Origin of the sequence: Acidicapsa ligni (assembly GCF_025685655.1) — a bacterium.
GTDB classification, from domain to species: domain Bacteria; phylum Acidobacteriota; class Terriglobia; order Terriglobales; family Acidobacteriaceae; genus Acidicapsa; species Acidicapsa ligni.
In genome coordinates, this window is the sequence record NZ_JAGSYG010000004.1 from 230,686 (window position 1) to 288,356 (window position 57,671).

The following is a 57,671-nucleotide window of genomic DNA, read 5'->3' on the forward strand; positions in this document are numbered from 1 at the left end:
CCGGACGGAGTCAGTGATGCGTTTCCAGTTTGAGGCGATCGATTGCCGAAGCTCGTCATTTCGAAGCTTATCGACATCATATTTAGCTCCCTGATCGAGAATGGACATCGCACTCTTGAGAATGAAATCGCGATCAAACGCGAAGCGATTGTCATTCACATCGGAGAGGAATTCATTCATCTCAATGTCCGCGAGATTCCATTCAGAGATCAAGAGTGTGAACATCAAATCGGACTTGTTTAGCTTTGTCCCACCTGAGTTGGCGCGAATGAAAATTTCCACTACGTCATCAAACTCATAGGTGTTGTCTTCATCTGTCGAGTCAAGCTCCTGATACAGGAGGTTCTCAGTGACCTCCAATTCCTTTTTCGCGCGAGCTATATTACGCGTAATGAGGCGGCGTTCCTCCTTCGACAATTGAACTTTGGCTTTGCTGATAATGTCCTCGGCGATCTCGTCGGCAAGCTTCTTGGAGTAAACAAGGTTGCCAAATCGGACCCAAGGCCACTCGATCTCGTCTTTTTCCTTGAATGAGAATCTGAAGCTAATTTCTTCGGGCAGTTTTGCGTCGCCGCTGAGAAGATCAAAATACATCTCCCTTCCACCGATGGATCCTTTGAGGCCGATGAAGAGACTCTGCAAACGCTGCTGTCCGTCGAGAACGAGCTTTTTCAGTTTCTTGTTGGTCGGCCGGTAAAGACTCTTGAGATCGAAATCGTCGTGGTACTGGTCAATAAAGCGACGGTGACGGAGTTCGTCACGCGTCTTCCATATCATCATGGAGGAGACGGGATACTGGCGCATGATTGAGTCAAAAAGCTTTTCGATCTGGTCCTCATCCCACACAAAGAGCCGCTGGATATTTGGCAACCACAAGCCGCCGCCCTCGGCGTCCTCGTTATTTATCTCCGCCATGAGGCTCTTGATGGTCCTACTCGGCATTGAATCTCCTTTAGCGGCCCGCTACGAGGCCTATATGCTCTCGACTGTTTTATCACCCGCTGGACAAATCAACTACCTCGAATTGCTTAGGATATGTTCGGGCGCATGTAATACTGGCTGCGCTGATTCCGCATAACATTGGCTTGGTGGAACGTCCGGGCGTAGGAGCTCCTGATGAGAGAGATGATTACGAAATCGACGTGGCTTGCGGCACAGCAATGTCCGACAAAGGCATGGTTCGATCTGCGCGCGGAGCCGGAAACCCCTGGAGAAGCTGCGCTGTTTCGCATGAGCCAGGGCAGAGAAATTGGCGACATGGCCAAAGAACTCTTCCCCACTGGCATCCTCGTTCCAGGAAACGGGGCGGCTGCGGTCGAGGCAACGCAAGGGCTCATCAATATCTCGCAAACCGATACGCTTTTCGAGGCTGCATTCTCGTCACAAAAGTTAACTGCACGGGCCGACATTTTAAAGCGCACGCAGGGCGGCTGGCACGTATTGGAAGTGAAATCGAGTTTTGCGGATACGAGCAGTATCAGACAACTTGTCGATGATCTTGCCTATACAGTTTTCGTGGCTCGGCGCACTGGGCTCAACGTCACAAAAGCCTCCCTTGTTCTCCTGTCTCGGGCTTACCGCTTCGGCAACGGATCGGACCTGCTTTTCGAGATTTTGGATAAGACTGTTGAGGTAGATGCGCGGGTGGCCGAATTCATTAAGGTGGCAGACAGCCTGCCGACCGCGCTCTTCGCTGATACGCGACCCGCTGCTTCGTTGCTGCCAGCATGTCGAGAATGTAACTTCTTTGAAACAGACTGTTTGGGCCTCGGAGTCCTCCACTCTGTACTTGAAATTCCTGGGCTGCATCATACAAAGCTCAAAAGGTTGTCGGCCGCGAGCATTATTGATATGGCACAGACACCAACAGATTTGGGTCTAAATGAACGCCAGGAACGGGCGCGGCTCTCCTCAATCGCGGGCACTACGTTTGTTAGTCCGGCGCTCAGCGCAGCCCTGAGAGTCTTTCAGTTTCCGTGCTATTACCTCGACTTTGAGACCGTTGCGACGGTGCTGCCGATGTATGACAATCATTCCTGCCATCGTCAGGTACTCACGCAATTCAGCGTCCACCGTAAAGAAGCAATTGGATCTGACCCGACGCACATTGACTATTTAGCTGATGCGACGCAGGATTGTGAGAAACTCGTAGCCGACGCATTGATCGACGCCCTGGGAAATCTTGGTTCCATAGTCGTCTACAGTTCCTTTGAGAAAACCCGTATCTCGGGTCTGAGAGACGCATATCCAGATCTTGCCACGGCACTTCAGGCGATTTTGGACCGGCTCGCCGACCTACTGCCAGTGCTCCAGGAGCACGTGTATCATCCGGCGTTTCGCGGAAGCTTTTCAATCAAAAAAGTGCTGCCGGCCTTGGTTCCCACATTGTCTTACGCGGGTTTGGAAGTTCGTGATGGTGACACTGCGATCGCCCGCTTCGCGCGCATGGCAAATGGCACTATATCGGGGGAAGATGTTGCATTGACGCGAAAGCAACTGCTCGACTATTGCAAGCTGGATACGCTAGCCATGGTCCGGCTGCACGAAACTCTCCATGCGCTGGGTTCTGCGAATAATACCCCTTAAAGCGGGCAGATTTCCCGCTGCCATTCAGTGACTGTTTGGCTTGCTTTGGATGCCGCCAGTCCCCGCTTCTGGAGGAATCGCGAACTATGTTCGTGTGCATGGTCTGGGGCTCCCAGGAGATTCATACAGTCTAGCCTGCAGACGGTTCCGTATGGGTTCGCTGCTAACTTATCTTCTCGTTACACTCGATGGCTAAGCTAACTTCTCTGCGACAGCAGCCACGCTTCTTGCGAGCTCATAGCGCCAGACACCGTAGCTCCCGTCCGCGTTGACGGCGTTCACCCAGCGTTGCGCAGCACTTGCTTTCACCTCCGCGAGCGGATCATACCCTTTGGTCTCAAGGATCAAAGTCTCCTCCGGTCGGTCCATCAGCTTTATTAAGAAATCTGGAATGTAGTCGTGCATCTGGCCATTGTGAAAGTATGGAATTGCGAAACCCAATCCCGCGTTCTTCACGAAGCTGCGCACTCGCGGATGACGGTCGATCATATACGCCGCCTGCTGCTCCCACTGCTGGGTATCGGCGATCACATAATTGACATGGCTTCGATTAACCAGCCTCACATCCTTGCTAGTCCATGTGTCGACATCTGATGTGGAGCCCTCAACGCGGTTCTCTTCGTAGCGGGGAATTTCAGCTGCTTCCCCTTGTTGTAAATCCGGCTGCAAATGCTGACGCAAGATTTCTATCAGCCAACCGAAGTACGGAGAAAGAAATGCGTCTTTCCTGTCTCCGGGATAGACGATTTCCACTCGCTCGCGCAGGTATCGGTCCACTATCGGTAGCACCTGGGGAAACAGGACCTGGGGGAGGATAGTCGCGCTCGGCTGAGAGCAATATTCACGCGTGATACGCTGCGCGAGCTCGAAAACAAGCTGCTGCATCCGGTGTCCCTTACGGAACGCTTCAAGATCGGCAGTCCCCGCACTCCCTGGCGCATTCACTGCCGGTCGGCCAGTGTTTGTGATGCTCAAGGCCTTTAGCTCAACCTCTCCGGGAATCGAAAGCGGATTGATGGTGAGTGATGGGACGTTTTGCCAATCGAAGGTGATGCGATTACGAACAGCTTGTGTGTAACCTACTACTCGCGGGAAAGTGATTCTCAGGTCAGAACGTTCCGGCAAAGCGTACACGTGGTGCCGCTTGGCCGGAGCCGCTGGGGCTCCTCCCGGCGTAGCCTTGAACGGTACGACCTCAAAGGGCACTCCAAGAATGGTGGCGATCTCTTCTGCAAAGTGGTCGTTCGGTCCGAGAGCATAGCTCACACGGCGAAGGCCGCGCCCAACGACCTGCTCGCACAGAAGTTGAGACTGAAATGGACGCAGTCCAATGATGTGCGTCACCGTGTTGCAATCCCAGCCCTCGGTCAGCATGCCCACACTAACGATGCATCGGATGTCCCGACCTGGCGGATGGAGCGGCCTCTTGAGCTTCTCCGCCAGTTCCTGGAATCCGGTCGGGTAGATGGGTTGATTTTGGCTGTCCCTCGTCCAGTCTTGATGCCCCACCGTGTCAAGCGTGTAGCGCATCCACCGCTGTTCGTCTCCCTTAGCGCCGTCGCCATCTGTTTCCTGAATGACCTTGGAGTCAACGCGAATTGTTACGGCTCGTTCTGCTGTATTGCGAAGTTCTGGCAAGCGGACAGAAGGTAGATCAGCAGGTGCCTTGTCCTCAGCAATCCACTCGTAGATGACTTTCGCCAGCTTCGTGTTCTTCACGACCAAGATGAATACCGGCTCGCGCTTGTTGCCTTCCGCTCGCCAGCGCTGCAGCTCTTGCTCCCAAAGGGAGCCAAGCATCGCAATTGGTGTGTGCGCAAACTTAAGAACGGCTTCTGGACGAGGATTCGCACGGCCACCGCCGCGCTCGGCTGCAGTCAGGGGGTTGGGACGGCGTGGATCGAGAATCCACTCCCAAATGTTTCGGTAGCCCGGGATTTCGGCCCCAGTCGTATCTCTCGCTGCAAGCTGCGGAACTTTCACCAGTCCAGACTCGATGGCGTCGATTAGCCCAAAGTCGCTAACCACCCAAGGGAATGGCCGATTCGTTTCCTGCCCAACACGTCCCAGAAAGTAGGGTGTAGCGGAGAGATCGACACAAAAGTTGATGCCACGTCCCTTATGAATCTTGTCTAGTCCGTCAATCCAAACTGTCGCCTCTTTGCGGCTTCCCAACAACTCCTCGTCCGGGTCTTCTTCGTCGTCCTCTTCGTCTTCCACTTCCTGCGCTACGCGGTACGCGTGATGCGCTTCATCGTTGAGGATCAGAATGTTCTGTTTGCCGCCAACCTCGCGTCCAAGCACGCGTTGAAGAAGTGCCGTATCACTCTCAACGTAACGCTGATCGACGACGTAAACCGCCTGGAGCGCACCCGTCTGCGAATCGCGCTCCTCTTTCTGAAACTCAAGCAAGCCAGCGTGCAGTTGGCGCTCATATTCGGCCTGCGTCATGTATCGCTTGCCGCGAGCCGTGGTGGTCTTCGGACCAATCTGGATCTTCACAGCAATGTTGCGCGCGACACCGCGTTTCTCAACCCGCGAGCCGTCCTTCTGCATGCTTTGCGGCTCGAAGACATGCCAGTTCGTAACCAGCACGCGACCACGGGTGAGTTGCGGCATCAAGTGAGTCGGCACAAGATCGCGAGTTCGATATACGCTGGCGTCACCGCGCTCCGGCAGCAATTCCGTGAGACGGTCTCGGATAGTCACGTTGGGACACACCGCAAGCACCACATCGCTAAAACGCTTGTCGCTGCGATTGGCAACTTTGTTCAAGATGCTCCAGACTGTGAGCATTCCCATCACAGTCGTCTTACCGGAACCGGTAGCCATCTTGCAGGCATAGCGCATGAAACCCATGTAGCCGAATTCAGCCTTGCGGTCGTCACTGGGCTCGTCGCGCGGGATGTTGATGCCTTGGAGGAAATCCTGCCGTGCTTCGTTCAGGAAGATGATCGTCTTGGCTGCCTCGACCTGCGCAAAGAACAAGCGGCGCTCCCGGCCTTCTCTTTCCCAATAGGCAAGGAGTTCAGCTGTTGTACGGGTCACACCCGGATAGCCAGCTTGCTGCCAACCGCCGATACGCTCGCGGATTAAATTCACAAGGCGCAGTTCGAACGCTGTCGGATACAGCGCGCTTACTTGCAATACCTCATCTGTTGACCACTGGACGTTTCCGTCGCGTGGAGGAAACACAATTCCCGGTCGCCGCCCCTCGCGCTTCTCCGGCGTCTCGCCTTCGCGGATGTACCAAAAGTACTCCGGCTTATTGAAGGGGCCGTTCAGGATCGGTTCGGCGACTTCATTCGACGCGTCGCCCGGTGTCGCTTGCAAAGGGCTCATGCCGTCGCCTCACTCAAGCTCTTGACGACCATCAGTTCATTGCCGCGTGCGTCGATCACCTTCACTGCAATTTTCTTTTCATCGCCCGCCCCAAAGGGAGCACTCACCGTCCCGGCCAAGTGATCCCAGAGGCTTTCGTCATAATCTGCTTTTAGTGACTTCTTCAACGCGTCCCACGCACCTGTACGCGGAAAGAACGCTTGGGTCACGTGGAAGCACAGACCGTTATAGTCCGTATCCAGGAACCACGCGGGAACGTCACTACCGGGGGCATGGTCGTTCTCCATCGAGATGGGATCGAAGACGTCAAGACCCAGCAACTCTACTTCGTAGCGATCACTGTCCAGGTTCCGGATTTCGATCTCTGGGAGACCGCAGACACTGAAGATTTGGCTGGAGCGCATGTTCTTTAACAAGTCGCCCATTTTCAGGTCCATCGTCGCCTGAACATAGGTTGCTGGAATACCCATGTTGTCTCCGCAGCTCTTGATGAACTGGCGTGCCTCGGCCTCGATCGCAAATCCGATCACGTACAGATGGGTGTAGTTCTTGCCATTCGCTTCCTTGGCAGCGTGGAATACCAGTCCTTCGCTAACGGCACCGTTCTCCGGCCCGAATACGATAGCCACAGGCTTTCGAGTGATGCCTTCGAGCAATGCACCATTTCGTTCTGCGGCCTCTCCAACAACATCGCCTAGTGTCGGATTCTGACCGTCCGCTGTCGCGTCGACCATAGCATCAGCCGAGAGTGACAACGTCCGCGCTGGCACGCGAATGGAATGGAGCTGAAGGATTCGATTGCCATCCAATCTCAGCATTGGACTCCGCTTAAGTACATCTAGCATTCGGTCGGCATAGTTCTCCGCATCTGCAGATGCAGTAAGTTCAGCCTGTCGTTCAGTGTCGGGGCGATCTTGTCCTTCAACCTCGAACGGAGTGGGGATCGTTGCTTCAAACGCAAACGGGCCAGCAATCCTCGTAATTGAGTAATCAATTTCAGGACGATCTCTAAAGATCAACTCCGTGGGCTTCTCGTCACCAGCGATGCTACTCAGAGTATGTTGCTCTGCTAAACCGAACCCGTCTTGTTTCTTGTTCTTGCTCTCCAGTTGGCTCTTATAGACAAATCCCGCTGCGGGACTCGTAGTACCATCCTGAATTTTGTAAAACGGAAATGTAGCTGTGAGTAACCTCTGCCTAGCCAGAGCTAAAGGCACCCGGCTAGTGTCGATAGTTATCCAACGGCGTCCCCATGCCTCAGCTGCATGCGCCGTCGTCCCCGAACCACAAGTTGGATCAATGACTAGATCGCCAGGTTCGGTTGCCATCAATAGACAACGTTGCAAAACCTTCTCGCTTGTTTGGACAACGTAGATTTGCTCATCGGTGAAGCTCCCCGTACCGGTGTCCGTCCACACGTTACCCAATGCGGTTCCCGGCATCGCGCTTAAATCCATGATTGCGTTCAGCGATTTCCCAGTTGTGTAGATCAAGCCTTTTGCAACCAATGCAGGCATTCCTTTTTCAGGACTGACAGACCAGTGCCTATTCTTTCCCGGTTTATACGGAATTCCATCGAAGACGAAAGGCCCGCTTCGCGTTTCGCTAAAGTCCTGCGATGTCAATGGATAGCCGCGTCGGCAAATAATCCACGGCTCTTTTACTTTATCTGGTTCAGATAGCTCGTCCGCGGTAAGACGCCGAACCTCTGATGTGCGGGAGTTTCTAGCATGGACGTACTGCTTAGCTCCCTCATCACCGGGACGCTTTCGTCTATACAAGGCATTGGTCTTTAGACGTGCACTATCCTTGCAAAACCAGAGAAGATAATCAGCGGTATTAGATACCCCCTCCCCCTCTTCCGAAGAGGTTTTCTGGAACACAATCGTGTTTACCGTATTTTCCCTACCGAAAACCTCGGTCATCACCTCTCGGACATGGTGTAGGTTTTCATCGCTGATCTGCACGAATACGCTACCGCTCGGGGTTAGTAGGTCTCGTGCAACGAGTAGGCGGTCGCGCAGGTACGTGAGATAACTGTGTAATCCGAGTTCCCAGGTGTCACGATAAGCCTGCACCATCTCAGGCTCGCGGGTCAGATCGGAGTCGTCATTGTGTTTGACATCTCTCTTACGGACAAAGGGCTGAAAATTAGAGCCAAACCTAACTCCGTAAGGAGGGTCCATATAGATCATTTGGACTTTTCCGCCCATACCCTCGTACTCCAATAGAGAGTTCATCACTACTAGCGAATCGCCAAGGATCATGCGATTCTCCCAGGTTTCAGCGTGCTCGTATGGTCGCAGTTTTTGCCCTAACGGCAGGCGTTTGTCTCCAAACAGACCAATCTGCTCATCGACACCTTCACGCACATGGCCCTTCAAGGTTTCCAAGATTGCCTTCGTCGAAAGTCGTTCGTGCACAAACAGCGGAAGTGTCGGCACATCCATTGATAACCGCTCTGCCTTGCCCGACCAATCGAGGAATGGCTTACTGAGTCTATTGAGCTGCGCGACAGCATCCTCAAGTCCGCGAACGGTCAGCAGCGAGTCCCCTCCAGCACCGATAAACTGCCCCGGCTGAGAGAACAGATGAGGCGAAGGCAACTTTGACGCTTCTGTGATCTTTGCGAGCAGCCATTCACCAAGTTCACGGGCTGAGTTCTGCCCGTCCCAGCTCAGCGCAGGATCAAGCGAGTCGTCGTAGTGATACTTCTTCGGCGCCTTTTTCTTGCGGAACTGCGCCTGCATGCCAACTTCTGGCCGCATGGGCGTTTCGACGGTGTGCTGATACGGATCGGCGATTCGGCTAGTGGCGGGACTCTTCTTGCGTGGTGGCATCTTGGCTCTCGGATACTGCTCAGGCTATTGATTCTCTATTGTCCCGGTTGTGGATGCCTAGTACCAACCTGAGGCCATCCGCGCAGAAGGTAACAGCTGCGCTCAGTCGATGGTCTCCGCCGTATAGATGGCCGTAGGCGTATTCGCCTGAGCACGAATGACCGGCCAATAGAACGGCGTTCCACGCCAACCTTTCGCCTCCGAGCCCTCCTGGCGAAGCAAAAACAGGATCGGATGATTGATCGCATATTGTTTCGCCAGCTTGCCTTCGGTTCGTTCCGAGTCTGGCGTCTCAATATAGGTGGCGTGAGAACCGGCGCTCGCGAGGCGCGCTGAATCGCGCCCATCAGCCGCCCAAATCAAGACATGGCCCCGTTCGGCGGGAACCGGGTGTTGGTGGCAGAGATGAGCGAGAGCTGCGACAGCTCCCTCCCAATCAAAATCCGGAGCATCGTCTTCTGGGAACTCCATTGTCGGCGCAATCGCTCGAATCAGATCAATCGCCTCGCTGACTGGAATGAGTTTGGGGGCGGCTGCATTGAATCCACACAGTGCAGTCACTCGCTCGTCTAGTGCCTTGACCGCTTGGCCAATGCCATTTGCGCCGGTCCGGTATCCCGTCTGGAAGCCAATAGGCAGGATGCGCTTATAGGGCCGTAGTGTCTGTGTCGTGGCCACCAGAATCTTGTTCGGGCTGCAAGGCACGACAGTACCATCCGCAGCCTTGCGAATGAACTGAACAGCGTGGTCGCCACCTGATTCAATAGCTGCCCTTAACGAAGAGTCAAACTCCTCCATTTGGCTCATAGCATATCGAATGACGTTCGACGTGTAGAAACGCGTGACCGCTAAGTCCATGCGACGGTAGCCATACATACGCGAATGCTGCAAGACGGTGTCTTGCTGGTATTTGTTTGGACGGCGGCCATAGTAGAACCCAATCAGACCGGCAAGCGTGACTCCACGGTCGAGCACCTGACCACCGATAAAGATGTTCAGAGGGCTTCTTAGCTTCAGCTGTCCTGAGCTATCGAGCAACGCGGCCACATCGTCATCAGAGTTCACCTTCGCTACGGTGATGTGCTCGTCTTCAAGAGCCTCCGAGACTGCAGCAATCACGGTATCCACTTCAGGTATTGGCTCCAATGCGAGTGCTAACGACCTTGCGAAGTCCCCATGTGCCTCCGTAACAAGGCTGATGAATTCGTCGTGGTTGGACTCAGCCGCCTCCTGCAGCTTCTTGATGATCGCTTTCGTCAGTTTCTCTTGCCACGAATGGGCTTCCTTTCCGGCCTCGGAATGTAGAAGAAAAGAAAACCGAAGCTTTTTGCTCTTTTCGCCAGCGTTTGTTCGGTTGATTCGCTGTATGCATCCGCCGACGATGAAATTGATGATCGCGGCACGGAAACCCTTGATGGCGGGGGACGCGAGAACCTGATCGATTTTTAGAGACCGGGCGTCGGGCTTTTTCAGTCGTTCAAACTCTCTGTGATCGACCGTGTGATGGATGAGGCTTTCGAGGGTGTCAGCTTGGCTCTTGGCCGACTCGCCAAAGTAGGTTTCACCGCCGACATACTCGGCCGGTACCGGAACCAACTTCGTGAAAGCCGGACGTGTCGGTTTGAACGTGAGGACGTTGGCAACCTCAATCTCATTCGGCTGCAGGTAGAGCGAATAGGGTGTCGCCGTCACTTGCAGGAATGAAGAGCTTTGAATGACGGAACGAAGATCATTGATCTTGCTGGCAATCTTGTTCGCCTCAATGAGTCCTGCCTTCTTCGTGTAACCGATAGATGCGTTATCGGCCTCATCATCAATGATGAGCGTGCGCTTTTCGGCCATCAGCTTGTTCTTCTTGAAAAGATCAATGAGCCGACGCAAGTTGTCGTCTTGTTTCTTGGCGACGAAGATGAGCTTGGAATCAAGCTCGAAGACGCCGAAGGAATCTGGCGCGTGCATGATGTCGTAGATGTCCAATTCACCATCATCCACGAACATTTTGAATTCGCTATTCAAACGTTTCGCAGTCTGTTCGATAAGAGCCTTGGAGTTCTTGCTGAGAACGATTGCGATGTCGAAGCCGTTATCGAAGGCGAGCGCCAAAATGCTAATGAACGTTCGAGTCTTTCCGCTCTGAACCTTACCCAGCAGCATTCCCGGGTGATCTGAGCTGGTTGCTTTTTGCATGAGCTCTGCTACCGTCTCTTCGGCGCAATGAAACGTCTCGGAGCTGAAGCCAGGGTTGGCAATCTTATAGCTCGGGAAGAAAGAACCTGTCAGTTTGATACCGCTCGTCATGCTTATACGTACTCCGCATCAGGAAAGAGATTGTCAGCGTCAACAATTACGTAAGGTTCGGAAGAGTCGAGTATATCTTCGGCTTGCGGTAATCGCGTTTCCCTTGATGACTTTCTGACAGTAAAGGTCCTAATCCTGCCCTTTCAGGGAGGAATCAACTCCCACTTGCCAATGAGCCAACATTTGATTACCAACCTCTTCAAAGTCATGGTGGGTCTTGATGTACTGCCTCATGGCAGATGCGACCTCAGACATCGCATCCGAAATGCATTCAAGAATCGTTTTGACCCTGGCGGGCGATGCGCCCATGCGAGTCTCGCCCAGTCGTTGCAGGTCTTTGGCGCTGGCCCAACGTGTCGAGCCATTCAACGTAAGCGCCATGCTGTCCTTCGGGAGATAAACGGACGTGGTCACCAAGTCATAGACGGGAGCAAGTCGTGCCGCGCCCTGAACCTCGTCATAGACGATGCCGAAGTTTTTCAGATGCGCATCTCCATTCCGCAAGGCACAGTTTAGCGCGATGAGCGTGAAGAGACGCTCCGTATCCTCGACGAGATGCAGTGAGTTCGCAAACTGCGTGAAGCGCTTCATGATGGACGTTTCGTAGCTGCCGCGATACTTCTCATCGGTACGCCTGGCATTAAGTACGCAGAAATCTTCAAAGCCTCGATACGTGCCATCAGAACGCAGATCAAACCGATCGATCACGAGCGCGAGGGCATCTTCAGATAGACGGTAGGTGGGAACTTCAAGCCCGCACGCTTTGGCAACTTCGAGACAAAAGTATTCGTTGGCCGCAAGCTGCGGATATTCATTTTGTTCCCAAAACTTCACGATGTGCGTCGCCCCCAAATAGCTCGCGGAGACACGATGGCCTGAGCCAGCCAATGCGGAGGATGCTGCTTCATCCCTCACAAGAATCTTGGGCTGCACACCACTGATGCCGGAAAAGGTAGCGAACTTCTCGATGAGATAGCGGAAGAGATCGCCACCCCGCCGGTGCTCAAGAATTTCATCGACCGATTGGAATGGAACATCCTCCTGAAGCTGCTCACGTTGTCCGGTGTATCGAATGCGCCCGACTTGCGAACGCCCCACAACTCCTAAGAGGTCAAATTCGTCGAAGCTTCCCGTGGCCTTGGCGAAGGCTAAACGCAGGCGTTCTCGAAGTACGCCTTCGGGCAGATTCATTTCGAAGATTGGAGGTAATCCGAAACGGATGTCCCATGAGGGGAGGCGAACCGGCATCGTCACAGAGACCGCACGCGTAGAAGGGGCCTCTGGAGTATAGGCAAAGCTGCTTCCCCTGTCTCCTGAACGATCAAGCATCCCCGCTTCTTGCGAATCGGTCCAAACTTTAATCATGGCTTCTCTCACTCATCAGCTCTTCTAGAGTCGGCCTACGGGAGGTAGCCTCCTGAACCCTCAGTTCCAAGCCCAACGCGGAAAGAATGTTGTTGATTTTGGTGTATCCCAACTCTCCCATGCGGCCATTTTCTAGAGCATCTAAGGTGGAACGACCGACATGTGACTTCTTGGCAAGCGCGGTTTGGCTCAAACCGAGACCTTTACGCTTTTGAGCAATCTGCTCGGCGAGGATAGATAGGGACAACATTATTGCCTAATATACCAGGCAATTAAACTCACATCAAGTGTTTTGGCTAGTATACAAGGTCTTGGTAGAGCCAGACATCTGAGCACACGCTCGTGTGCAGAGACGGCACCGGATCAAAACGGGCCGAAGCGGCCCTGATCCGGTGCCAAAGCAAACCCGGATGCTTCCATCCGGGCGGAACAACTTACATAGCATCGGCTAACGAATGAGTTTCGACTCTGCGCGGCTCCTTCTTCGCCAAATCCTTCTTCTGACGTGGTTTCATCACGTTGATTGCAGAGGCATCGAGTTGAGTCTTCAAATGGGCAGCATAGTATTTCTCAATCATCTCCACACTAGTCCGGCAGTTCTTTGCGATCTGGTAGATGTCAGCCCCTTCAAGAAGCCGCAAACAGATGTACGTGTGACGAAGGCTATAAGCAGTACGCGGTCTTCCATCGCGGTCAACCCGAAGCTTCTCTTCCTCAAGAATCGCGTTGAACAGATCGCGCGACCACTTTGGAAACAGCAACTCCATGGTTCCCGGCTGCTGCCACCCTCCGCTCTCCAATGAATCCTTGCGGCTGCCCGCACGTCCAGGACCGCCTTCAGGACGCAGACGAGCCTTCAAGCGCTCGAACGGTCGCACAGCTCCGACCGTACTCTTGCAGAAGCCAATGCCTCTCTTACCTCGAACTTCGATCTCTAGGATTGTTTGCCCGCTACCTTCGTCATCGACGATCTTCACATCGCGGAACTGGAGACGCATCGCTTCATCCGGGCGTAGCCCTGTATTTGCGGAGAACAGAACATAGTCGTGAAGCTGTTCCGCTTCCCAGCGAAAGCGCGGCTGCTTCGGGTGCTGTGCCCGCTTGCGAGTCGCTTCGTATAGCTGCTTGTACTCCTCCGGCGAGAACCATCCCCTATGAGAAACCTTGGCCGACGCCCGATAGGGCGCGGACATATCCGGGAGATGTTCAATCCATCCGTGACGCAACGCCGTCTTGAAGATCTGGCGCAACGTAACGATCTCCTGGTGCATGGTGTTATGCGCGGGCGGCTTGCCGCGTAACGCCTTCGACTCCTCAAGGCGATGGATGCGGTACTCGTTGATTGTGCCCGCCGTGATCTCAGGGAGAACCATGCTGCCAAAGAAGGGAACGAGATGGCCATTCGTACGCGCGTGCTGGCCGCGCGCGTAGGTTGCGTTCCTTTGTCCCTGCGTCATGATGTCAAACTCACGCAGATACAACTTGGCCGCGTCACGGAATGGTTTGCCGCTCACTAACTCGCCGTCGCGGAGCTTGCCTCGCAACTGCAAGTACCAATCTTCAGCGAACTCCTTCGCTTTCGAGAGGCTGTCTTCCTTGGTTGTAGTGCGCCGGTTCTTACCGGCCAGGTAGGTCGCGCACTGCCAGCTAGAACTGTTCGGACGTTTGTAGACGTGAACCTTGCCACCGAGGATGGTGTGATGTTCGGACATGCACGAGCACCTCCTGACATCAAAATACTACAAAAGTGTGGAAGAGTTGTGCAACAGAAGGCGACCTGCTCGATTCGCTATAAGTTGTTTATTTTGAATGATTTGGATAACTACTGAACGCTGTCTTGGACGATTTTGAGTTCTTGCCGGACAGTGCATGTCTATGAAAATAAAGGAAATTTTAGCGCAATCAAGCGTAGCCCTAAGTAGTTGAGTGACCGTAGTTTAGGGCAATTTTTCAAAGCCAGCCCAAGCTGATGTGTGTACCTCTGCTGTACCTCTATACATCTCAGAATTGGCAGTAATTTCTGCTCCAAATGCAGGGAGTGGTCTATGGCGATTATGCCGTAGCTACTCGAAGCAAAAGCTGCTCAATCAGCACCATGCCAGCTAATTGTCTTGTTATCAATGAACGATTTAAACTACTGTACACTGCTCTTTCTGGGATGAAACTGTCTATTCGGCTGTGGGAGACTAAAGCATTGCCTTTTCAGCAGCTCGGAGCAACCGATGACGGAAGAATTTCTGAAGCCAAAATTGATCGGCGAACGTTTCAGCGGCCACGCGGTTCCGCTTGAACTGCTGAAAGATTTTGCTGCGCTTCAGGAAATGCTTGTCGAAGTTGCGAAGTGGAAATATCTCCAAGAGCATCCCAACCGGGAGCGGGTCCAACGCAATTTCGCCAAGGATATAGAGCTTCAACTCGCGGGAGTTGAGGAAGGAAGTGCAATCCTGGCAATTGTGCTTTCGTTCCCTTTGCTGGTTCCACCTGAAAATGCAAAGTATTTTCAGCAGGCCAAGGCAGAAATTGTAGAGTCCATTGCACAATCGGCAGAAGGCCATATCCCGCAGTTGCCGCCAGATTACCTTATATACTTCGACCGTTTTGGCCGCGGCCTGCGAAGCGGGGAGTCTATCGAATTCCCGCGCCAGCAGGGAGCTGTGACATTCAACACGGATGTCAGGAAGCAGTTGATCCGAGCGGCGAAGGTAGAAACCTGGACGGAAGAAGCTGCTCTCCGGGCCAAAATCTATGAAGTCAATCTGGCACAAGATAGTTTTGAGTTCGAACTGAGCGATGGCTCCAGAGCCAAAGCGCCTATGGACGACAAGTACCGGGATACCGTTCTGGAAGCTTTGAAGGCGTACCACAGCGAAGCCTTCTTTTTAATTCAAGGCGTCGTCCAAAGAGACCATCTGGACAAGGTCAAAGGGTTTGAGTCGATCGAGCATGTTACTGCGCTCGATCCCCTGGATACAACTTTGCGGCTCGAACAAATTGCCCAACTCAAGGATGGCTGGCTGGACGGCAAAGGCGTCGCCCCCACCAAAGGCAAATTGAACTGGCTGGGAGCTGCTTTTGACGCCGGTTTCAGCCCAGACCTTCCACTACCTTATCTTTATCCAACCGTCGAAGGCGGTATTCAAGCCGAATGGTCCCTGCACGATTGGTCAGTGACACTTGAAATCAATCTGGAGACGCAGATAGGCGAATATCAGACCTTAAATCTCAAGGATCAGACCAGCACAGACTTGCAATTCCATTTCGGCGAACCCGGCGGTTGGGAACAACTTAATCAGGCGCTGAAACAGATTGACGCTCAAACGGTGGAGGCAAGTTAAGAGTGACGCCTGAGACGCTTTTGTATCGCCAGATACATCCCAGCTTTGTCCAAAATGACCGCCCTACTTCGCAGGCATTCCGTCCGACTCCCAAGGATGAAAACAAGCTGTCTGCATACGATGGGGATAAGATACAGTCGCAGGCGTCATGGGAACACTACACTAGCAAACTGGGGCTTGCATCGTTAGGCGTTATGGCCATTACAAACGCGGTGTGTACAGTGCAGAGCCTTATTGTCGCAGCAGACGGAACTCCGTTTCCTGAGCACTGTTCGATTGACTTCTCAGGCCTCACGAAAGAGCCCGACATCAAAAAAGCCGCCAAGAATCTCCAGGCGAGTGCCATCCAACGTGGTTGGCAATTTCGTAGCACCCAGTAGCCAGTTTCCCGCTCCTTTGCCCTAAGCAGATACTTGCCGCACTTTCTGGGTTCTTCCCTCGCCTCTTTGCGATACTGACTGTAGGAACGGAAGATGAACGCAGTTGAGATTGAGGCAGTTGTATCGGAACTCGCAGCCCAGCCCTTTGATGCGGCTGAGTTTCCTTTTCAGTTCCTGGCTGCCTTCTACAAGAAAGAGACCACGCTTAAGCCCTGCGTAAGGGTGACTCGAACAAGAGCGATGTCCCCGGCGCGGTGCTGCTGGTTAACAATATCCACTTAACGCTGTGCCCAGATAGACATACACGGGAGATGCTGGAGCGCCTGAGGGCCAGTCCTAAGACGACAGCCCAACGGGCGAATATGTCTTTGCTACGGATGGTAATTTCTTTGAGTCGGAAAAGCTGACGGGGCTGCGTGAGCCGGTTGCCGATGAACTAAAGAATCTCGCCAATCGCTTCGGCTTTTTCCTGGAACTGGCGGGCATCTCGACCGTCCGGGAGATTGAAGACAATCCTATCGACGTACGGGCCACCTGGCGGCTCAACAAGCTTGAATTGCTACGGCTGAACTCGAAGTGGGCTACCGAAGCCTGCCGCCATGACATGAACCACTTCATGGCGCGGCTTATCTTCTGCTTCTTTGCCGAGCATACGGACATCTTCAATGGTCGCGGTCTATTCACGGACACCATTGAGCAGATGAGCGAGACAAATGGCAGCAACGCGCACCAGGTCATGGAGGCGATCTTCTGCTCCATGAACATTAAGGCTGCTGACCGCGCTGCCAGTGGACTGCCGGGTCAACTTTCGCCACTGCGCGGGCGACAGCGCCAGCACCAACCGGTGCGGCTAATGCCAAAACTGCGAGATGCCGTTTTTTGGAAGGCGGCAGTTTGCTGTTTTGCTATTTTCGAGCAGAGCGACCATCTCCTCAAACGCACTCACGAAGCTCGGGGCCCACTCCTCCCTGACGGCGATCTCACTCGCCACTCGCCGATACTGTCATGGGACACTGGCCTATAAGGCAGTCTCCTCTAGGGGGCAACCATCCTTGTGCTTTTGGGAGAGTTGGCCTTCGCAACCTCGCATAAACATTTGGGAAGAGTCTTCGTCTCCGCCGCGAGCGAGCCAACTAAGTTGGGGAACCCGGGGTGCCCTCCCGTACGTCGGCGCAGTCCTTGGTTTGAAAATTTGGATGGAAAGAGCAGTGTTGCCTGGCTCTCGACAGCACTTTCGGAAATGCTCTCCACTAGTTGGCCTAAGGGAAGAAGTTGCGACTGGTTTCCGGCGAAGAGGTGGCTCGGGCACGCACTGTTGTTCCGCTGACTGCGAGTCTTGCGCCGGAAACGCTCTGTCCAGGGTCAAGATAGTTATTCAGACGGTGAAGAGAACGGTTTTAAGCCGATTGGGTCTCACATCGTTACTGCTCTTTGCGGCTTCCCCCTGTACTGATCCAGAGAATCAGAAGCCTTAGTAACAGTGCGAGATATGCAGTTAGCAGAATGATCCAGTCGAACATATTGACTCCTTCCTTCGTGAGGTGTCCCCATGTGCCCTTGGCTCCGGTAAACCATCAAGACACTTCACTTGCCTGATTTCCCAGAGGTGAATTAAGCGAACTCGTCCGGTTGGATATTGCGCTCTTAGCTGAGGTATCGGCCTCTACGTTTGCATTGAGCGATCAAATCGACCTTTTCCTTCAGCGCGCCTGTTAAATTTAGACTGTCTTCTGATTTCACAGGCCGCTGCTACACGAAGTAAAGCCCTTTTTCGAGCTGCTGCAACGTCTCTTCGTGAGCAGTTGAGAAGGAGGGAGCACTCGTGAATGCGGTATCTTGCAAGGATTGACATCACATACACAAACCGATCAAAGGCAGGCAATTGCCGGACATCTTGCAGAGGGTCAGGTAAATCCACTGGCGGCTCCGCATTATGGCTGACGATGATACAGGTTCGTGTCGCGGTGGGGCTGGGCGATGTAAGCTGGATTGCGCTCTTCACTACACTGAGCTTGCTCCAGGCGATCGACCATTGATCTGGGATGGCAGTTCCAGTGAGGCAGATTTCGAATGCATTCAAGAGACAGCGTTCAGCTTTAGTGGAGTCTCCCATCAGCAGAAACGATAGCCTGTAAAGGCTCCCTATATGACAAGTGAAAATGTCGGCGAATTCGGATATTGTCATGTACGGCTTAGGCTGATCATGTGCGCGGTTCTTCTTCCGTTGAAATAGCATGTTGCCACCTACGATTCAGCATTCCGCAGTCGGAACTCTTGCGCCGGAATTATCAGTTCCGATTCGTTGTACCTATTGGTGACGCGACACGTTCGAGCCTCCCTGGAGTTGAACCTTCAACGCGAATCGGCCGCTCAATGGAAACGTCACGTGATTTCAAACGTCATTGTCATGCCCTTCACCACCCAATCGGTGCGAATGTATCTGCACGAGTGACGCCAATTGGGAAGGGGCACGGCCAGTAGTGCAAGTCCTTAAGATTGACAGACCGGCAAATCAGGACAGGATCAAAGATAATTGCGAAGTCGACTTTCTGATTGTCCACGCGCTGTCGAGTGCCAACTGCCTGGCACATTCTCGCAGCCAAGCTAATAATTCGGCGATGACAACTCTGCGAGACTGTTCGACGGCGCGGAGCGGCGTTGTAGTGAAGTACGAAGAATGCGGGATTGAAGTAAGAACTCAAGCATTCAGGTGCGGGTTAATCTGAGTCGGAGTAGATATACAGGTTCCACAGTCGAGAACGCTGATTGACGCGGTCGGTCTTTGGCAATCTTCAAATTCTGAATTGAAGCACAAACATGCTTGTCTTCTGGCTGGCAAGTCGCCCGTTAGCACGGCCTATCTCCTTTTTGTCCCCTCCTGAAATCATCTTTCTTTTAGAACAGGTCCTGCGGAGAGTTCTTCTTCCATGCGGGTGGCGCTATGTCAACCGGTTGAGCCACCATCTGCTACGCAACCGATGCCTTTAGACTGGTTTCGATCTGGGTGAATAGGGCAAGTATCACAGAAAATTCTGCTGATGCGAATGATGCAAAAAAATGTGACTTCTAGGGATGAGAGATGAAGTCACTTATCGAAAACCGATTCGATGTCAAGGACTGGATGTTACAACAGGCGTCACACCACGGATCCGGTTACGGACAGATTTCAGAAGATTGGACAGTTATGAAAGCAATCCGAGTCAGCCTCCAATTATTAAGTAACTAGGTTTGCCAGCATGCTGGCAGGTGCGAGCCGACCGGCAGAGAAATGCCCAGACATGCCAATCATCAGGACGATAACCCCAATAGTATCAGTGGGCAATCTACTGACAACTTTGGCGCGCGGATTGCTCATTGTATGAGCGGAAAGCGTGTCGATGTCATGGCAATGGTCAGAGACCACTGGATCCAAATTCAACTTCGGCAAACAAGGGAGATTTATGGCAACAACTACTCCAACAAAAGCTCATGACGAACAGAAGCCAGCAAAGGTGCTGCCGGCTCCGAACGTAGACTTCTACGCAATCCTTGATACTTTGCCAGCCGAGGATGTGGCCGTTGTGAAACAGGTCCGCACGTTCATGGAAACGAAGGTCGCGCCTATCATCACGAAGCACTGGGTAGAAGACTCGTTTCCGTTTGAAATATTACAGGAATTCAAGGATCTCAATATCGGCGGCGTGGCCATGAACGGTTACGGCTGCAGAGGCGGAAGTGCGCTGCTATTTGGATTAATTGCAATGGAGATGGCACGCTTCGACTCATCGATCGCGACATTCTTTGGAGTTCATAACGGCCTGGCGATGGGTTCTATCTATTTGGGTGGATCTGAAGAACAGAAACAGAAGTGGTTGCCGTCGATGGCTCGGTGGGAAAAAATCGGTTGCTTTGGCCTTACTGAACCCCTAGTGGGTTCTGGAGCCTCCGGCGGACTAACTACGACCGCGAAGCGGGAAGGCGACACATGGGTACTGAACGGTCAAAAGAAATGGATTGGCAACTCTCCTTGGTGCGACATTTCGATCATCTGGGCGCGGGACGTTGCTGACAATCAAGTCAAAGCTTTCATCGTTGAGAACAAGACGACGCCTGGCTTTAGTGTCGAAAAGATTGAGAACAAGATCGCGCTCAAAGTGGTTCAGAACGGACTGATCACGATGGACAACTGCCGTGTATCGGAGGAGAACCGTCTTCAGGGAGACGCCTCTTTCCACGACACGGCACGGGTGTTGAAAATGACCAGATTCATGGTGGGCTGGGAAGCGACGGGATGTGCAATGGGCGCATATGAGAACGCACTCAAATACTGCCAGGAACGTACACAGTTTGGAAAACCGATCGGTTCTTTCCAGCTTGTGCAGGACCTCCTCTCTAAAATGCTCGCTAACATCACGGCTTCGCAGTGCCTCGTGGTCCGAATGGCCCAATTGCATGCTGAAGACAAGCTGACAGATGCGCATGCAGCGCTTGCTAAGGCATTCACTACGGCTAAATGCCGCGAGACGGTCGCCTGGGCTCGTGAGCTGTTGGGCGGCAATGGTATCGTCGCCGACTATAACGTCGGACGCTTCTTCGCGGATGCGGAGGCGCTTTATTCCTATGAGGGAACATACCAGATGCAGAACCTCATTCTCGGCAAAGCCATAACCGGTTTCAGCGCCTTCTTGTGATGCATTGAGAGCGTTCCTGTCCTTCCTCGAAACGGACGTTCGATTCGGAACTGCAATGAAGTATGAACAAGCTTTGAAAGGAGTACGCAAATTCCATGTCTTCCTCTATTAGCACGCAAAAGGAAATGAATCTTGCTCACGCGTCCGGTTCTGGACGGCTGTTCTTCCTGGATCTGGGAGCAGGCCGCGTGATGTCCGCGAATCCAGATGGAAGCAATTTGAAAGTCCTCGTCAATGAGGGGCGTAAGCTTCCAGACGGTTTGGTCGTTGACGCTGAAGCCGGTCACCTCTACTGGACCAATATGGGCAATCTCAAGGCAAACGACGGATCGATCTCGCGGTCTGACTTAGACGGAAACAATGTAATCACGATTGTTCCGGAGGGGGGTACCTTCACGCCGAAGCAACTCCAGTTCGACAGGGGCAACGGCAAGCTGTACTGGTGTGATCGCGAAGGGATGCGAGTGATGCGATCGAGCCTGGATGGATCTGACATCGAAACTCTAGTCGACACAAGCGAAGGCGACCAGCGGCCTGGTCCCGACGCAAAGAAATGGTGCGTGGGTATAGCCCTGGATGTTGAATTTGGAAAACTCTACTGGACCCAGAAAGGCAACGATAACGCTGGCCAAGGTCGCATTCTTCGAGCCAATCTGGAGATTCCCAATGGGCAAACTGCGACAAGCCGGAGCGATATCGAGACGCTCTACGATAGTCTGCCCGACCCCATAGACCTCGATCTTGATCTCACCGCACGAATGCTTTACTGGACGGATCGTGGCGACCCACCGCGGGGTAACACTGTGAACCGCGCGCACATGGACTCGACAAAAGGGGAACGAAGCGATCCCGAAATTGTATTCACTCACCTGATGGAGGGAATCGGCCTGGCTCTTGATGTAAAAGGCGCGCGTATGTTCGTCACGGACTTCGCGGGTTCCCTTTACAGCGCAAATCTCGATGGATCGAATCAGAAGACGCTGCTGTTTGCTCAGGGGAACCTGACTGGCATAGCGTATGCAGAACTTCCTGCGCGCTAACAGCAAACAGCTACCCGCATTTAGCCGTGTGATAAGGAGAATCTTGTGAGTTCGCCAGTCTTACCTTTGCAACTTGAGACCGTAGTGTACGAGAAAAAGGGACCGATCGCCTATGTGACAATCAACCGTCCGAAGGTGCTTAACGCTCTCAACAAGACAGTCATTGCTGACCTGAGATCAGCATTCGAGGACGTGCGGGACGATTCCACTGTGCGGGGTGTCATCTTCACAGGCGCTGGTGATAAGGCCTTCGCTGCCGGCGCAGACGTCGGCGAAATTGTCAACGACACAGGCGTCGAAGCGGAAGAGAAAACGCGAGCCGGTCAAGCCGTCACCAATTTGATCGATAACCTTGGCAAGCCTGTCATTGCTGCAATAAACGGTTTCGCTCTGGGTGGTGGTTGCGAACTGACAATGGCTTGCACCATTCGGCTCGCAGCTGAAACCGCAAGGTTTGGTCAGCCAGAGGTAAAGCTTGGGATCATGCCAGGTTACGGCGGTTCTCAAAGATTGCCACGACTCGTTGGGAAAGGCAGGGCACTGCAGCTGATTCTGACCGGCGAGATCATCAGCGCTCAGGAAGCCTATCGCATTGGCTTAGTGAACGAAATCCTGCCCAACGCCAATCTCATCGCCAGAGCGGAGGAAATCCTTCAGTTGATTCTTGCTAACGCCCCAATCGGCGTAAAGCTCTCCATCGAGGCAGTGAACAAGGGGCTAGAAACAAGCCTGGAACAAGGTCTGCTCCTGGAAGCTGCGCTATTTGCGATATGCGTCGGTACTGAGGATAAGAAAGAAGGAACTTCGGCTTTCCTCGAGAAGCGTGTTGCTCGGTTTCAGGGTCGATGAAATGAAGACACAGAGTTGGACAATTCAAGCGGCTTCTTAAGGCCGAAGTAATCACTAAGCAAGTTCAATGAACTGCACATTTGTCGGAGAGATTATGACGTCGAACAATATTTTTTCTGGTTTGAAGGTTTTGGATCTTGCGAGCTTCATCGCAGGGCCAGCTGCAACGACGGTACTTTCGGATTTTGGCGCCGAAGTAATCAAGATTGAACCACCTGGAATGGGTGATCCTTACCGCTTCTTTTACAAGACGGCGCCAAATCCGACTACCCATGAGAATTATGCGTGGCATTTGACCAATCGCAACAAGCGGGGAATGGCGCTCGATCTGAAGTCTCCTTCGGCGGCAATAATCCTGGAGCGCCTGGTTAAGTGGGCAGACGTCCTGGTCACGAATTTTCCTCATCCAGTGCGCAAGAAACTAAAGTTGACCTTCGAAGATGTCGGCCCGTGGAATCCTCGCCTGATCTACGCGGATATCACCGGGTATGGTGACCATGGCCCGGACGCTGACCTTCCGGGTTTCGATATTACTGCATATTGGGCACGAAGTGGTTTGATGGCAATGACGCGGGATGCTGGCGGGGCGCCCACGCTCCCGATACCCGGTATAGGAGATCACGCAACAGCAATCTCGCTATATTCCGCTATCGTCACTGCACTCTACAGGCGGGAGCGCACTGGAGCGGGGTCCTATGTAACGACCTCTCTCGTTGCCGAAGGCGCCTGGGCGGCGGCTACTTGGATTCAGGGTGCGCTTTGCGGAGCGAAGTTTTTTCCTTTGCATGACAGGATGGCTCCGCCGAACCCTGTGCTGAATCCATATCAAACCGCGGATGACCGATGGTTTCTCCTGGTCGTGCAAGAGAAAGACTGGGCAACCTTCGCGCAGACGATTGGCCATTCCGAATTAGTGCTGGATGAGCGGTTCAACGATGGGGTGAAGCGATCGGTAAATTCGCCGACGCTTACAGCAATCCTGGATGCTACTTTCCGCTCGCAGTCGCTGGCCTATTGGCGCGAGATCTTTGACCACTCTCACATTACATACGGAATTGTGCAGACGCCTAGCGAAGTGATCGATGATCCCCAATTGCTTGCCAACGACATCATCGTGCCGATCCAGGGCGGTGATGAGCACCTGAGGGCCACAGTCAGCAGTCCGATGAAGATGCATGGCGTTTCTAAAGAACCGGCCACACGTGCGCCCGAGTTGGGCGAGCACAACCAGGAAGTTCTCAGAGAGCTGGGCTTCGATCTCGAAGAGGTCGAAACATTCAAGGCCAGCGGGGTCATCCCCAATGTCAAACATTCGGAAACAGGATCCACTCAAGGCGAGCAGAGACTTGCATAACTTACGGGCTCAAGCACATCGAGGTGAGAAATGACTCGAACCAAGATCGTCATCGTAGGTGCGGGGTTTGGGGGGCTGGCAACTATCAAGGCTCTTAAAAATACGCCCGCGCAGATTACTTTGATCGACCGCACAAACCACCACTTGTTTCAGCCATTGCTATATCAGGTCGCCACTTCTGTGTTGGCTCCTGGCCAGATAGGCTCTCCGATACGAGGGATTCTTCGCAATCAACAAAACGCCACGGTGATTTTGGGTGAAGTGACTGGCGTTGACAAAGACAAGAAGCACGTTCTCGTCACCACGGATGATCGGCAGAATGTGCAGGTTTCCTACGATTATTTGATTCTCGCGACGGGTGTGACTCATAGCTATTTTGGTCGAAATGAATTTGAAAAGTTCGCACCTGGTTTGAAGAGCCTCGCGGATGCAGTGGCAATCCGAACAAAGATACTGCGAGCTTTCGAACAAGCAGAGGCCGAGGAAGATCCGAGCCGTCATCGCGATCTGCTGACCTTCGTGCTGGTCGGCGCAGGTCCCACCGGCGTGGAGATGGCTTCCGCCATAGCAGTACTCGTGCGTACCACACTTAAATCGGAATTTCGCAGAATCGATCCAACCTCGGCTCGCGTTGTGCTCTTGGATATGGCGCCGAGGGTTCTCACTCCATTCTCTGAGAAACTCTCCGACGCAGCGAAGCGACGGCTTGCAGACTTGGGTGTCGAGGTTCGGCTCGGACATAGCGTCGATCAGATTGACGAGGACGGTGTCGTGGTAGGTGGAGAGCGCATCTCAAGCAGGACGGTTATCTGGACTGCCGGCGTTGCTCCGTCGCCGGCGGGCAAGTGGCTACAAGTCGAAATGGATCGAGCCGGACGGGTACGAATCCAGAATGACCTTACAGTGCCCGGACATCCAGAGATATTTGTAATCGGGGATACGGCATCGTTGGATCGAGACGGCAAGCCTTTACCTGGTGTTGCCCAGGTGGCGATGCAGCAAGGGCGCTATGCGGGAAAACTGATTCACCGCCGCATCATAGGCAAATCCGCGCCAGGCCCATTCAGCTATTTCGACAAAGGCAACATGGCGGTGGTGGGGAAGGGCTTTGCCGTCTTACAGAGCGGCAAGATCGAAATGAGCGGCTTCGTTGCATGGCTTGCCTGGGCCGGAATTCATCTCCAGTTTCTGGCGGAATCGAGCCTCAGGGTGAGCGTTTTTCTCCAATGGACCTGGACTTACTGGACTGGAAAACGGGGTTCCCGGCTGATTGTGAACTCCACTCAGCAGAAGCTCTAAAATCTGCGGCTGACGCAGATCACCATGTTGATGGTTTCACGCAAGTGAGACTTTCAGAGATCGACGCCCCACAGAGAAAACATTCAATGACAATGAGGAGAAGCAAAATGACCAGCAATAACGGATTTCAAAAGGTAACGATCATCGGCACAGGAGTTATTGGAGCAAGCTGGGCAGCCTTTTTTCTGGCGCAAGGTCTTGACGTCGTAGCCACCGACATCGCGCCCGACGCTGATTTGGCGTTGAGACGATTTGTAGATGCTGCGTGGCCCGCTCTCACCCAACTTGGGCTGGCCGCTGGAGCTACGCGAGATCGTCTCAAGTTCACGTCCGACCTTCATGTGGCGATCAAAGGCGCGGACTTGGTAGTGGAGAATGGACCCGAACGCGCGGACTTCAAGATCAAACTCTTCGCCGATCTGGACGCCCACACGCCGGTCTCCACAATACTTGCCTCCAGCTCTTCAGGAATTCCGATGACCGTAATCCAATCGGGCTGCAAGAATCCCGGCCGCTGCGTGATCTGTCATCCCTTCAATCCACCGCACCTAATGCCGCTTGTGGAAGTAGTGGGTGGAGAAAAGACGGATGAAGACACCGTGAAGCGAGCCATGGCGTTCTTCCAATCTCTAGGCAAGAAACCCATCCATATCCGCAAGGAAATGAAAGGATTCGTCGCCAACCGCCTGCAGGCTGCTCTATGGCGCGAAGTCCTCTTCCTGATCTCGGAAGGTGTCGCTGACGTCAAGGCAGTGGACGATGCGGTTTCCTGGGGACCGGGACTTCGCTGGGGCGTTATGGGACCCAATATACTGGGTCACCTGGGCGGCGGTCAGGGCGGCATTCAGCACTTCATCGATCACCTGTTCCAACCCATGACTACGTGGTGGGCAACCTCGGACCCGCTGTTGACTCCCGAACTTGAGGCGCAGATTGCCAGTGGAACGCTCGAGCTGGCAGGCAACCGCTCGATAGAAGAACTGGAACGCGAACGGGACAACATGTTACTGGAACTTTTGGCAACGCGAGCCAAAGGTGAGCTGGCGGCACAGGCTGCCTACGAAAGCGGTCGTAAGGAATTGTCTGCAAACAAGTAAAACGCAGCAATCATCTCCATCGCTCGGAGTCGCTTGAATCGTTGGCACACTTGGCACCGCAATCGCAACTCGCTTCGGCATCTGCCTGCAGAGATCGATGCCCCTGTAGAGGGAGGACGACCGTCGTTGTGTCCTCCGAAACACATATTGGAACTCTCATGAATCGAGCAAAAAAAATCACGGAGCTTCAGCGCGTTGCGAGTACTCAAATTCCAACTGAGTGGGGAATATTTCAAGTCACGGGATTCCAATACGAGACTCTCGGATCTCCGAATCAGGCCGAGACCGCAGTCGCTCTGGCAATGGGCGATCTCAATGAAGATGCGCCGTTATTGCGCATCCATTCGCAATGTTTGACGGGCGATGTATTTGGATCTTTGCGTTGTGATTGCGGAGAGCAACTGAAGATCGCGATGCGTGCGATCGCTCGTGAGGGCCGCGGGTTGGTGATATATGAGCAGAAGGAGGGTCGAGGGATCGGGCTTATGGCGAAGTTACAGGCCTACAGTTTGCAGGATGTGGGTTTGGACACGATCGAGGCAAATCATGCATTGGGGTTTGTGACAGATTGTCGAACTTTCGACCTGCCTGTTGCCATCTTGCAGCATCTCGGCATCTACCGCGTTCGCCTTCTCTCGAACAACCAGGAGAAGTTCCGAGCTCTTGTGGACGGTGGAATTGAGGTTGTGAAGCAGATTTCCTGCGAAGCCATCCCCAATCCTTATTCCATCGATTATCTGCGGACCAAGAAAGACAAGATGGGGCACGATCTCAACCTTGGGGGGTATGAAAGCATGGAGTCCTCGATCTTTCCGTACTTCAATTTGCTCGATGCGGAAGTCGAGAGGTGAGACGAAGAGCCGCTAAACGACTGGCTTCGCGAGCATCGAAGTCGCGATTTGTGAACTAGAGCCGGACGCATGATCGTTGTCGTCGAAGATCGAGAAAACTAAGGTGATCTGACAATGGCGGCGGAGATAATCACGCTGGCGGCAATCAACTTCCTGACGACACACGGACGGGGCCTCATCTGCCTGGCTCTTCCCGGCGAGAGAGTTGATGAGTTGCGATTGGATCCGATGGCGACTGACAATACAGCGTTGTACGGCACGGCCTTTACGGTTTCAATCGACGCTAAGAGGAGAAGGTAACTACCGATGTCTCGGTCTCTGACTGCGCGCAAACGATCATGCGCCTCTTTCCAGCGTGGGACTGACCAAAGCCCGGAACTAGTTGGGCGGCATGAAAAATGGTCGATCAAAAGAGATGTTTTGCCCAAAAAGCAAAGCACGCTCCGCTGCATTCTGATTGGTTCTCCGCAGGGGCGCTTGTCCAAAAAAACTTCTCGTTTAGAGTGGGCTCGAATGAGCAATTAGAATGCAGCCATAACGTTTTCTCATAATTCATCTTTGACGGCCGATAGCTGGAACCCACAGATGCTGTTCTTCGGCCAGCATGGATTCCGCTTGATTGTGCATGATCGTAGAGGCCATACGCGCCCAGACTAAGCTAGGAAGTTCGTTTGGGGCGGCGTCGGCTCGGGTGACTTGTTAACATTTACGATCGTCGAGGAGGCTGGCCATTTCAGTTTTCCTTCGCTTCGAATAATGTTGCCTACAATGTCGGCGAATATCTTATCCTTCATCACGTCTCGCTTTGCGTAGTCGACAACGTAGCTGAGAGAAAAGTCGAGATTTCCTCCAGTTACACTAAGCATGACCGTGGGTTCGAGTTGCGAGTTTTTGATCCGGTAGTTATCCGTCACTCGCTGCCAGGACTTTTGTGCCTCAGGCAGGTAGTCTTGTACGGCCTCTCGCACCGCTCTCAATAGCAGATCTCTGGCCAGATCGTGGTCACTACTCGATGATAATTGAATCCTGATCTCATCCCAAACGAAGGGAAAGCCTTGAGAGTAATTAAAGACCTGCCCCTTCAGAACAACAGAGTTGGGGATACGTACGATCCGGCCATTATATAGGTCGCGGTTTACCCAATTGCCCATCTCCATCAAAGTGGTGCGCAAGATCGATATATCGATCACGTCTCCCTTGATGTCTGCGATCTGAATTCTGTCTCCGACTGAAAAGAGCCGGGAGAGACCAATAGCGAACCAGCCAGCGATGCTCGCGATCACATCCTGCAGCGCGACAACAACGCCGGCGCCTGCAAACCCAAATGCGATGCTCGCTTTCCAGAGACGATCCTCAAAAATCAGAATTAGAAGGAAGATGACGGTGATATAGCCGCTGAAGATCAGGAACTTGCGCACATGATAGCGGGTATCTCCCCGTTGAAAGTGGCGAGGCAACCAACTTTCCAGGAGCCGAAAGATAACGCGTATTATCAGGATGCCTAAAATCGCCGAAGTAACTTTCAATGCAATCGGGAGAGAAGCAATCGGATGCATGACATCTTTCTTAGCGGTGTATCAATGGCCTCGACACTGCGGCGATCCTGAAGCCGCTGAATAGAGTTGGAGATGGTGGTGTTTGTCTAAAGACCATTCTTCGCTTCAGTAGAGGAAGGAAGAGATCCTAGGAGCTTGACGATGGTGCGATCTATGGCCTGGCTCATCGCGGACACGACGGCAGGCACCTCTCGCTTATCAACGATCGCTTCCTCTGAAGCCGAATTCTCCCAGACGGTTTTGCCGGTTCGACTATCTGTGAGTTGTGCCGACAGCGCGACTTCGACTTGGACTCCTCCTTGGAAGTCGATTTCATCGAGCTTCTCCAGCTTTCCAGTCAGAATATAATCGACATCCGATCGACCATCGTACATCTTCACATGAGTAAAGCTGCCGCCGGCGCGTAGACGGTCTGCCACAGCCTCGGTGATGGTTCTCGGCGGCTCTGTTGCCCAGCGGTGGTAATCGTAGAAGGCGATCTCTTCTGGAGATGGGCGATAGACGATAGCGCCTCTCCGGAGATACTCCGGCGATCGGAACTCACGTATGGCGATCGAGGCTGTGGCTGCCTGGTTTGTCGATCCTGGTTGGGCTGCTGCGGACGGTGCGAGTTGAAGTGCGTAGTAGGTTGGATACTTAACCTTGCCGATGCAGCCGGCGAGAGCGAGCGAGGATGCAAGCATGATAAGAAATGCCGCTTGGCGAATGCGCATGATGGGATCTCCCTACTTTGGAACTTTACGGTCGTTGGATTGTTTGACCCGGATGAGACTGAATGGCCGCTGCTTCAACTCGTCGGTCAACTGATTCAGATTCTCGGTGGTGATTCGCAGGTTCTCGATAGTATCGCCGGTATTGTCTTCGTTGGCGCGCAGAAAGACCTGCATGTGCGCGACAAGCTCGTTGGTTTGCTTGAGGGTGGTCTGAAGTTCAACCAGATCTGAGCGTATTGGTTCGCGGAGTTCAGTAACGGTCCCGTTTACGTTTTGAATTGTGGCATCGGTGTGATCGAGTACCGGAGAGAGCTTAGCCATCAGGGCGTCCGCATGTTGGGTCAATGCGGAAAGGCGATCGAGGCCTTGGTTGATCTTCGGCCGTGTGTCCGTAAGAAGCCCATCTACTTGGGTAATCGAATGCTCAATTTTCTTCTGATTCTCTCCGCCGGTGAGCGTATTAAGATTGCCCAGCAGAGTTTGCGCTTGCATGTTGATGCCGCTTAAATCCTTTTGCAGTTCAGGCACCAGCGTATTGGCGTTGTCAGCGGCTTGTGAGAGCTTCCCGACGATGGAGTCGAGGCTGACTGCCTCTTGGGAGGAGATGGATTCACCTGCCGCCAGACGGCGAGCATCATTGCTGCCTGTGGTCACGAACAAGACCGGACCGCTCATGATGTTTAGCGCGCCCAGCTTGGCGATCGAATTGGAATTGATGGGTGTGCCCTTTTTGAGTTCAAGCAGAATCTCGACCTGAGTGGGATCGCTTGCGAGGGGACGCACCGCTTTGACCCTGCCGGATTCGACGCCTCCGAACAAGACTGCAGCGCCCGGCTCAATGCCACCGGCATCTCGAACATAGGTTTTATAAGGGATGCCGCCAGCGCCTGAGGCCTGGCTGACCAGACCGATTAGGATGAGGGCAAGAATTGATAGCGACCCGAGCACGAATGCTCCGACCTTTGCCTCGGTTGTCATGAATTCATCTCCTTGCCTTGCAGATAGTTTTCAAGATGGCGTTGCATCGCGGATGGTTCGACGGAGTGACCGGGAATGCGATCGAGGAACTGCCTGATCCTTGGTTCCTGGCTTGCGCGGATTTCATCCCTGGTTCCAACCGCGAGGAAAGAGCCTTTGTGCAGCATGGCAATTCTGTCGGCGATTTTGAACGCGCTGGGCAACTCGTGGGTTACGACAATGACTGTCATCTGATAGGCACGTTTGAGCAGGAGGATCAGTTCATCCAGTTCCGCTGCAACGATCGGGTCTAGCCCAGCCGATGGCTCATCAAAGACCAGAATTTCCGGATCGAGTGCAAGTGCGCGAGCCACAGCAGCGCGTTTCTTCATGCCGCCGGAGATCTCTTGCGGATGAAACTTGCCGAAGTCGGCTAAGCCTACGACGGCCAGTTTTGCCCAGACCATCAAATCGATGATCGATGGAGCCAGTGCAGTCTGTTCGCGCAACGGCAGGGCGACATTTTCGGCGAGCGTATAGGAATTGAAGAGGGCACCGCTTTGAAAAGCGACCCCGATGGAGCGCCGCATCTTTTTCAACTCAGCTTTCGAGCAACTGGCGATATCGGTTCCCTTGATGGTGATGTGACCGGAGTGCGGCCGCTCAAGACCGATGATATGGCGCAATAGCGTGCTCTTCCCGGAGCCGCTGCCTCCGAGCAGGACCATAGTTTCGCCTTGTTCGATTTCGAGGTTCAGCCTGTCGAGCACACGGCGCCCCTCGTATTCAACTACCAGGTCGCGAATCGAGATGATCGCCATCAAGATATCCCCATGAAATAGAAGATGGCTGTGAAGATTGCGTCCACAATGATGACCAGGAAGGTGGACTTGACGACTGCGGCGGTGGTCGCAATTCCGACAGATTCCGGTCCGCCTCGTACTCGAAATCCTTCAAAACACCCCACCTGGACGATGACGGTTGCGAAGGCGGTACTCTTAATGAGTCCGCTCACGATGTCCTGCATTTGAATCGCGTTCAGTGCGAGTTTCACGAACTGTTCGAGAGGCAGATGCGCGATGAAGAACATGAAGATTCCGCCAGCGAGAATGCCGCTCATATTGGCGAAAATGCTCAGGCAAGGAACGGCGACAAGCGTTGCCAGGAACTTGGGTGCGAGAACGAATTCCACCGGCTCAAAGGCCATGACTCGCAGCGCGTCCATCTCTTCGGTAACAACCATCGTTCCGATTTCGGCTGAAAATGCTGAACCGGAGCGGCCGCTGACGGCGAGGGCGGTGATCAACGGTCCGAGTTCGCGAGTAAAACCGACAGCGACCAGATCGATGACAAAGTTGATAGCGCCGAATTTACGGAGTTCCCCGGCGCCCTGCAACGCCAAAATAAATCCCGAGCAGAGTGACATCAGGGCGACCATCGGGAATGCGTCCACGCCGATCTGCATCATCTGACGAACGGATGCCTTCCATCGATACTTGTTGCCGATCAGAGGCATCGTGGCAGGCAAGGCTCGTGTCGAAGCCCATATCTGCCCACTCAGTCCCCCAAAATAATCGAGCAAGCCGAAAGTGGCTTTACCGACGGCTGCTAGTGGAGCGCTCATTCCGGTCCTTTCAAAGAGACACCCTGATTCATATCGCTTGCCTCTTCAAAGAAGGGCAAGAGGCCCGAAACTTCAAGCAGGTAGCGTGGACGATCCTGCAATCCAGTCAACAGGAGGCGGGTCTTGCGGGCTCGTGCAATCTTGAGGGCTTCGAGGAGCGTGGCGATCCCTGAGATGTCCAGGTAAGAGACACCCTTGAGGTCGACCGAGACCTGTTCGAGGGAGGCATCCCCGAGAACTTCAAGAAGGTGATTGCGGAGATCGGGGGAGGAGTCGATCGTGACTTTGCCTGTAAGGCTGAGGAGCACGTGTGAGTTACTCGTCTCCACGTGGAGATCAAGCTCGCCGATTCTTCGCGATTCAATCCTGGACAAGATGTCCTCCGTTAGATGAGCAGTCTCACGGCATCCACGAGCCTGAGGCCGAGGCGGCCGTCAGGACGAAGGCGTCAGTGGCATTCTTCTACTGAGATGGAAGCACTTTTCAGGCCGAATAGAGGGTAAGGCCAAATGGCAGATAACAAGCAAGTTGTATCCGCAGCGGGGTGCGTTGCCAAGACCTTTACTGCCAGTCGACTCTCACTGTGCTGAAATATTGGCACGTTTTCTAAGAATTCGTTGTTCTCTCAGGTGCGGTATCGGATTGTTCCAGATGGGTGCAAGATTTCATTTTTTCGCGACATGGAAGCGGTGCCAATCGGTTAGCAATTTTGCGTGTGTTGGCACTTCGAATTCGGCACTCGATATCCAGAAGCAGGCAACTCGATTTTTAATCGTTTGGTTTCAGTCATCTGCGGACCTGCGAGCGATGGCCGTGCTGGACTAGGAATTGCACCTGAGTCCTTATTTCATGGAGATTGCAAATGCTGAGAATCAACGTGGACAGCGAAATCGACCAGGTCTCGATCAAGCTCGAAGGAAGCATTACCGGAATCTGGGTCGACGAACTGGAGAGCGCCTGGAGATCTGCAAATGCGCAACGCGATAGTCGCCCGCTGCGTCTCGATTTAAGAGACATCGACCACATAGACAAGGCAGGCAGCTATCTGCTGGCGCTCTTTCATTGCTTTGGAACGGAGTTGATTGCTTCAGGGGTGCTCATGATCGACATTGTTCAAAGCATTGAGCATGATTGGCCAGCACACGGGTAGAGCGACTGGCGATTAACTGTACTTGCGTGTCAGAAGCTGGCCGCGCACTGAGAGACCGGCCCTTTTGCCGAGGAGAACATCTATGATCATGCTTGACCGCCGAACAGCGAGCATACTATTCACCTCCCTTTGTTTCGTCCTTGTGGTTGGAGCCATTTATTGCGCTAGGCAAGTCATCCTCATTTTTATCCTCGCGATCCTGTTCACTCATCTGCTCGAACCGGTGGTGCATTTTCTTCAGCGTCACTCATTGTTCTTCCGCGACCTGCGAGGGCCGGCTGTCGTCGAGACCTACCTTGCATCGGTGATCCTCATCGCATTCATGATTTTTGGCTTTGTTCCCGGTGTCACAAATGCACCGGCTACGCTGGTGCAGAGCGCGGCTGCCTCGCTCGATGATCTGGGCAACGGAAATGTCATTGCGAGTATCGGCAATCAGAATGGGTGGGCCGCATCCCAAACCCAGCAGCTCAAACAATTCATCGTGGGCCACAGGGCGCAGATCCATGGCATGGTGGAAAACATTGAGAGTGGGGTACCAAGTGTTTTGGGCGGGCTGGCTCTGGTTCCTATTCTTGCGATCTTCTTCCTGCGCGATGGAAGGATCATTGCGCGCGCGGCGGTATGCGTGGTTGCGCCGTGGGGTCATGCGGAGACGCTGCAAGGAATCATCGACGAGGTGGCCATCGTGCTGCGCACTTATATGAGAACGCAGGTAAATTTGGCCTTATCCTCCCTGGTCTTCTATTGGGCTGTATTGCTGCTGTTCCGGTTTCCTCATGCCATCGCTCTTGGCCTGCTAGGAGCAGGCCTTGAATTCATCCCAGTAGCAGGCTGGATGATCACCGCCGCTGTCATCCTCATTATGGGTGTTTTCACTCAGTCTTCATGGATTTGGGTAGGCGTGTTGCTTCTAATCTGGAGGGGCGTTCAGGATTACGTGAATGTTCCGCGTGTGATGGGTAAGCATTTGCGAATTCATCCGCTCCTCTCCATATTTGGCATCATGGTCGGATACGAGATCGGAGGCGTTATTGGGGTGTTCTTTTCAGTCCCGGTGATGGCTGTGACGGGAGTGATCTGGCGCAGATTGACTCCGCCGCTGTCCCAGACGACCGTGTGATTCGCCGGCCTTAAGCACGAACCTTGGAGTTCGTTTCGTTGGCCGATATATAGACCAATCCGATTGCCCGATGCGATTGCAGAGCCAGCGGCTATTGTGGAATGCGGCCCATGGCGCGGGTGAGTTCATCGCACGCTTGCACGAAGTCCAGTTGCGATTGCAATAGCGTAGCCCGCGCTTTAAGAGCCTGAACTGAGGTGGCATCTGCCTGGGATTGGAGGGCGCTCCGGTTAGTTGTTGCGCCGTTAGCCGGCTCGACGCTTCGCGCGACCTTGGTGCTCAAAGGAGCGAGATCGCTCCGCGCATAGCATCCGTCTAGAGGATGATGATCGACACTTCACAAGTGTATTATTCGGCACATGGGCTCTCCAGAATTCCAATCAAAACCAATGAATCTCCAGTCTGTCATTGACCAAGTCCCGGCCTTTGTCTGGTACGCCGGTCCCGATGGCTCAATTGAGTTTTTAAATCGCCGCGGGCTTACCTACACTGGATTCACTTTGGAGCAAATCAGGGGATGGAGCTGGAGAGAGTCGAACATTCTTCATCCTGATGACATGGAGAGCCTGTATCGGGCGTGGAGTGCAATCGTGGCATGCGGGAAAGAAGGCGAGATCCAGGCGCGCATGCGGCGTTTCGACGGTGAGTATAGATGGTTTTTATTTCGAGTTGCGCCCCTGCAGGACGAGATGGGAACGCTTATTGGGTGGCTTGGAGTAGACATTGAAATTGACGAACGTCAACATGCACAGGATCAACTCCGGCGTAGTGAGTTATATCTCGCTGAAGCTCAGAGATTGAGCCAAACAGGCAGCTTTGGCTGGAATGTCTCCACCAATGAACTCTACTTTTCAGAAGAGTCGTTCCGGGTTCTCGGCTGGGATCGGGCAACCAAACCCACGCTGGATTTGGTACTTGAGCGCGCTCATCCAGAGGACGTGGTTTTTGTGAGAGAGACACTGGAGCAAGCATCGCGATCCGGAAGGGATTTTGATTTTGAGCATCGATTGCTCATGCCGGATGGTTCCGTGAAACATGTCCGGGCCGCGGGTTACGGAATGAAGGACGAAACCGGCAACCTCGAATTTGCCGGAGCAGTGATGGACATTACCTCAGCAAAGCAAACCGAAGAAAAACTGCAACAATTTTCTGGCGGTCTCCTGAGGCTACTCAACACGGTTCCAGCTCTGCTCCACACGGCGTTGCCGAACGGTGACCTCGATTTCTTCAATCAGCCATTTCTGCAATATGTTGGCGTGCCGACTGGGAGGATAGAGGGCTGGGGCTGGACAACCGTGATCCATCCCGAAGATGTTGCCGGGATTGTGGCGACATGGCACGCGTCCATAGCCAGTGGTGAGCCCTTCGAGTACGCAGCGCGCCTGCGGCGAGCCGACGGGGAATATCGCTGGATGGTTCACCGCAAAGTGGCGCTGCGCGACGAGTGGGACAAGATCATCAAGTGGTATGGCTCAAGCTACGATATCGAAGACATGAAGCGGGCAGAGGGGATTTTGCGCGAGAGCGAGGCAGTTCTTCGTCAAATTGTAGATAGCATTCCCGGCCTTGTAACTCACTCTCCAGATGGTGAGACTGAATTCCACAATCAACATCTCTTAGACTTTTTCGGCAAGACCCTTGAGCAAATGAGGGACTGGAGCCCGAACTTGCATCCGGATGATCGTGCGCGTGTTGTGAATTCATGGCTTCACGCATTAGCGACTGAGGAGCCGTTTGAATTTGAGTATCGCGCCATAGGCGCTGATGGGAGGTGTCGCTGGCAGCACTCAATAGGTCAGCCCGTGCGGGGCCAGGATGGCCGAATTGTCCGGTGGATCAATCTGCACTCGGACATCGACAAGCGTAAACAAGCGGAGGAAAAGCTGAAGCTTAGTGAAGGATTTCTGGCCGAAGCGCAGCGACTCTCTCACAGCGGAAGCTGGTCATGGAATATGAATACGGATGATAGCTTTTGGTCTCAGGAAATGTTCCGCATTCTGGGCTACGATCCCGCAACGACAAATCCCTCGTTGGATCATTTCCTCGAAAGAGTTCATCCCGAAGATCGGACTATGGTCGAGCGGATGGTGAAACAGGAGACGTCCGGATCGGGGGGAGATGTATCGTCCGATTACCGAATTGTACTTCCGGATGGGACAACCAAGCACTTGCACGCTATTGCCCATCCGGTGACGAACGAATCGGGCGAAGTCGTTCAAGTGGTCGGCACAAGCCGGGACGTGACCGAGCAGGTACAGGCCAGAAGGGATCTGGAGAAAGCATTTGCCGAGATCAAGGTTCTTAAAGATCAGCTCTACAGGGAGAATCTGGCTTTGCGCGATGAGATCGATCGAGTCTCGATGTTTGAAGAAATTGTGGGCACCTCTCCGGCACTGCAGGCCGTCCTCTCCAGAGTTATCAAAGTGGCTCCCACCGATTCGACTGTGCTCATAACAGGTGAGACCGGAACGGGGAAAGAGCTGATCGCGAGGGCGATCCATAGACGGTCGCACCGCTCGTCACATGCTTTTGTTAGCGTGAACTGCGCTGTAATTCCGCGCGACCTGATCGCGTCTGAGCTGTTTGGCCATGAAAAGGGCGCATTCACAGGGGCTACCCAGCGACGATTGGGCCGATTCGAATTGGCGGGTGGCGGAACAATCTTTCTTGATGAGGTAGGCGAGCTTCCTGTCGAAACCCAAATTGCTTTGCTGCGTGTTTTGCAGGAACACGAATTTGAGCGGGTCGGTGGAACGTTATCCATTAAAACCGATGTACGAGTGATTACCGCCACGAACCGAGACTTGCCCGCGGCCATCGCCGCAGGCACTTTTCGTAGCGACCTGTTTTACCGGCTCAACGTTTTTCCGGTTGAGGTTCCTCCTCTGCGGGATCGAACGGAAGATATTCCCATGCTGGTTGAGTACTTCATTGATCGTTTCGCAAGAAAGGCGGGAAAGAGCATACGAGAGATCAATAAGAAGAGTCTGGACTTACTTGTGTCTTACGCATGGCCAGGTAACATTCGCGAATTGCAAAACATCATCGAACGGTCTGTTATCGTGTGCGAAACAGAGACGTTCTCGGTAGATGAAAGCTGGATTTCTCGACAGCCCCAGGTAGATGTTCGGAAGAGTTCACTCGACCTCTCCGAAAAGCTTGCGGCCCAGGAAAAGGAGATGATCGAGGCTGCCCTGCGAGAGAGTGAAGGGCGAGTCTTCGGACCAGTAGGAGCGGCCGCCAAGCTAGGAATGCCGCGATCTACTCTGGAGTCGAAGATTCGTTCCCTGAAAATCAATAAGAACCGATTTAAAAAATAACCGCTCAGCATCCTCCCCAAAGCTACGCTCCGTTCTTGCACATTCCCACCGTGTAACTTTGCACTCCCCACGAAAGACAGAGCAGTGTGCAAACCCTGACGAGAAGATTTGTCTTGGATCTCGCCAATTGGCGGGATCTCGCCAGTTTTGGGAGTAATAAGGTATTTATTTTCAACAAATTGGGATTGGTGCTTAGATTGCTTGTTCCAGTTCGGGTCTCGATCCGAGAGAGGACAGATGCTGAGAATTCAAAGAACAGAGAACGGGGACATTGTCTTTAGGGTGAGCGGGCGAATCAATGCAGAAAATGTACCTGAGTTGACGGCGCTGTTTATTTCAGAGGAGAAACACCGGCCCATCGTCTTGGACCTGAAAGACCTCACCCTAGTCGATCAAGACGCTGTCAGGTTTCTGGAAAGTTTCGAAACGAACGGTACCACGCTCCAGAATTGCCCTGCTTACGTTCGCGAGTGGATCACAAAGGATCGGGGAGACCATGAACTGAAGTAATTACCAATCCCGAACCAGAAGAGAATTGTGACATTTCGAGTTTACGGAGACCGTGTCAAGTTCACGCCACGGATGCCGTAGCCATTTTCCCGACGATCTAAAGCTCCTTCTCGACTATCAGATCGCTCAAACTTCCGGGCCCGCATCCGTTAGCGGACACCCGAGATTCGAGGAAACATGAGTAGTACTTCCAATTCCGCCTCCATATCAGAAATACCATCGACCCTGGATCGCTCAGTGAAACCATCGAACGAGCCGAGATCGCGGCCCAACTCTTTGGGGAATCGCCACTTCGCGCTATCTCGCTTGCCTGAATTCGTTGAATCGGGAATGCATGATGAGTGGCTAAATTGCTTCAGGGCGGACCTTCGAAGAAGGCTTGAATTCGACGCGCTTGACATTGTTGTCTATAAGCAGGATTCGAACGAAATCGAATGGCGCTCGCCGGTCACCGACAACTCTTCGTCGCAAGAGATCGAAGTTGCGGAATCGCTCTATTGGACCGTATATCAAAACCGGGAAGCGGTCTGGATCGAAGATTGCCGTGTCGACGGCGATTGCTCCATGTCGAGGCAGATACTCAGGGCATCCTGCGGGCTTAACATGGGTTATCGATCCTTTTGCGGGGTACCTATAGAGACATCTAGCCGCCGTCTTGGGGTTTTGGCACTTGCCGGTTTTCAGCCCAATCTGTTTACTGCCGATGACGTTGAGTTGCTGAGCCGGGCATCGAGTCAACTATCCGTTGTGATTGAAAACTCGCTCTACCGGGATAGTTCGAAGCATCTTGAGGGTCGAATAACCGATGAGGATGTCTTCGCTGAGGATGCGGAGCAAGGCGACAATCATTTTGCCGGCATGGTAGGCCGGAGTGCTGCCTTGCGCCGGGTTCTCAAACAGGTAGAGATCGTTGCATCCACTAACTCCACCGTCTTGATCTTTGGTGAGACGGGAACCGGAAAGGAACTCGTCGCGCGTGCGATTCACGATCTCAGTTCGAGGCGCCAAAGCCCCTTTGTCACTTTGAACTGCGCTGCAATTCCAACCGGGTTGCTGGAGAGCGAGCTATTCGGTCATGAGAAGGGTGCTTTTACCGGGGCCATTGCACAACGAATGGGCAGGTTTGAGTTGGCAAACCGTGGGACGATATTTCTCGATGAGATCGGGGAGATTTCGCTCGAACTGCAGCCGAAACTTTTACGTGTTCTGCAACAAAGGGAATTTGAACGCCTCGGAAGCGGGCGCACGCTTAAGACCGACGCGCGTCTCGTCGCTGCGACAAATCGAGATCTCAAGGCGATGGTCGAAGAGCAGAAATTTCGCGCCGATCTGTTCTATCGGCTCCATGTCTTTCCTCTTCATGTGCCGCCCTTACGGGAACGCACAGAAGACATTCCGTTGCTGGTAAGGCATTTTGTCCAGATCTTTTCACGCCGGATGAATCGACGGATCGAGACTGTGCCGGCCGAGACCATGGAAGGTCTTGTTCGCTATAACTGGCCGGGCAACATTCGCGAACTTGAAAATGTCATCGAACGAGCGGTGATCCTTTCGCCTGGATCGGTATTGCGCGTTCCTCTGCAGGATCTCCGCTGTCAAGTCATCTCATCTGGAGCCGGGGCAACGGCTGGAACGCTGGAAGAAGTCGAACGCGCTCAAATCCTTGCAACACTCAAAGAGACCCGTTGGGTTCTTTCAGGACCAAATGGCGCGGCGATACGATTGGGCCTCAACCGTTCCACGCTCCAATTCCGCATGAAGAAACTCGGCATTTCCCGGCCAGGAATGTAAGGCGGTGACTCATGCACGCATACTCCATCAGCGATCAATATCTCCAGACAGCTCGCACAGATAAACCTGCCGCACCAGAAGCGAATTCTCACTTGGTTGCGTAGATGTCTGAGACGCCAATGGACTGGCATTAGATCGCCAGTTGGCAGGTCCAATGTTGGCATGCCTAAGTTCGCTTTCCGTTCGGCGTTGTCTATCCCATAGAAAATCAACTACTTGCTCGGACCGTAAAGGACAGGGGCGATTGGAGCTATGAATGCTTCTTCGGATAAGGAAGCGGTTCGTGGCACCTCTGAAGTTTCTTATGAGCGCAAGGTGGAGCGTGCTTCTGCAAGCATTTCCCAGCAAGCCAAACGTAGTAAGTGAGGCGATTGAAATGGTAATTCAACCGAAGGCCCTCTCTTTAGAAATGGGCCGCAGTACAAAGCGCCATCGCTCCCCGGTTTCAACAGCCGCTGCCGCTTATTGGGCCCTGACGAAGCCGGATGTAAACATGCTGGTTGCGGTCATAGTCGGTATCGCCTTCTGCCTGGCCACGACGCGCGCGAGTCGCCACTTGCAGACCTTGGTTCTTCTCAACTTAGTACTCGGAACTTTGCTGATGGCAGGCGGCAGCAGCGCACTTAACCAGTACATCGAGAGGCGTTCTGACGCACGGATGCGGCGGATCTCGCGCCTCCCTCTTGCGGCTGGAAAGTTGGAACCGATCGCAGCATTGTGCTTTGGGCTTTTATTGTCGGTGGCAGGCGCTCTTTACCTGGCGGTCGCAGTCAATGCGCTTGCATCTCTTCTTGCGGCTCTTGCGTCCGCAACCTACCTCTTCGTCTATACACCACTTAAGCGGATAACCCCGCTATGTACTTTGGCGGGAGCGTTTCCCGGCGCAGTGCCTCCTTTGATCGGATGGGCCGCAGCCTCCGGAAGTCTCAGCCTCGAGGCATGGGTGCTTTATTCATTTCTCTTCATATGGCAATTTCCTCACTTCATGGCAATAGCTTGGATGCATCGCCAAGATTATGTTAGGGCGCGCTATCGTGTGCTTCCCGGCAGATCGAAAAGAATCACGTTTCTAAAATGGCAGACGCTTCTACCTCTTCTAATTGCAATACCGATGACTAGCGTTCCAACGCTGCTGGGATATGCGGGCTGGGTCTACGCCAGTGGGTCTCTACTTCTAAGCTGTCTGTTTTTGTGTTGTGGAGTAAAGCTAGTCGTCATGCGAACTAGTTGCGCAGCGCGCCGCCTGCTATTCGCTTCAACCATTTACTTGCCCAGCATTTTTCTTCTGCTGGTGCTCGATAGGACATGAACTTGTTGGCGACGCAGGTTCTTATCGGACAGGGAGTAAGCGGTACATCACCGAGATGGCTGCCGATCCCCCAACCGCAGACGGTTTGCACTGACTGGAACTCGTCCTCTTCACTTTTGATTTCGCAATCGTTCGATTGGTCTGGTGGTAGGAGAATCCCTCCGTCGACTTTGAGAACCGGGAGGTATCTATGAACGCGCTCACGCTTGATCGAATTCAGTTCGCTTTCACGATCACATACCATTATCTGTTTCCCCAACTCACAATGGGCTTGGCCCTGTTGATCGTGATTTTGAAGACCTTGGCGTTCCGGACCTCCGAAGCCGATGTGGCGCAGAACTACGATTCCTCAGCTCGTTTCTGGGGAAAACTCTTCGCGATCAATTTTCTAATTGGCGTCGTTACTGGCATTCCGATGGAGTTTCAGTTTGGCACGAATTGGGCGGAGTTTTCGAGGCGGACTGGCGGCGTGATAGGCATGCCGCTCGCCATGGAGGGTATCTTCTCCTTCTTTCTGGAGTCTGCTTTCCTCGGACTGCTTCTCTTCGGCGAAAAGCGTTTGTCTCGTAGGATGCATTGGCTCTCTGCCTTCCTGGTGTTTTTAGGTTCCTGGATATCAGGCTTCTTCATCATCGTTACAAATGCTTTTATGCAGCATCCGGTAGGCTATCGAATGCTCAGCAATGGACAGTTTGAAGTCACGAGCTTTCAAGACCTGCTGCTGAATCCTTGGGCGTGGCTTGAGTATGCGCACAACATGTGTGCCGCTGTGGTGACAGCCTCTTTCTTTATGTCAGCTGTAGGAGCACTTTATCTGCTTCAACGCCGCGAAGGTCCGTATGGGCGGACCTTCCTTCGCATCGGTGTCATCGCTGGGATCATCTCCTGTACAGCCCAGGTCTTTCCGACTGGCGATCTTCACGGCAAGTACATGGCAAAGCATCAACCAATGGCAATTGCAGCTATGGAGGGGTTGTTTCACTCCGAGAAGGGCGCAGGAATGGTACTTCTCGGACAACCCAACTACGAAACTGAAACCATCGACAACCCGCTTGTCGTGAATAAAGTTCTCAGCTTCCTCATTTACGGGACGACGTCCGCTGAAGTTGAGGGTCTCGACCAGTTTCCAAAAGACCAGTGGCCTTCGACTCTGCCGCTCCTGTTCTATAGCTACCACATCATGGTAGGCCTGGGGACGTGGTTTGGAGCCTTGACGGGATTTTCAGCTCTGCTGCTTTGGCGAGGCAAGCTGTACTCTAGCCGATGGGTGCTCTGGCCGATTCTCCTTAGCTGGCCGCTCCCGTACATTGCGACCACTGCTGGGTGGATGACCACAGAAATCGGGCGCCAACCCTGGCTTGTATATGGCCTCATCCGTACATCTCAGGGATACTCCTCGCACGTTACCGCAAGCAACGGCCTCTTCACTCTGCTCGGTTTCCTCGGCATATACAGTTTGCTTTCGTTTCTGTGGGTCATCCTTGTCTACAACCATGTTCAGTCCGGGCCACCCGTTGCGGACCGTGATCGAGCCATCGCCCTGACCGCTTAAGGAGGATTCGCATGGGAACTATTTGGTTTTGGATTGTCGCTCTAATGCTTACAGCTTATGTTGTTTTCGACGGTTTCGACCTCGGCGTGGGAGCCGTTTACCTGTGGGTCGCACGCACTGAGTCAGAACGCTCTCAGGCCCTGCGTTCTATTGGCCCGGTATGGGATGGCAATGAGGTCTGGCTAATTGCAGCCGGGGGGACACTGTTCTTCGCCTTTCCGCTCCTTTACGCGACGGCGTTCAGTGGGTTCTATCTTCCACTCATGATCGTTCTCTGGCTCATCATTCTTCGAGGCATCAGTATCGAATTGCGTGGCCACTCCTCAGATCCGCTGTGGCGGACATTCTTCGAAGCTCTCTTTTGCGTTTCGAGTGCTCTGCTGACCGTCTTCTTCGGCGCAGCGCTCGCCAATGTTGTGCGCGGAGTTCCCATAGGAGCAGACGGCTATTTCTTTCTTCCCCTCTGGACTGACTTTCGCACTGGAGATAATCCCGGAATCCTTGACTGGTACACCGTTCTGGGTGGAGTTACTGCATTGACAGCGCTTTCGCTTCACGGTGTGCTTTATCTCGCCATGAAAACGCAGGGGAATGTCGAGGAGCGAGCGATGCAATTGTCGAAGTACGCCTGGATCGCAACAGCAGTGTTGTCGGCGACAGGCATACCCGCTACGATCCTGGCGCGACCTGCTTCTCTCACTCACTACCTTAGCCACCCCATTGCGTTCATCTTTCCATTCATGGCTTTCGCCTGCCTTGTGGTCCTCCGGTTCAGCCTGTCGAAAGGATTACAGTTTTCGTGCTTCCTCGCTTCCTGTGGCTATCTCTCATCCATGTTCCTCGGCGCTGCGTTTGGGATCTTTCCTGTCATTCTTCCCTCGGTCGGAATACATGGGAAGGACCTTACCATCGACCAGGCCCTATCGGCGCCACACACGCTCCGTGTCGGTCTGGTGTGGTGGTCCGTAGGCATTTGTCTGGCCGTCATGTACTTCTGCATCGTCTATAGGCTCTTCCGGGGGAAGGTCTCAGTCGACGACGCGAGCTATGAGCACTGAGATTCACGCGGTTTGATGAACGAAACGGTCGCGATCGGCCCTTCTTTCTCGGATAGCTGATCAGGAAAGCGGCGATGGCGAGTCTTTGCAGTGGTGATGGACAGTGAGAATACACCGGCCCCCGCCGCAACACACCGGTCCCTGCGGTATAGGATGGAAGATCTTCATACGGCATGGCGTGTATTCTATCCCGCGACTCTCTCATATATCATGGGGCCATCGCGGACGGGACGTGGGGCTTAACGCAGGCCCAAAGAGAAATTCCCAGGAGTGCCTATGAAAGCTTTTGATTTACTCACAACTGCTGCATGCGTTGTATTAGCGCCGAATTGGGTCTTCGCCCAACAGGCTTCAAATGCCCCGGTGTATGTGAACAATTGCTTAAAGGTAAACCCGGACAAGAACAGCGAGTTTCGCCAATGGGCTCGCGAAACGTTGCATAAATACGCGCAGTATAAGGTGGATTCCGGCGAACTTAAAAGCTGGACCCTGTTGCGCGCGGTATTGCCGCGTGGTACTCAAAACAGCTGCGACTACATGGAGATCGGTGTTTTTTCGGGGATGCCGCCGAAACCGACAGAGCCGAAGGAACTAAGTGATCAACTAAAGAAGGCCGGACTGAGTATGGATGCGGAGCAGTATGCGCAGAACGAGAGGGCTGTGAGTGAATTGGCGGAGACCGGCATGTTCCAGACACTTGCCAGCATTGGCCGAATGCAGAAGGGAGACTACCTGCTGATCAATTTTGACAAAATTACAGACGTAGGGAAGTGGATCGATATCGAAAGAAGGCTGTGGCAGCCGATTGCTGAAGTCCTGGTCAAGGAAGGGACAATCAGAGGCTGGATGGCCAGCGCGCGATATGTTCCGGACGGGCCCGCAATGCATTTCGACGCACTCACCGTAGATGTGTATCCGAGCTGGGACGGGTACTTCCGGTTTGAGGCAAATCCTAGGTCACTCGAACTCTGGAGACAGGTTCACCCCGATACCGATATCAACATCGCCTCCGCAAACTATGCGAGCGTTATTACGAGAGTCTCGCGTGAGTTGTGGGTCGTCGAAGATATGATCGGCGCGAAGTAAGAGGGGCGGGAAGCAGTTCTTAGTTGGGCTGTGTCTGGCATTAGGATCTAGAAAGAAAAACGTTGAGCTGACGATACGAGCGGCAGGCGTTCGGACTAATAAGCCGCAGTCGAATGCTTCGTATACCAGCCTAGATATCGCAGCTAGACACATGGGCATCGTTGAAGGAGCGCAGGTCGCTCTTCGAGCCAAACACGATAACACGTGACGACAGTTTTGTTGGACGCTAATCGCGGCTCAGAACAATAGCAATCGATGAACTCGCGGGGCATCATAGCCCTGAACAGAATCGGAAAAGGACCGCGCCGGCGTCCCACGATGGCTTATTGGCCCCGCTCCCTTAGAAGGGCCGGCAAGTTCCATGTGTGGCGTTGCAAGCCCTGCAAGGGCGCTCCAGATTTCCGCGATGGAGCTGATGCGAATGAAACCATGCATCACGCAATCATCGTACTTCGAGGGCTGGCATGTTGTCTCTTGGTGAACTGTTATCACTGCATTCTGGCAGAATGGTGAGTGGAGCAATCTAAGTGTATTGATATCAGAGTCAGACATTTGGCCCTCGAGATGCTGTCATATGTGCAGTCGTAGGAACCAATCTTAAAGCAACAAGGAGAAGTCAACGATGAAGCATAGACTACTGCTCGCCATGAGCCTGGCTCTGGCTACTGGAACTGTCGGTTTTGCACAGGACGTCGCGCACGATACAGCCAAGGTGACCAAGGGCACAGGCCACGCAACAACAGCAGCAGTAAAGGACACCGGCCGGACTACCGAAACGGCAGGGAAGAAGACCGCAAAAATCAGCTCAAACGCTGGTAGGAAGGTAGGACATGTCGCGAAGAAAGGCGTAACGAAGACTGGTCACGTGATTGATAAGAGCGCGGAGAAGACCGCAGATGCGGTCAAGTAGACGGTTCGCGCACAGCGCGGCGGTTGCGTGGGGATGGAGAATTGTCCACTGGGGCGCAACGAGGTTGAGGATGATCATTAAGTGGTTCGCAACGTTTGTCGTAATGGCGTATCCGGCGTTGGCCCAAGGAGTATATACAAGGCCAACACCGGATACATCTGCCTTTCTGGAAGCAAAATCAAATAGACTTCAGGGCCTCGCAATCTTGAGCGACGACACCACGGCAAGCTCTGACCCCACAAACATCGGCTCGCAGCAGCAGGGGGAACAGACTAAACGTATCCTGTATATCGTGCCCAACTTTCATTCGGTTTCTGCAGACAAACAACTGCCTCCAGAATCCAGATTGGATAAACTCAAGGACGCTACCTTCGATAGCTTCGACTACTCCAGCGTCATTTTTGCTGCGGGAGTGGCAGGGGCTTCGCAAGCAGGTAAGTCTTATCCTGAGTTCCATCAGGGAGCCGCGGGTTACGGCCGCTATTTCTGGCACGCATTTGTGGACCAGACAAGCGAGAATTACTTTGTGGAAGGCTTCATGCCTATCCTGTTCAGGGAGGATACCCGCTACTACACTCTCGAGCATGGAAGACCCTTGAAGCGGGCATACTACGCTTTCAGCCGTATGTGGACTACTCGCACGGATAGCGGGACACCCACGCCGAACTTCGCAGAGATCGTGGGCGCAGGCGCCGCAGCAGGAATTGCCAACCTCTATTACCCTGAACCTCAGCGCACCTGGACAAAGACTGGCCAGCGCTGGGTCACGAACATCGGATTTGACTCAACAACGCTGGTGTTTAAGGAATTCTGGCCTGACCTGAATCGAAAGATATTTCATCAGAGATAATCCCAACTTACATTCCTCCAGAATTGGAGGAATTGACGAACTCGATTGGGAGGTCGTTAATCTCTGTGAGTAAACAACCGACCCTCTGACCTGCCCGATGTTTTATACCAGTGAAGAGTTAGTGTAGCGCAGCGATTGAAGGGCCTAGCTTTTCTATACCAAGGTCAGAGTTAGTCTTCGATCTGTTTAGGTTTCAGCCAGTACGCGGCTAGCCGCGTACTGGCTGGCGAACTCGCTGGGCGTCCTGTCATCGAGAGATGCGTGAGGACGACTGTCATTATATTCGCACCTCCAGGCCTCGATCAGTTGTTTTACCTCCTTCAGATCAAGGAACCAGTGGGTGTTGAGGCATTCATTTCGGAACGTCCCGTTGAAGCTCTCGACGAACGCGTTGTCGGTCGGCTTGCCTGGTCGAGAGAAGTCGATCTTCACCCCATTCCGATAGGCCCATAGATCCATCGCATGACTAGTGAACTCGCTGCCGTTGTCGCAGAACAACACCTTCGGCACACCACGTTCGAGCTTCAGCCTGTTCAACGTCCGCACCACATCGTCTCCCTTCAAGCTCTGCCCAACATCGATTGCCACCGATTTTCTTGTGTAGACATCGACGATGGTCAACGAACGGAACTGAGTTCCATCCTGAAACTGGTCCGCCACGAAGTCCATGCTCCACGCCTGATTCGGGGCCGTTGGCTTGATCTTCTCTTCGCGCACCCGCGCTGCCTTGCGTCTGCCGGCAGGCTTCATCCGCTTTAGCATCAGGCCTTCTTCTTGGCACAGCCGGTACACCAGATATTTGCCCACATCCCAGCCTTCGCGGTTCAAGAGCACACGGATTTTGCGATATCCGTAGCGCACTCTTACCTGAGCGATCTCGCGGATATTCATCCGCAACTCAGTCCGTGGATCAAGGCAGCTCCGATAACGATACGTCTCGCGCGTGACGCACAGAACACGGCACGCGTGCCGTTCACTCGCCCCATAGCTGCTCATCAGCCGATCGACCATCGGTCCACGCTGCGAAGGCTTCACCATTTTTTTGAGAGCACATCCTGCAGCATCGTTTTGTCCAGCACCAACTCAGCGACAAGCTTCTTCAACCGAAGGTTCTCTTCCTGTAGCTGCGCCATCTGCCAGACATGATCCACTTCCAGGCCCGCATACTTCGCCTTCCAGCGGTAAAACGTCTGCTCGCTAATCCCAGCCTTGCGGATCACCTCCGCAACCGGCACGCCTAGCTCCGCCTGCTTCAGTACCCCAACGATCTGCTCCACACTGAATCGCTTCTTCTTCATCCAAATCCCTCCACCCTCTCAGGTTAGGTTTTGGCCGAAGACTAACATTGGCTTTGGTCCAAAATTACCGAGGCCGATCACGATCTCTAAGTTAATGGGACCAGTTTCTTGTACCAAGCCCATCAGTAAGCCGTCAGGTTCACGCTGTTAGTTCCGGCAATATCTTGGACAGCAGCGTCCTCAGAGGCATTACCTCTGTCTTTGCATCCAGCTTGAATGTCTCGTCTCCTGGATAAAGCACGATCTGTTTTATAGCTCCAATATCCTCGCAGCCAATGAAGAAACCTTTGCGGGGCTTGGGATCGCCGAGCGAACGTTTGATCTCAATTGCCCAGCGCTGGTTCGGTTTGACCTCCAGCACAAGATCAATCACTGCACCTACGGCAGTTCGGTAAAACCACGCAGGGGGGCTTGTCGGGACCATGCTCAAAATGTTTTCTATGAGCATCCCTTCCCAACTCGCTCCGACCACGGGATGCCCCAACAAGGTCTCTTGGTCGCGTATACCTAGCAAAGTATGGGGTAAGCCACTATCCCGCACATAGATCCTAGGGGAACGGACGAGCCGCTTTCCGACGTTGGCCGACCAAGGTTGCAGGCGTCGCACAAGCAGGAGATTGACCATGACGTCGAGATATCGGGCGACTGTCTGACTGCTAATTCCAAGCCCTGCTGCCAACTGAGCAGCGTTCAACATCTGTCCTTGGTTATGGGCGAGCATTTGCCAGAAGCGATGGAGTGTCTTAGTCGGAATGCGCGGGCCGAGCGACGGTACATCCCGATCCAGATAGGTTTGAATGAATGCCGTGCGCCACTCGAAGCTCTCGGACTCAGTCTCCGCTAGAAAGCTATTCTGAAACCCACCTCTCACCCAAAGGGCCGAGCGAACGTCAGGAACGAGGCCGATGACTTCGTTATCGAGAAATGGCGTCAACTCCATGTAGGCAATTCTGCCTGCGAGAGTTTCGGCTGATTGCTGCAGCAGATCGATGGATGCCGATCCGAGTAGGAGAAACTGTCCTGTGCGCTTGCCCTTACGCTTTCGCTGGTCAATCAAACCACGAAGAGTCTGGAAGATTCCTGGAAGACGATGGATCTCGTCCAGAATCACCAACCGATCTTCATAGGCGGACAGATAATTCGGGGTCGGCTAGTTTGGCGCGATCTGAAGGAAGCTCCAAGTCAAGATAATGCGGTGGGGCGTCACTCTCTTCCATGAGGCTCAGGGCAAGGGTTGTCTTGCCGACCTGACGGGACCAAGCAGCGCAACAGCAGGAAACCGCTTGAGAAGTTGGACGAGGCGTTTTTCTGCTGCGCGTCGAATCGTACCCTACAATTATTCCATGCTGCGGTAGAAATGCAAGGTTTAAATAGTCCTTGGGCAAAATGACTCCATTAGAGTCATATCTCCGGCTCGGGAGAGCTCCGGTCGATGCTCCGACTCGGCCTTGGCCTCTCCCGGCTTGTGAGAGCTTCTCGTGAGAACTGCCTTCCTTCCACCTGCATCCACGCGTGAGCTCTGGGCAGATTCCTTGTAGCTTCGTGATCACCGCGCACACTAAAGACAGCGTACGCGGTACGCTCGGAGTAATTGCCCCAATCACGATTCTCTTTTGTACGCCCTCTGGGTGCATGTTCCCGCAAAGCGGTCGCGATTGATCGCTTGTCGTGGCCCGTTACACGCATTCTGACGGCAATCATCCAATCCAGCCGAGAGGGGTCCACGAGGTGCAAGCGATTCTGGATATCGGTCTTGTGGCAGAGGTAGGCGCTCTCCAGCGGGGCCGTTCCGGTCGCGATCTCAGGCCGAGGGGCAGGCATCTTCCCGACCGGAGGGACGACGTGTTGGAGCTCTGGATTGATGATTCTGATTCCGTGCTTCGCAGCCACCTCAGCGCACAGTAGCTTGAATTCCATTGACCCGGTGATCGTAAGATTGCCCCACTTTTGAGCCCCGAGTTGGAGTGCTGCCAATACAGCAGCCTCATCGCTCGTCTCCCAGACATCGATTCTCCTTCCCTGGTCTGTAAAACTGATCCCTTTTGAATCACGCTTGGAATAGTGAACCCAACTCTTTCCATCCTGAGTATGCTGTACCTGCCCTGTAAAGTCTCGAATGTCTCGCTTATGCGGTGGATCATCACCCTCACCCAGCAACCCGCATCCGACCTCGTGATTTTCGCGATAACGCCACGCCTGAGCAAGTTGCTGCCCTCCCCGTGCCAATAGAAACTGTTCAAAGGTCGGTCGGTGCCCGAACTGCTGTTGTAAGACGCCACGCTCCCTCTTGTGCTCCTCCATGAGTTGCGCCTTGCGCCTGGCATGTTCAGAAGCCATGAGGCTCCGTGCGACGTTGAGCGCACTGCCGGACCATCTCGCTCCCGCATAGAGCTCACTGCGTTCCTGCCGGAAGGATGCAAGTTGCGCGTCTCGCGCTTCACGATGCGCCACACGCTGCTTAATCTGGGCTGCGTCTTTCCCCGTGCGATGCCTCTCCAGAAGTTTGCGGTATTCATGCCAATGTCCAGAATGATCCTCTCGCAGAGGCTCGGGCTTCCGAGATGCCTCATCCATACGTCCTCGATTGCTGTCTGGCTGGAAAACACCGAGGCGTTCCTCCATGCGTTTCTTGCTAAATTCGCGACCTATTACCGAGGCCTTTACGGGTTGCTCGCCAACCCAGAGAAGAGCACCACTCCCCTTCAGTTCGTAGCGCATTCCCGCACGCGCCAAGTTTATGCGTACCTGGTCCCAGCTTTGGGAGTTCGCCAGAATCGGCCCCGCAGTCTCAATCGCAATCCGTTCATTCGATTTCTCGCCAATCGCGTTCTCACGGTCCATCACTTTCGCTTTAGGATTCCGCTCATGAGCGACCCCGGACAATGAAACTTCACCCTCACTGTTTGCGATGTAGCGAGCGTTGCTCTCCGGTTCCCAGCCGTGCAGATGCACGATCTCTGCGATTGCCTTGTGTGCTCTGTCGATACACCATCCCTTATCCGCGACACGATGCGAATCTGGATCGACACGATTGATAACGACATGGAGATGGTAGTTTTCCGTATTGCGGTGCAGTGCGTAAATCGCTAAATGATCGCCGCCCATGCCTAAATACCTTTTCAATATCTCTACGCTCTCCCTGCACTGCACCTCCGTGGGCTGCTCCCCCTCTTTCCAGCTCATAAGCCAATGGTCCACTGGATCTTTACTGCGAGGTGCTTCGAGAGCGAGTGCAATCATCTCCGCACGTCGCCCCTGAAGAGAATCTGAATAGAAATTCCCGCTCGCGGCAACGTACTCTGCTTTCTGTTCGTTGTCCTGTCCATCCGCTGCAATGTAGTCAAGCAGTCCCCCGATGCGAGAGGCTTTGCCCGACCGTGTCTTGGGATTGGCAATGTGCTTAACGATCATGACTCACTACCCTCTCGACCGCATCGCGCAGGGCCTTGATCGTAGCGATGCACTCCTCTGAGATGCCTCGATGGTGCATGAGCTTATTCATTGTCAATTTCTGTAGACCTCCCAGGCGACGCAGCTCTCGAATCATGGTGAGGTCGATTGCCGCATGAACAGGTTGCCCCAGAGCGCGTCGCTTTACGAGCTCGCTAATGCTGATCCCAGCTAAGTCTGCTTCGTCTCTTAGCTGTTCCCGCTCGGCAGGAGAGAGCCGCATTTCAAACCGCAGGCTGGCTCGTTCCTTATCCCGTAATACGAATGGCATTTGCGTATCTCCTACGCGAAGCGTGCGCGGCCCGTTTCAGGATGAGCCCGGATGAGACAAGCGCAGCGCGGAGCACCAGAGGCGACGGGTTGTTCGGACCATGCGAAGCATGTGTACGGACAACCCGCATCCTGTACTGCTCTGCCAACACCTCACACGTAACAACCGATGGTAGCTTCGGCGAGCACTTCATCTAAGCCAACGTAAAGCACGAAAAATATTTTCGCAATGCTTGTTACGGCCAGTTACGGAAGGCTTGCGCAATCTACTTATAACTACACGAAGCGCCAATTTGACGGGTATTTCTTACGATTCGAAGCTATGCTACGGTGCTCTTACGAACCCTTGCCGTAATGCAAAGGATGGGTCATGGCAAAGAATCAAGTAATCACAGAAAGCATGATTGAAGCCGCTCTTGCTGTGATTGAGAAACGCATTGCGGAACCGCCAGCAAAGCCAATGAAGAGCTACAGCAGACGAGACGCATTCCTAAAACTTCGAGGGCGTGCCAAGGAGGCACTCGCTGTTGGGCACTCACTTGAAACGGTGCTCGATGACCTCAAGGGAGTTGGTATCGGAATGACGCTCTCAACTGCAAGACAGTATCTCAAGCCAGGGCGCAAAGCGAAGCAGCGTGGGCGAGTGCCAGCAGCAGCCGCTGAATTAGTTGAGAAACCAATCAGTCCTAAATCTCAAAGTCAACAGGAACAAGAGAGTCAACCAAAAGGAACATTCATCGTAACCGAAGACGAAAGAGAAATTTAAGGAGAGCGTTATGGCAGGCAGAGTCTTGATGGTAAGCGGATCGAAGGGTGGTGTAGGCAAGAGCATCGTCTCAATGGCTCTTACACACTACTTGCTAAAGCAAGAGGAGGAGTTGCTACTGATTGAAGCAGATACTGCAAACCCAGACGTCGGTAAAGCCTATGGGAAGAGTGTGAAAACTCTCTACATGAACCTCGATGAAAAAGAAGGCTGGATGGATCTCACAAATCATCTATCCGAACATCCCGAACAAACCGCCGTAATCAACACTCCTGCTCGGAGTGGAGAAGGCGTAAAGCTTTATGGAACGCTGCTGTCAGAGTCCCTGCGCGAACTCGACAGGGAGTTGGTAACGCTCTGGATCATCAACTCTCAGCGCGATAGTCTCCAGCTCTTGCGTGAGTATCTTGACGGGATGCAGGGTGGGACAACACATGTCCTGCGCAATCTCTATCACGGTCCAGAACGGAAGTTTGAGCTGTACAACAGTTCAAAGATTCGCGAGACCATTGAGACGAGCGGTAAAACGCTGAACTTTCCCGATGTCGCCGACCGCATCTCGGATCAGTTGCACAGCGACCGCCTCACCATCGAGGCGGTGATTGAAAATGCACCCTTGGGAAATCGAGCCGAGGTAAACCGGTGGGTAAAAGAGTGCGCTACGCTCTTTGAGCAGGTAACGCCATGAGCCTGGAAACAGCTTTTTTGACGGTATATGGAAGAGAGGCAAAACCGGAGGAGACGAACCGTTTCAATCGTCTGGCGAAGGAACTCGGCATACGGGAAAACGATGCGATATGGAGCATCGTCTTCCTGCTAGGGCATCATCTTGAACTGACGGAAAAGTTGCCGGAACGAATGGGCGAACAAGCAAATCGAACGCTCGCGAAGTTCGATGTCGGTATTCGCCAACGAAGCGAAACGGCAGAAACCGAATTGCGTGCAATCAAGGCGCGTATCGAAGAGGCTATTAGCTCTACAGTCGTAACATCTTGCGAAAGAGAGATTGCACGCTCAGCTCAAACTGTCGCTCGCTACGCGGCAGCAAAGAATTGGCTTCAATGGCTGGGTGTCGCGTCGTGTGTTGGAATGGTCCTTCTAGCAACTGCCTTCTGTTGGGGCTACGAGAATGGTAAGCGCGTCGGTTACGCATACTCCATTGATGTAAAAGAGGCATCGAGCTGGGCGGCAACGCCCGTGGGACAAGGCGCGTATCGCCTGGATCGGAACGGCGATCTGGTTCACCTGCTTCGGTGTGACCAGATGGGCTGGAAGGTACAAAAGACCAGGACAGGTGCGAAGGGTTGTTTCGTCAATCCTGGCCCGGATGGTGAGATTACCGGTTGGCTCATCCCCTAAGACGGCAGTATTACGTCCGTCGCCCCATAAGGCAGCTCAGGCTCATGCAGGAATCCACGGAAACCGTCGATGGTGCCATGCAGATACCGGAAGCTCACTCTCTCCGCATTGCCAATCACCGGCGGATGCCCCTTCAGCCAAAACTTCTGCATCTTCTGCTCGTCGGTTAAATCCCCTTCGATGACCAGCGACCGCACAGCCTGGATAAACTGACCGTGGCTAAAGACGTAAACCAACGCCTCACTTGATAGCGATTGCAAGCGCTCCAGAGCCTCTCCAGCGCGTCGGAGAAGTGTTCCGAAGCTCTCAGCGCCTTCCCCGTCGCAATAGGCAGGATCGATCTGTTTCCAGTAGAGCTCGATGTGAGGCAAACGTTCGACGGTAAGAGTTCCGTTCCATCGACTCGGCTCCAGATAAGTAAATTCCTGAACGGGCCATACTTCGACCGGCACATCCGGATAGCGTTCGATAGTCGGTGCGGCGGTCTGTTGGGTTCGTAGAAAGGGTGAGGTAACGATTAGCGTCGGGCGTTCAGTCCAGGCATCCGCGATCTCCCTGGCTTGTTGCCAGCCGAACTCCGTCAATGCGAGCAAAGCAAGATCATGACAGGGGATGCCAACATTGCCGGTGCTCTGTCCGTGGCGAACGAAGACAGCGCGCATAAGTTTTCTATCTCCCTAAGCAATTTCGACAACGATAGGTTGGTGAGCTAGCTTGTACCATTCATCGAGGACGGCACAATTGACGAATCGAATGCCGCTACGGTTTGTCTCTTCACCACGTCCGCCGTGTACATGCCCAAAGATATGCAGCCGCGGCTGTGTTCTTATAACAGCTTCGATTAGATCCTTGCAGCCAAGATGGGGGGCGAGGATGTCTGCCTTGTCGAGCGTACCGAAGGGTGGACCGTGAGTGATCAGCACGTCGATCTCAGCAGGAATCTTCCTCCAGCAGCGGCGAATGCTCGCACCGCGCTCGGCTGCGAAAGCCCATTGGCCTGTGACTGGGGTTACTGGCGAACCCCAGAAACGCAGGCCTTCGACAGTCATTTCTGAGTTTTCGAGGTAGTCAGCATGGCGTAGCGTCGCTCTCGCCCCTTTAGGATCTGCCTCAAACAGGATGTCGTGATTGCCTGCAATCACAATCTTGCGACGATATGGCAGGCTTTGCAACCAGTCGTCAAAGTCCGCAATCTCCGTTTTATCCCGGCCACTCGTCATGAAATCCCCTGCGTGAATCAGAATGTCGGCAGGCGGCATTTCAAACCTTCTATGCAACCCGTGCGTGTCGCTTAAGCAGACAAGTCGAATGGACGGAGAAGGTTTCACTTCTCTTATTTTATCGGTTAGACGCTTCATGGAACTCACGCATTCTTACATCTGGCTCTTGCTTCTTTGCTGACATTCCCGGATATCAGGCGCTTCGTCGTGGCAGAGGATTTGGGGTCAAGGTCGCGCAGCGCCGCCATCGGGGCCGCAGGAGCCTTGACGCAAAATTCAGCGAGGACGATCCTTAACCGACCGGGAACGCATTCTCTATCCTTCCGCATAATCAGAGATGCAATGTTCCAGCGTTTAACTGCTCCATGAGCTCGTTCGGCTTACCTCCCCGAGCGATGTGGACCCTATAGCAACTCGCTGTAGCGTGAAGGCAGACCCACAAATGGAAGGGCTGCTTCCTTAGACGCTCAGGATCAATCCCGTTATACGCAAGAACCTCATCGAGCAAGGCTGCGTTCATGACACTGAATCCCTTTGAGACAGGATCTCGCCTGAGTTGCAGGTCTTCAAAAGCGAATCCATAAGGTAGTTCAAGTTCTTCTTCCATAGAGGCCTCTTTCAGCAGGTTTACGTTGCGGGGCTAATGCAGTTCGCCTTGCAGCTCTGCGCCACACGATCAGGCCGCATCGTCAGGTTTGGTATCTTTATCGATCGGCAAGACCGTCGGATAGAACCATAACCCAAATCCAACGCAAATCGTACGAATGACATTCATCTTCACCCTATGAGGACATGTCGATTTATCACCTACCATCACAGACAGCCTTTGCGAGGCTGACTTTCTGGTTTGTCTTATGGTGATTCGCTATTTCCTGCGCCCAAAGAGCAGTCGGGCGAAACACGATAAAAAGGCTGTCTGTGGATGAGGCACGGAATTCAAAATTTAGATCATCGGGTTTGTTTACGAGCCTCTGAAAGGAACAGAGAGCCTGGAGTAGCAGCAAATTGCATTTATGCGCTCCTACTGCGGTTATCCACTGATTCACACTTTCCTCAGTGTCTACGTCTTGCTGAACCTCTTGTACCTCTTGTACATCTTGCTTCCTTATAGCAATCGGAAAACGTACCACGAAGTCCCCCATTCCATACCAGCAAGTCCCCTTTTGCATACCACGAAGTCCCCTTCGGCATACCCGGAAGTCCCCTTGGAATTGCGATATCCACAACCGTCTTGAGGAAGATTTATACCCAGAAGTCCCCACATACAACGACAAATGACGAAGCTATAAATGTCCTGAGAGATGGATTTTGAAATGGTTCTATGGGAGGCGTCGTGTGAAACCGGCTCTTGCAGTCAGATATACGCGATCACGCGGAGGAGCCACCGATAGACCTTTTGATGTGGCCTCGGCTTGCAGTTCAGGCCAAATGCCTCGAAGCGTCCGTATCGCCATAACAAACCGCGTTCTTATTCGTTGACGATTAGTGTCGTCCTGCCAGAGTTGCTGCCGGAGATATTCCCAGGGGATGAGCGATTCACTTTGAGCGGCGTAACATCGCCAACACAGGAAGAGCATGAGATCTTGAAGCTGTGACTGTTTGCGGGTTGAGGAAATGAGTTCCTTCGATATAGGTACATGATGGCGCATCAATTCCTCGAAAAACACTTCATCAATCTCCACACCGTAGACCATACCTTCGTCTAAAGGCAACACGGTTTGCCCCCTTCTCTCAGCCCTTCGATCAAGCGAGGTTGGCAAATGAGAGCGGCGAATCACGGGCATGATTTCGGTATCGTTACTATGGGGGCCTGTACGCTCGACACCAATTGTCAATCCGCGAATTCTGGCAAAGCGTTTCCGAAGATCCCGTCGATTCTTCCCACCAGGCGCCATGTTCATTGCAATCAGGAACTCTGTTGCCGTTTCCCAATTCACAAATCTCGACCTCGTCTTCACAGCTTTGTCGAGTAAAAAGTGTAAGAGGCAACGGTCACTTCCGTATGGCATAAAGCCCTCAAGCGCGGTGCTGAAGGTTACGGTAACCCTGCTTCCGTCAGCTAGCATCGCTTTTCGCGTGATCTTGCTTTTGGATGTCGGTTCATATGGAAGGCCACACAGAATAAGCGCCTGAGCCACTTGGTACACTTCGCCGCTTAGTTGTTCAAAATGTCGTGCAGCAGCGACATCGACCAGACGCTCACTTAAATGCACACTGAGCTTTTGTGGTTTGGACTTGACTGGGGAGAACACCGTATGCGGTCCTAGTCAATTCCAATGGCGGCTGCGATTTTCACACTGGAAAAGTACACGCGCCGACCCAAGCGCACGCGAGCAGTATTGACCTTCCGAGCGAATTCGCTCTCATAGCGGAGGCTGACTCTGAGTCCTTCCGCAGAACGGTCAAGAACCTTGGCAAGCTGCGCCAAGGTCAATAGCGGTCCATATTGGGCAATAAGTATTTCAGATGTAGACACCGTAATTTACCCCCTCA

General features: G+C 53.4%; 49 protein-coding genes and 1 pseudogene (1 of these 50 running past the window's edge). 28 read left to right on the top strand and 22 right to left on the bottom strand.

Annotated elements, in window-relative coordinates:
• Nucleotides 1–942, bottom strand: the 5' portion of a protein-coding gene (locus OHL19_RS15210) for a DUF262 domain-containing HNH endonuclease family protein (RefSeq protein WP_263358570.1). It extends 729 nt beyond the left edge of the window; the window shows 942 of its 1,671 coding nt (coding positions 1–942); its start codon is at nucleotides 940–942; its stop codon lies off the left edge, out of view.
• A 315-nt stretch (nucleotides 943–1,257) separates the two neighbouring features.
• Between OHL19_RS15210 and OHL19_RS15215 the strand changes: the two genes are divergently transcribed.
• Nucleotides 1,258–2,586 (top strand): DUF2779 domain-containing protein, encoded by a 1,329-nt coding sequence (locus OHL19_RS15215; protein ID WP_263358571.1) that lies wholly within the window; start codon nucleotides 1,258–1,260, stop codon nucleotides 2,584–2,586.
• Between the two features lie 192 nt (nucleotides 2,587–2,778).
• Here the strand turns inward: OHL19_RS15215 and OHL19_RS15220 are convergent, their stop codons facing one another.
• From OHL19_RS15220 to OHL19_RS15240, 6 genes are all read right to left on the bottom strand, one after another.
• A complete protein-coding gene (locus OHL19_RS15220; RefSeq protein WP_263358572.1) occupies nucleotides 2,779–5,928 on the bottom strand; it encodes a BPTD_3080 family restriction endonuclease in 3,150 nt (1,049 codons plus the stop codon).
• Nucleotides 5,925–8,678 (bottom strand): site-specific DNA-methyltransferase, encoded by a 2,754-nt coding sequence (locus OHL19_RS15225; RefSeq protein ID WP_263358573.1) that lies wholly within the window; start codon nucleotides 8,676–8,678, stop codon nucleotides 5,925–5,927. Before OHL19_RS15225 ends, OHL19_RS15220 begins: the two co-directional genes overlap by 4 nt.
• A gap of 192 nt (nucleotides 8,679–8,870) precedes the next feature.
• Nucleotides 8,871–11,066, bottom strand: coding sequence for a Z1 domain-containing protein (locus OHL19_RS15230; RefSeq protein WP_263358574.1), 2,196 nt, complete (start codon nucleotides 11,064–11,066; stop codon nucleotides 8,871–8,873).
• A gap of 129 nt (nucleotides 11,067–11,195) precedes the next feature.
• Nucleotides 11,196–12,431, bottom strand: a complete 1,236-nt coding sequence (locus tag OHL19_RS15235) for a type II toxin-antitoxin system HipA family toxin (RefSeq protein WP_263358575.1) — start codon at nucleotides 12,429–12,431, stop codon at nucleotides 11,196–11,198.
• Nucleotides 12,424–12,681, bottom strand: a complete 258-nt coding sequence (locus OHL19_RS23120) for a helix-turn-helix domain-containing protein (RefSeq protein WP_396126783.1) — start codon at nucleotides 12,679–12,681, stop codon at nucleotides 12,424–12,426. The genes OHL19_RS15235 and OHL19_RS23120 overlap by 8 nt, the downstream gene beginning before the upstream one ends.
• A 184-nt stretch (nucleotides 12,682–12,865) precedes the next feature.
• Nucleotides 12,866–14,143 carry a tyrosine-type recombinase/integrase gene (locus OHL19_RS15240; RefSeq protein ID WP_263358576.1) on the bottom strand — a complete coding sequence of 426 codons (1,278 nt, stop codon included), beginning with the start codon at nucleotides 14,141–14,143 and terminating at the stop codon, nucleotides 12,866–12,868.
• A gap of 510 nt (nucleotides 14,144–14,653) precedes the next feature.
• Between OHL19_RS15240 and OHL19_RS15245 the strand changes: the two genes are divergently transcribed.
• The 13 genes and pseudogenes from OHL19_RS15245 to OHL19_RS22965 all read left to right on the top strand — a co-directional run bounded on the left by OHL19_RS15245 (nucleotide 14,654) and on the right by OHL19_RS22965 (nucleotide 27,606).
• Nucleotides 14,654–15,766, top strand: coding sequence for a hypothetical protein (locus tag OHL19_RS15245; RefSeq protein ID WP_263358577.1), 1,113 nt, complete (start codon nucleotides 14,654–14,656; stop codon nucleotides 15,764–15,766).
• Between the two features lie 2 nt (nucleotides 15,767–15,768).
• Nucleotides 15,769–16,146 carry a hypothetical protein gene (locus tag OHL19_RS15250; protein WP_263358578.1) on the top strand — a complete coding sequence of 126 codons (378 nt, stop codon included), beginning with the start codon at nucleotides 15,769–15,771 and terminating at the stop codon, nucleotides 16,144–16,146.
• A gap of 93 nt (nucleotides 16,147–16,239) precedes the next feature.
• Nucleotides 16,240–16,428, top strand: coding sequence for a hypothetical protein (locus tag OHL19_RS15255; protein WP_263358579.1), 189 nt, complete (start codon nucleotides 16,240–16,242; stop codon nucleotides 16,426–16,428).
• An 88-nt stretch (nucleotides 16,429–16,516) separates the two neighbouring features.
• Nucleotides 16,517–16,687 (top strand): annotated as a pseudogene (locus tag OHL19_RS23125) (hypothetical protein); the annotation flags it as partial.
• Nucleotides 16,688–16,750: 63 nt separating this feature from the next.
• Complete coding sequence (locus OHL19_RS15260; protein WP_317890586.1) at nucleotides 16,751–17,170, top strand: type IIL restriction-modification enzyme MmeI; 420 nt, start codon at nucleotides 16,751–16,753, stop codon at nucleotides 17,168–17,170.
• 2,416 nt (nucleotides 17,171–19,586) lie between these two features.
• Nucleotides 19,587–20,816, top strand: coding sequence for an acyl-CoA dehydrogenase family protein (locus OHL19_RS15265; protein WP_263358581.1), 1,230 nt, complete (start codon nucleotides 19,587–19,589; stop codon nucleotides 20,814–20,816).
• A 95-nt stretch (nucleotides 20,817–20,911) separates the two neighbouring features.
• Nucleotides 20,912–21,856, top strand: coding sequence for a 3-hydroxyacyl-CoA dehydrogenase (locus OHL19_RS15270; RefSeq protein WP_263358582.1), 945 nt, complete (start codon nucleotides 20,912–20,914; stop codon nucleotides 21,854–21,856).
• Nucleotides 21,857–21,901: 45 nt separating this feature from the next.
• Nucleotides 21,902–22,705, top strand: coding sequence for an enoyl-CoA hydratase-related protein (locus OHL19_RS15275; protein WP_263358583.1), 804 nt, complete (start codon nucleotides 21,902–21,904; stop codon nucleotides 22,703–22,705).
• Between the two features lie 94 nt (nucleotides 22,706–22,799).
• A complete protein-coding gene (locus OHL19_RS15280) occupies nucleotides 22,800–24,059 on the top strand; it encodes a CaiB/BaiF CoA transferase family protein (protein WP_263358584.1) in 1,260 nt (419 codons plus the stop codon).
• Nucleotides 24,060–24,089: 30 nt separating this feature from the next.
• Complete coding sequence (locus OHL19_RS15285; protein ID WP_263358585.1) at nucleotides 24,090–25,358, top strand: NAD(P)/FAD-dependent oxidoreductase; 1,269 nt, start codon at nucleotides 24,090–24,092, stop codon at nucleotides 25,356–25,358.
• Nucleotides 25,359–25,465: 107 nt separating this feature from the next.
• Complete coding sequence (locus tag OHL19_RS15290; protein WP_263358586.1) at nucleotides 25,466–26,455, top strand: 3-hydroxyacyl-CoA dehydrogenase NAD-binding domain-containing protein; 990 nt, start codon at nucleotides 25,466–25,468, stop codon at nucleotides 26,453–26,455.
• Between the two features lie 158 nt (nucleotides 26,456–26,613).
• Nucleotides 26,614–27,306, top strand: a complete 693-nt coding sequence (ribA, locus tag OHL19_RS15295; RefSeq protein ID WP_263358587.1) for a GTP cyclohydrolase II — start codon at nucleotides 26,614–26,616, stop codon at nucleotides 27,304–27,306.
• A gap of 114 nt (nucleotides 27,307–27,420) precedes the next feature.
• A complete protein-coding gene (locus OHL19_RS22965) occupies nucleotides 27,421–27,606 on the top strand; it encodes a 3,4-dihydroxy-2-butanone-4-phosphate synthase (protein ID WP_317890580.1) in 186 nt (61 codons plus the stop codon).
• Between the two features lie 353 nt (nucleotides 27,607–27,959).
• Here the strand turns inward: OHL19_RS22965 and OHL19_RS15305 are convergent, their stop codons facing one another.
• The 6 genes from OHL19_RS15305 to OHL19_RS15330 all read right to left on the bottom strand — a co-directional run bounded on the left by OHL19_RS15305 (nucleotide 27,960) and on the right by OHL19_RS15330 (nucleotide 32,530).
• The gene (locus OHL19_RS15305) at nucleotides 27,960–28,763 is read right to left on the bottom strand and encodes a mechanosensitive ion channel domain-containing protein (RefSeq protein ID WP_263358588.1); all 804 of its coding nucleotides are present in this window, start codon (nucleotides 28,761–28,763) and stop codon (nucleotides 27,960–27,962) included.
• Nucleotides 28,764–28,948: 185 nt separating this feature from the next.
• Nucleotides 28,949–29,575 (bottom strand): ABC-type transport auxiliary lipoprotein family protein, encoded by a 627-nt coding sequence (locus OHL19_RS15310; protein ID WP_263358589.1) that lies wholly within the window; start codon nucleotides 29,573–29,575, stop codon nucleotides 28,949–28,951.
• 12 nt (nucleotides 29,576–29,587) lie between these two features.
• Nucleotides 29,588–30,553, bottom strand: a complete 966-nt coding sequence (locus OHL19_RS15315) for an MlaD family protein (protein WP_263358590.1) — start codon at nucleotides 30,551–30,553, stop codon at nucleotides 29,588–29,590.
• On the bottom strand, nucleotides 30,550–31,353 hold the full coding sequence (locus OHL19_RS15320; RefSeq protein WP_263358591.1) for an ABC transporter ATP-binding protein: 804 nt from the start codon (nucleotides 31,351–31,353) through the stop codon (nucleotides 30,550–30,552). The genes OHL19_RS15315 and OHL19_RS15320 overlap by 4 nt, the downstream gene beginning before the upstream one ends.
• Entirely contained in the window at nucleotides 31,353–32,156 is an 804-nt protein-coding gene (locus tag OHL19_RS15325) for an MlaE family ABC transporter permease (protein WP_263358592.1), read from the bottom strand. The genes OHL19_RS15320 and OHL19_RS15325 overlap by 1 nt, the downstream gene beginning before the upstream one ends.
• The gene (locus OHL19_RS15330; protein ID WP_263358593.1) at nucleotides 32,153–32,530 is read right to left on the bottom strand and encodes an STAS domain-containing protein; all 378 of its coding nucleotides are present in this window, start codon (nucleotides 32,528–32,530) and stop codon (nucleotides 32,153–32,155) included. Before OHL19_RS15330 ends, OHL19_RS15325 begins: the two co-directional genes overlap by 4 nt.
• A gap of 488 nt (nucleotides 32,531–33,018) precedes the next feature.
• Here OHL19_RS15330 and OHL19_RS15335 point away from each other — a divergent pair, with 488 nt between their 5' ends.
• Nucleotides 33,019–33,306, top strand: coding sequence for a hypothetical protein (locus OHL19_RS15335; protein WP_263358594.1), 288 nt, complete (start codon nucleotides 33,019–33,021; stop codon nucleotides 33,304–33,306).
• 82 nt (nucleotides 33,307–33,388) lie between these two features.
• Nucleotides 33,389–34,429, top strand: a complete 1,041-nt coding sequence (locus OHL19_RS15340; protein WP_263358595.1) for an AI-2E family transporter — start codon at nucleotides 33,389–33,391, stop codon at nucleotides 34,427–34,429.
• A gap of 91 nt (nucleotides 34,430–34,520) precedes the next feature.
• On the opposite strand, the gene OHL19_RS15345 is transcribed toward OHL19_RS15340, so the two are convergent.
• A complete protein-coding gene (locus OHL19_RS15345) occupies nucleotides 34,521–34,712 on the bottom strand; it encodes a hypothetical protein (protein WP_263358596.1) in 192 nt (63 codons plus the stop codon).
• A gap of 106 nt (nucleotides 34,713–34,818) precedes the next feature.
• On the opposite strand from OHL19_RS15345, the gene OHL19_RS15350 reads away from it, so the two are divergent.
• The 9 genes from OHL19_RS15350 (at nucleotide 34,819) to OHL19_RS15380 (ending at nucleotide 46,815) form a co-directional block, all read left to right on the top strand.
• Nucleotides 34,819–37,749 carry a PAS domain-containing protein gene (locus tag OHL19_RS15350; RefSeq protein ID WP_263358597.1) on the top strand — a complete coding sequence of 977 codons (2,931 nt, stop codon included), beginning with the start codon at nucleotides 34,819–34,821 and terminating at the stop codon, nucleotides 37,747–37,749.
• A 237-nt stretch (nucleotides 37,750–37,986) separates the two neighbouring features.
• Entirely contained in the window at nucleotides 37,987–38,259 is a 273-nt protein-coding gene (locus OHL19_RS23130; RefSeq protein WP_396126784.1) for an STAS domain-containing protein, read from the top strand.
• Between the two features lie 330 nt (nucleotides 38,260–38,589).
• Nucleotides 38,590–40,050, top strand: a complete 1,461-nt coding sequence (locus tag OHL19_RS15355) for a sigma-54-dependent Fis family transcriptional regulator (RefSeq protein WP_263358598.1) — start codon at nucleotides 38,590–38,592, stop codon at nucleotides 40,048–40,050.
• A 409-nt stretch (nucleotides 40,051–40,459) separates the two neighbouring features.
• Nucleotides 40,460–41,359 carry a heme o synthase gene (gene cyoE, locus OHL19_RS23135; protein WP_396126792.1) on the top strand — a complete coding sequence of 300 codons (900 nt, stop codon included), beginning with the start codon at nucleotides 40,460–40,462 and terminating at the stop codon, nucleotides 41,357–41,359.
• Between the two features lie 190 nt (nucleotides 41,360–41,549).
• Nucleotides 41,550–42,911 carry a cytochrome ubiquinol oxidase subunit I gene (locus OHL19_RS15360; RefSeq protein ID WP_263358599.1) on the top strand — a complete coding sequence of 454 codons (1,362 nt, stop codon included), beginning with the start codon at nucleotides 41,550–41,552 and terminating at the stop codon, nucleotides 42,909–42,911.
• Nucleotides 42,912–42,922: 11 nt separating this feature from the next.
• On the top strand, nucleotides 42,923–43,969 hold the full coding sequence (cydB, locus tag OHL19_RS15365; RefSeq protein WP_263358600.1) for a cytochrome d ubiquinol oxidase subunit II: 1,047 nt from the start codon (nucleotides 42,923–42,925) through the stop codon (nucleotides 43,967–43,969).
• Nucleotides 43,970–44,245: 276 nt separating this feature from the next.
• A complete protein-coding gene (locus OHL19_RS15370) occupies nucleotides 44,246–45,055 on the top strand; it encodes a hypothetical protein (protein WP_263358601.1) in 810 nt (269 codons plus the stop codon).
• A 622-nt stretch (nucleotides 45,056–45,677) separates the two neighbouring features.
• Nucleotides 45,678–45,965, top strand: coding sequence for a hypothetical protein (locus OHL19_RS15375; protein ID WP_263358602.1), 288 nt, complete (start codon nucleotides 45,678–45,680; stop codon nucleotides 45,963–45,965).
• Nucleotides 45,966–46,035: 70 nt separating this feature from the next.
• The gene (locus OHL19_RS15380) at nucleotides 46,036–46,815 is read left to right on the top strand and encodes a hypothetical protein (protein WP_263358603.1); all 780 of its coding nucleotides are present in this window, start codon (nucleotides 46,036–46,038) and stop codon (nucleotides 46,813–46,815) included.
• Nucleotides 46,816–47,001: 186 nt separating this feature from the next.
• Here the strand turns inward: OHL19_RS15380 and OHL19_RS15385 are convergent.
• From OHL19_RS15385 to OHL19_RS15400, 4 genes are all read right to left on the bottom strand, one after another.
• A protein-coding gene (locus OHL19_RS15385) for an IS3 family transposase (protein WP_263358604.1) occupies nucleotides 47,002–48,113 on the bottom strand; the annotation gives its coding sequence in 2 pieces (ribosomal slippage) (nucleotides 47,002–47,861 and nucleotides 47,861–48,113; 1,113 coding nt in all).
• A gap of 139 nt (nucleotides 48,114–48,252) precedes the next feature.
• A complete protein-coding gene (locus tag OHL19_RS15390) occupies nucleotides 48,253–49,224 on the bottom strand; it encodes an ATP-binding protein (protein WP_263358605.1) in 972 nt (323 codons plus the stop codon).
• A 290-nt stretch (nucleotides 49,225–49,514) separates the two neighbouring features.
• Nucleotides 49,515–51,524 carry a TraI/MobA(P) family conjugative relaxase gene (gene traI / locus OHL19_RS15395; RefSeq protein ID WP_263358606.1) on the bottom strand — a complete coding sequence of 670 codons (2,010 nt, stop codon included), beginning with the start codon at nucleotides 51,522–51,524 and terminating at the stop codon, nucleotides 49,515–49,517.
• Nucleotides 51,514–51,834, bottom strand: a complete 321-nt coding sequence (locus OHL19_RS15400; protein WP_263358607.1) for a plasmid mobilization protein — start codon at nucleotides 51,832–51,834, stop codon at nucleotides 51,514–51,516. The genes traI and OHL19_RS15400 overlap by 11 nt, the downstream gene beginning before the upstream one ends.
• Before the next feature lie 369 nt (nucleotides 51,835–52,203).
• On the opposite strand from OHL19_RS15400, the gene OHL19_RS15405 reads away from it, so the two are divergent.
• The 3 genes from OHL19_RS15405 to OHL19_RS15415 are packed head-to-tail and all read left to right on the top strand — an operon-like array spanning nucleotide 52,204 to nucleotide 53,958.
• A complete protein-coding gene (locus OHL19_RS15405) occupies nucleotides 52,204–52,599 on the top strand; it encodes a hypothetical protein (protein ID WP_263358608.1) in 396 nt (131 codons plus the stop codon).
• Between the two features lie 10 nt (nucleotides 52,600–52,609).
• The gene (locus OHL19_RS15410; protein ID WP_263358609.1) at nucleotides 52,610–53,287 is read left to right on the top strand and encodes a P-loop NTPase; all 678 of its coding nucleotides are present in this window, start codon (nucleotides 52,610–52,612) and stop codon (nucleotides 53,285–53,287) included.
• Nucleotides 53,284–53,958, top strand: a complete 675-nt coding sequence (locus tag OHL19_RS15415; RefSeq protein ID WP_263358610.1) for a hypothetical protein — start codon at nucleotides 53,284–53,286, stop codon at nucleotides 53,956–53,958. Before OHL19_RS15410 ends, OHL19_RS15415 begins: the two co-directional genes overlap by 4 nt.
• Here the strand turns inward: OHL19_RS15415 and OHL19_RS15420 are convergent.
• The 4 genes from OHL19_RS15420 to OHL19_RS15435 form a co-directional block, all read right to left on the bottom strand.
• On the bottom strand, nucleotides 53,955–54,620 hold the full coding sequence (locus OHL19_RS15420; protein ID WP_263358611.1) for a histidine phosphatase family protein: 666 nt from the start codon (nucleotides 54,618–54,620) through the stop codon (nucleotides 53,955–53,957). The genes OHL19_RS15415 and OHL19_RS15420 overlap by 4 nt on opposite strands.
• 15 nt (nucleotides 54,621–54,635) lie before the next feature.
• Nucleotides 54,636–55,316 (bottom strand): metallophosphatase domain-containing protein, encoded by a 681-nt coding sequence (locus OHL19_RS15425; protein WP_263358612.1) that lies wholly within the window; start codon nucleotides 55,314–55,316, stop codon nucleotides 54,636–54,638.
• 193 nt (nucleotides 55,317–55,509) lie between these two features.
• Nucleotides 55,510–55,785 carry a hypothetical protein gene (locus tag OHL19_RS15430; RefSeq protein ID WP_263358613.1) on the bottom strand — a complete coding sequence of 92 codons (276 nt, stop codon included), beginning with the start codon at nucleotides 55,783–55,785 and terminating at the stop codon, nucleotides 55,510–55,512.
• A 712-nt stretch (nucleotides 55,786–56,497) separates the two neighbouring features.
• On the bottom strand, nucleotides 56,498–57,430 hold the full coding sequence (locus tag OHL19_RS15435; RefSeq protein ID WP_263358614.1) for a replication initiation protein: 933 nt from the start codon (nucleotides 57,428–57,430) through the stop codon (nucleotides 56,498–56,500).
• Between the last annotated feature and the right edge of the window lie 241 nt (nucleotides 57,431–57,671).

Bases quoted from the DNA above. Each gene is read 5' to 3' on its own strand.
- OHL19_RS15215 (WP_263358571.1), top strand. From the start codon at position 1,258: ATGGCCAAAGAACTCTTCCCCACTGGCATCCTCGTTCCAGGAAACGGG.
- OHL19_RS15220 (WP_263358572.1), bottom strand. From the start codon at position 5,928: ATGAGCCCTTTGCAAGCGACACCGGGCGACGCGTCGAATGAAGTCGCC.
- OHL19_RS15225 (WP_263358573.1), bottom strand. From the start codon at position 8,678: ATGCAGGCGCAGTTCCGCAAGAAAAAGGCGCCGAAGAAGTATCACTAC.
- OHL19_RS15230 (WP_263358574.1), bottom strand. From the start codon at position 11,066: ATGACGAGCGGTATCAAACTGACAGGTTCTTTCTTCCCGAGCTATAAG.
- OHL19_RS15235 (WP_263358575.1), bottom strand. From the start codon at position 12,431: ATGATTAAAGTTTGGACCGATTCGCAAGAAGCGGGGATGCTTGATCGT.
- OHL19_RS23120 (WP_396126783.1), bottom strand. From the start codon at position 12,681: ATGTTGTCCCTATCTATCCTCGCCGAGCAGATTGCTCAAAAGCGTAAA.
- OHL19_RS15240 (WP_263358576.1), bottom strand. From the start codon at position 14,143: ATGTCCGAACATCACACCATCCTCGGTGGCAAGGTTCACGTCTACAAA.
- OHL19_RS15245 (WP_263358577.1), top strand. From the start codon at position 14,654: ATGACGGAAGAATTTCTGAAGCCAAAATTGATCGGCGAACGTTTCAGC.
- OHL19_RS15255 (WP_263358579.1), top strand. From the start codon at position 16,240: ATGAACGCAGTTGAGATTGAGGCAGTTGTATCGGAACTCGCAGCCCAG.
- OHL19_RS15260 (WP_317890586.1), top strand. From the start codon at position 16,751: ATGAACCACTTCATGGCGCGGCTTATCTTCTGCTTCTTTGCCGAGCAT.
- OHL19_RS15265 (WP_263358581.1), top strand. From the start codon at position 19,587: ATGGCAACAACTACTCCAACAAAAGCTCATGACGAACAGAAGCCAGCA.
- OHL19_RS15270 (WP_263358582.1), top strand. From the start codon at position 20,912: ATGTCTTCCTCTATTAGCACGCAAAAGGAAATGAATCTTGCTCACGCG.
- OHL19_RS15280 (WP_263358584.1), top strand. From the start codon at position 22,800: ATGACGTCGAACAATATTTTTTCTGGTTTGAAGGTTTTGGATCTTGCG.
- OHL19_RS15285 (WP_263358585.1), top strand. From the start codon at position 24,090: ATGACTCGAACCAAGATCGTCATCGTAGGTGCGGGGTTTGGGGGGCTG.
- OHL19_RS15290 (WP_263358586.1), top strand. From the start codon at position 25,466: ATGACCAGCAATAACGGATTTCAAAAGGTAACGATCATCGGCACAGGA.
- ribA (WP_263358587.1), top strand. From the start codon at position 26,614: ATGAATCGAGCAAAAAAAATCACGGAGCTTCAGCGCGTTGCGAGTACT.
- OHL19_RS22965 (WP_317890580.1), top strand. From the start codon at position 27,421: ATGGCGGCGGAGATAATCACGCTGGCGGCAATCAACTTCCTGACGACA.
- OHL19_RS15310 (WP_263358589.1), bottom strand. From the start codon at position 29,575: ATGCGCATTCGCCAAGCGGCATTTCTTATCATGCTTGCATCCTCGCTC.
- OHL19_RS15315 (WP_263358590.1), bottom strand. From the start codon at position 30,553: ATGACAACCGAGGCAAAGGTCGGAGCATTCGTGCTCGGGTCGCTATCA.
- OHL19_RS15320 (WP_263358591.1), bottom strand. From the start codon at position 31,353: ATGGCGATCATCTCGATTCGCGACCTGGTAGTTGAATACGAGGGGCGC.
- OHL19_RS15325 (WP_263358592.1), bottom strand. From the start codon at position 32,156: ATGAGCGCTCCACTAGCAGCCGTCGGTAAAGCCACTTTCGGCTTGCTC.
- OHL19_RS15335 (WP_263358594.1), top strand. From the start codon at position 33,019: ATGCTGAGAATCAACGTGGACAGCGAAATCGACCAGGTCTCGATCAAG.
- OHL19_RS15340 (WP_263358595.1), top strand. From the start codon at position 33,389: ATGATCATGCTTGACCGCCGAACAGCGAGCATACTATTCACCTCCCTT.
- OHL19_RS15350 (WP_263358597.1), top strand. From the start codon at position 34,819: ATGAATCTCCAGTCTGTCATTGACCAAGTCCCGGCCTTTGTCTGGTAC.
- OHL19_RS23130 (WP_396126784.1), top strand. From the start codon at position 37,987: ATGCTGAGAATTCAAAGAACAGAGAACGGGGACATTGTCTTTAGGGTG.
- OHL19_RS15355 (WP_263358598.1), top strand. From the start codon at position 38,590: ATGCATGATGAGTGGCTAAATTGCTTCAGGGCGGACCTTCGAAGAAGG.
- cyoE (WP_396126792.1), top strand. From the start codon at position 40,460: ATGGGCCGCAGTACAAAGCGCCATCGCTCCCCGGTTTCAACAGCCGCT.
- OHL19_RS15360 (WP_263358599.1), top strand. From the start codon at position 41,550: ATGAACGCGCTCACGCTTGATCGAATTCAGTTCGCTTTCACGATCACA.
- cydB (WP_263358600.1), top strand. From the start codon at position 42,923: ATGGGAACTATTTGGTTTTGGATTGTCGCTCTAATGCTTACAGCTTAT.
- OHL19_RS15370 (WP_263358601.1), top strand. From the start codon at position 44,246: ATGAAAGCTTTTGATTTACTCACAACTGCTGCATGCGTTGTATTAGCG.
- OHL19_RS15375 (WP_263358602.1), top strand. From the start codon at position 45,678: ATGAAGCATAGACTACTGCTCGCCATGAGCCTGGCTCTGGCTACTGGA.
- OHL19_RS15380 (WP_263358603.1), top strand. From the start codon at position 46,036: ATGATCATTAAGTGGTTCGCAACGTTTGTCGTAATGGCGTATCCGGCG.
- traI (WP_263358606.1), bottom strand. From the start codon at position 51,524: ATGATCGTTAAGCACATTGCCAATCCCAAGACACGGTCGGGCAAAGCC.
- OHL19_RS15400 (WP_263358607.1), bottom strand. From the start codon at position 51,834: ATGCCATTCGTATTACGGGATAAGGAACGAGCCAGCCTGCGGTTTGAA.
- OHL19_RS15405 (WP_263358608.1), top strand. From the start codon at position 52,204: ATGGCAAAGAATCAAGTAATCACAGAAAGCATGATTGAAGCCGCTCTT.
- OHL19_RS15410 (WP_263358609.1), top strand. From the start codon at position 52,610: ATGGCAGGCAGAGTCTTGATGGTAAGCGGATCGAAGGGTGGTGTAGGC.
- OHL19_RS15415 (WP_263358610.1), top strand. From the start codon at position 53,284: ATGAGCCTGGAAACAGCTTTTTTGACGGTATATGGAAGAGAGGCAAAA.
- OHL19_RS15420 (WP_263358611.1), bottom strand. From the start codon at position 54,620: ATGCGCGCTGTCTTCGTTCGCCACGGACAGAGCACCGGCAATGTTGGC.
- OHL19_RS15425 (WP_263358612.1), bottom strand. From the start codon at position 55,316: ATGAAGCGTCTAACCGATAAAATAAGAGAAGTGAAACCTTCTCCGTCC.
- OHL19_RS15430 (WP_263358613.1), bottom strand. From the start codon at position 55,785: ATGGAAGAAGAACTTGAACTACCTTATGGATTCGCTTTTGAAGACCTG.